At 55.5% G+C, this 57671-nt stretch carries 51 protein-coding genes and 1 riboswitch (1 of these 52 only partly in view); of the genes, 22 read left to right on the top strand and 29 right to left on the bottom strand.

Translation table 11 applies throughout. From position 1 onward, the window contains the following. Nucleotides 1-284 carry the 5' portion of an SDR family oxidoreductase gene (locus AUQ42_RS01985; RefSeq protein ID WP_114114349.1) on the bottom strand. The gene continues 451 nt to the left of window position 1, outside the view, so 284 of the gene's 735 nt are visible here — the first part of the coding sequence; it begins with the start codon at nucleotides 282-284; the stop codon falls past the left edge of the window. A gap of 182 nt (nucleotides 285-466) precedes the next feature. Here AUQ42_RS01985 and AUQ42_RS01980 point away from each other — a divergent pair, with 182 nt between their 5' ends. Then, entirely contained in the window at nucleotides 467-1384 is a 918-nt protein-coding gene (locus AUQ42_RS01980) for an AraC family transcriptional regulator (RefSeq protein ID WP_068517277.1), read from the top strand. Nucleotides 1385-1440: 56 nt separating this feature from the next. Here the strand turns inward: AUQ42_RS01980 and AUQ42_RS01975 are convergent, their stop codons facing one another. After that, complete coding sequence (locus AUQ42_RS01975) at nucleotides 1441-3042, bottom strand: glucan biosynthesis protein (RefSeq protein WP_068517309.1); 1602 nt, start codon at nucleotides 3040-3042, stop codon at nucleotides 1441-1443. Nucleotides 3043-3212: 170 nt separating this feature from the next. After that, nucleotides 3213-3412: riboswitch (cobalamin riboswitch) on the top strand. Nucleotides 3413-3638: 226 nt separating this feature from the next. Here AUQ42_RS01975 and AUQ42_RS01970 point away from each other — a divergent pair. Genes AUQ42_RS01970 through AUQ42_RS01960 form a run of 3 tightly spaced genes read left to right on the top strand, consistent with a single transcriptional unit; the run spans nucleotide 3639 to nucleotide 6566 of the window. Next, the gene (locus tag AUQ42_RS01970) at nucleotides 3639-4664 is read left to right on the top strand and encodes an ABC transporter substrate-binding protein (RefSeq protein ID WP_068517276.1); all 1026 of its coding nucleotides are present in this window, start codon (nucleotides 3639-3641) and stop codon (nucleotides 4662-4664) included. Nucleotides 4665-4704: 40 nt separating this feature from the next. Then, on the top strand, nucleotides 4705-5769 hold the full coding sequence (locus tag AUQ42_RS01965) for an iron ABC transporter permease (RefSeq protein ID WP_068517275.1): 1065 nt from the start codon (nucleotides 4705-4707) through the stop codon (nucleotides 5767-5769). Continuing rightward, nucleotides 5766-6566, top strand: a complete 801-nt coding sequence (locus AUQ42_RS01960; protein ID WP_068517274.1) for an ABC transporter ATP-binding protein — start codon at nucleotides 5766-5768, stop codon at nucleotides 6564-6566. Before AUQ42_RS01965 ends, AUQ42_RS01960 begins: the two co-directional genes overlap by 4 nt. Nucleotides 6567-6599: 33 nt before the next feature. On the opposite strand, the gene purD is transcribed toward AUQ42_RS01960, so the two are convergent. After that, entirely contained in the window at nucleotides 6600-7883 is a 1284-nt protein-coding gene (gene purD, locus AUQ42_RS01955; RefSeq protein WP_068517273.1) for a phosphoribosylamine--glycine ligase, read from the bottom strand. 119 nt (nucleotides 7884-8002) lie between these two features. On the opposite strand from purD, the gene xseA reads away from it, so the two are divergent. From xseA to AUQ42_RS01940, 3 genes are read left to right on the top strand one after another with little or no spacing between them, the layout of a single operon-like run. After that, complete coding sequence (xseA, locus tag AUQ42_RS01950; RefSeq protein WP_068517272.1) at nucleotides 8003-9730, top strand: exodeoxyribonuclease VII large subunit; 1728 nt, start codon at nucleotides 8003-8005, stop codon at nucleotides 9728-9730. Beyond that, nucleotides 9730-10584 (top strand): M23 family metallopeptidase, encoded by an 855-nt coding sequence (locus AUQ42_RS01945; RefSeq protein WP_068517271.1) that lies wholly within the window; start codon nucleotides 9730-9732, stop codon nucleotides 10582-10584. The genes xseA and AUQ42_RS01945 overlap by 1 nt, the downstream gene beginning before the upstream one ends. A 15-nt stretch (nucleotides 10585-10599) precedes the next feature. Then, a complete protein-coding gene (locus AUQ42_RS01940; RefSeq protein ID WP_068517270.1) occupies nucleotides 10600-12156 on the top strand; it encodes a gamma-glutamyltransferase family protein in 1557 nt (518 codons plus the stop codon). Nucleotides 12157-12187: 31 nt separating this feature from the next. Here AUQ42_RS01940 and AUQ42_RS01935 read toward each other — a convergent pair whose 3' ends face one another. The 7 genes from AUQ42_RS01935 to AUQ42_RS01905 all read right to left on the bottom strand — a co-directional run bounded on the left by AUQ42_RS01935 (nucleotide 12188) and on the right by AUQ42_RS01905 (nucleotide 19174). Then, nucleotides 12188-12691, bottom strand: coding sequence for a MarR family winged helix-turn-helix transcriptional regulator (locus tag AUQ42_RS01935; protein ID WP_068517269.1), 504 nt, complete (start codon nucleotides 12689-12691; stop codon nucleotides 12188-12190). Nucleotides 12692-12804: 113 nt separating this feature from the next. Beyond that, complete coding sequence (locus tag AUQ42_RS01930) at nucleotides 12805-13398, bottom strand: hypothetical protein (RefSeq protein WP_068517268.1); 594 nt, start codon at nucleotides 13396-13398, stop codon at nucleotides 12805-12807. Nucleotides 13399-13498: 100 nt separating this feature from the next. After that, entirely contained in the window at nucleotides 13499-14398 is a 900-nt protein-coding gene (locus AUQ42_RS01925) for a lauroyl acyltransferase (RefSeq protein ID WP_068517267.1), read from the bottom strand. Then, nucleotides 14391-15362: a tetraacyldisaccharide 4'-kinase gene (gene lpxK, locus AUQ42_RS01920; RefSeq protein WP_068517266.1), complete on the bottom strand. Its 972-nt coding sequence runs from the start codon at nucleotides 15360-15362 to the stop codon at nucleotides 14391-14393. Before lpxK ends, AUQ42_RS01925 begins: the two co-directional genes overlap by 8 nt. Continuing rightward, nucleotides 15355-16647 (bottom strand): 3-deoxy-D-manno-octulosonic acid transferase, encoded by a 1293-nt coding sequence (locus tag AUQ42_RS01915; RefSeq protein ID WP_068517265.1) that lies wholly within the window; start codon nucleotides 16645-16647, stop codon nucleotides 15355-15357. Before AUQ42_RS01915 ends, lpxK begins: the two co-directional genes overlap by 8 nt. Then, a complete protein-coding gene (locus tag AUQ42_RS01910; RefSeq protein WP_231856654.1) occupies nucleotides 16644-17417 on the bottom strand; it encodes a lysophospholipid acyltransferase family protein in 774 nt (257 codons plus the stop codon). The genes AUQ42_RS01915 and AUQ42_RS01910 overlap by 4 nt, the downstream gene beginning before the upstream one ends. A gap of 26 nt (nucleotides 17418-17443) precedes the next feature. Then, nucleotides 17444-19174 carry an ABC transporter ATP-binding protein gene (locus AUQ42_RS01905; RefSeq protein WP_082817672.1) on the bottom strand — a complete coding sequence of 577 codons (1731 nt, stop codon included), beginning with the start codon at nucleotides 19172-19174 and terminating at the stop codon, nucleotides 17444-17446. A gap of 256 nt (nucleotides 19175-19430) precedes the next feature. Between AUQ42_RS01905 and AUQ42_RS01900 the strand changes: the two genes are divergently transcribed. After that, a complete protein-coding gene (locus AUQ42_RS01900) occupies nucleotides 19431-20231 on the top strand; it encodes a lipopolysaccharide kinase InaA family protein (protein ID WP_068517263.1) in 801 nt (266 codons plus the stop codon). A 48-nt stretch (nucleotides 20232-20279) separates the two neighbouring features. Here AUQ42_RS01900 and AUQ42_RS01895 read toward each other — a convergent pair whose 3' ends face one another. Next, a complete protein-coding gene (locus tag AUQ42_RS01895; RefSeq protein ID WP_068517262.1) occupies nucleotides 20280-21419 on the bottom strand; it encodes a glycosyltransferase family 1 protein in 1140 nt (379 codons plus the stop codon). Next, the gene (locus AUQ42_RS01890; RefSeq protein ID WP_068517261.1) at nucleotides 21416-22333 is read right to left on the bottom strand and encodes a UDP-2,3-diacylglucosamine diphosphatase; all 918 of its coding nucleotides are present in this window, start codon (nucleotides 22331-22333) and stop codon (nucleotides 21416-21418) included. The genes AUQ42_RS01895 and AUQ42_RS01890 overlap by 4 nt, the downstream gene beginning before the upstream one ends. A 219-nt stretch (nucleotides 22334-22552) precedes the next feature. Here AUQ42_RS01890 and AUQ42_RS01885 point away from each other — a divergent pair, with 219 nt between their 5' ends. Then, complete coding sequence (locus AUQ42_RS01885) at nucleotides 22553-23500, top strand: diacylglycerol kinase family protein (RefSeq protein ID WP_068517260.1); 948 nt, start codon at nucleotides 22553-22555, stop codon at nucleotides 23498-23500. A 649-nt stretch (nucleotides 23501-24149) separates the two neighbouring features. Continuing rightward, nucleotides 24150-26108 carry a methyl-accepting chemotaxis protein gene (locus tag AUQ42_RS01880; RefSeq protein ID WP_197460759.1) on the top strand — a complete coding sequence of 653 codons (1959 nt, stop codon included), beginning with the start codon at nucleotides 24150-24152 and terminating at the stop codon, nucleotides 26106-26108. Nucleotides 26109-26210: 102 nt separating this feature from the next. On the opposite strand, the gene AUQ42_RS01875 is transcribed toward AUQ42_RS01880, so the two are convergent. Then, nucleotides 26211-27560 (bottom strand): TldD/PmbA family protein, encoded by a 1350-nt coding sequence (locus AUQ42_RS01875; protein WP_068517258.1) that lies wholly within the window; start codon nucleotides 27558-27560, stop codon nucleotides 26211-26213. Nucleotides 27561-27811: 251 nt separating this feature from the next. Between AUQ42_RS01875 and AUQ42_RS01870 the strand changes: the two genes are divergently transcribed. Then, entirely contained in the window at nucleotides 27812-28399 is a 588-nt protein-coding gene (locus AUQ42_RS01870; protein WP_231856652.1) for a hypothetical protein, read from the top strand. A 49-nt stretch (nucleotides 28400-28448) separates the two neighbouring features. On the opposite strand, the gene AUQ42_RS01865 is transcribed toward AUQ42_RS01870, so the two are convergent. Next, nucleotides 28449-29975 carry a UbiD family decarboxylase gene (locus tag AUQ42_RS01865; protein ID WP_068517307.1) on the bottom strand — a complete coding sequence of 509 codons (1527 nt, stop codon included), beginning with the start codon at nucleotides 29973-29975 and terminating at the stop codon, nucleotides 28449-28451. A 254-nt stretch (nucleotides 29976-30229) separates the two neighbouring features. Between AUQ42_RS01865 and AUQ42_RS01860 the strand changes: the two genes are divergently transcribed. The 3 genes from AUQ42_RS01860 to AUQ42_RS01850 all read left to right on the top strand — a co-directional run bounded on the left by AUQ42_RS01860 (nucleotide 30230) and on the right by AUQ42_RS01850 (nucleotide 33370). Beyond that, nucleotides 30230-30586: a hypothetical protein gene (locus AUQ42_RS01860; protein WP_068517306.1), complete on the top strand. Its 357-nt coding sequence runs from the start codon at nucleotides 30230-30232 to the stop codon at nucleotides 30584-30586. A gap of 17 nt (nucleotides 30587-30603) precedes the next feature. Then, nucleotides 30604-31353 (top strand): hypothetical protein, encoded by a 750-nt coding sequence (locus AUQ42_RS01855; RefSeq protein ID WP_068517256.1) that lies wholly within the window; start codon nucleotides 30604-30606, stop codon nucleotides 31351-31353. Between the two features lie 319 nt (nucleotides 31354-31672). Then, a complete protein-coding gene (locus tag AUQ42_RS01850; protein WP_068517255.1) occupies nucleotides 31673-33370 on the top strand; it encodes a PAS domain-containing methyl-accepting chemotaxis protein in 1698 nt (565 codons plus the stop codon). Nucleotides 33371-33626: 256 nt separating this feature from the next. Here AUQ42_RS01850 and AUQ42_RS01845 read toward each other — a convergent pair whose 3' ends face one another. The 3 genes from AUQ42_RS01845 to ubiA form a co-directional block, all read right to left on the bottom strand. Beyond that, complete coding sequence (locus tag AUQ42_RS01845; protein ID WP_068517254.1) at nucleotides 33627-34334, bottom strand: methyltransferase; 708 nt, start codon at nucleotides 34332-34334, stop codon at nucleotides 33627-33629. Between the two features lie 69 nt (nucleotides 34335-34403). Continuing rightward, nucleotides 34404-36203: a sodium:proton antiporter gene (locus tag AUQ42_RS01840; RefSeq protein ID WP_068517253.1), complete on the bottom strand. Its 1800-nt coding sequence runs from the start codon at nucleotides 36201-36203 to the stop codon at nucleotides 34404-34406. Between the two features lie 212 nt (nucleotides 36204-36415). Then, nucleotides 36416-37369 (bottom strand): 4-hydroxybenzoate octaprenyltransferase, encoded by a 954-nt coding sequence (gene ubiA, locus AUQ42_RS01835; RefSeq protein ID WP_068517305.1) that lies wholly within the window; start codon nucleotides 37367-37369, stop codon nucleotides 36416-36418. Between the two features lie 73 nt (nucleotides 37370-37442). On the opposite strand from ubiA, the gene AUQ42_RS01830 reads away from it, so the two are divergent. Together AUQ42_RS01830 and AUQ42_RS01825 are read left to right on the top strand one after the other, a co-directional pair. Continuing rightward, nucleotides 37443-38243: a 16S rRNA (uracil(1498)-N(3))-methyltransferase gene (locus AUQ42_RS01830; protein WP_068517252.1), complete on the top strand. Its 801-nt coding sequence runs from the start codon at nucleotides 37443-37445 to the stop codon at nucleotides 38241-38243. A gap of 11 nt (nucleotides 38244-38254) precedes the next feature. Beyond that, nucleotides 38255-39625 carry a glutamate--cysteine ligase gene (locus tag AUQ42_RS01825; RefSeq protein WP_068517251.1) on the top strand — a complete coding sequence of 457 codons (1371 nt, stop codon included), beginning with the start codon at nucleotides 38255-38257 and terminating at the stop codon, nucleotides 39623-39625. Between the two features lie 81 nt (nucleotides 39626-39706). Here AUQ42_RS01825 and glpD read toward each other — a convergent pair whose 3' ends face one another. The 5 genes from glpD to phnD all read right to left on the bottom strand — a co-directional run bounded on the left by glpD (nucleotide 39707) and on the right by phnD (nucleotide 44701). After that, on the bottom strand, nucleotides 39707-41227 hold the full coding sequence (gene glpD / locus AUQ42_RS01820; protein WP_068517250.1) for a glycerol-3-phosphate dehydrogenase: 1521 nt from the start codon (nucleotides 41225-41227) through the stop codon (nucleotides 39707-39709). Between the two features lies 1 nt (nucleotide 41228). Then, the gene (gene phnE / locus AUQ42_RS01815) at nucleotides 41229-42053 is read right to left on the bottom strand and encodes a phosphonate ABC transporter, permease protein PhnE (protein ID WP_068517249.1); all 825 of its coding nucleotides are present in this window, start codon (nucleotides 42051-42053) and stop codon (nucleotides 41229-41231) included. After that, nucleotides 42047-42853 carry a phosphonate ABC transporter, permease protein PhnE gene (gene phnE, locus AUQ42_RS01810; protein WP_068517248.1) on the bottom strand — a complete coding sequence of 269 codons (807 nt, stop codon included), beginning with the start codon at nucleotides 42851-42853 and terminating at the stop codon, nucleotides 42047-42049. The genes phnE (AUQ42_RS01815) and phnE (AUQ42_RS01810) overlap by 7 nt, the downstream gene beginning before the upstream one ends. Beyond that, entirely contained in the window at nucleotides 42850-43647 is a 798-nt protein-coding gene (gene phnC / locus AUQ42_RS01805; protein ID WP_068517247.1) for a phosphonate ABC transporter ATP-binding protein, read from the bottom strand. Before phnC ends, phnE (AUQ42_RS01810) begins: the two co-directional genes overlap by 4 nt. 85 nt (nucleotides 43648-43732) lie before the next feature. Continuing rightward, complete coding sequence (gene phnD / locus AUQ42_RS01800) at nucleotides 43733-44701, bottom strand: phosphate/phosphite/phosphonate ABC transporter substrate-binding protein (protein WP_228194372.1); 969 nt, start codon at nucleotides 44699-44701, stop codon at nucleotides 43733-43735. A 228-nt stretch (nucleotides 44702-44929) separates the two neighbouring features. Between phnD and AUQ42_RS01795 the strand changes: the two genes are divergently transcribed. Together AUQ42_RS01795 and fumC are read left to right on the top strand one after the other, a co-directional pair. Continuing rightward, nucleotides 44930-45733 carry a DeoR/GlpR family DNA-binding transcription regulator gene (locus AUQ42_RS01795; RefSeq protein WP_068517245.1) on the top strand — a complete coding sequence of 268 codons (804 nt, stop codon included), beginning with the start codon at nucleotides 44930-44932 and terminating at the stop codon, nucleotides 45731-45733. Nucleotides 45734-45893: 160 nt separating this feature from the next. Then, complete coding sequence (fumC, locus tag AUQ42_RS01790; RefSeq protein WP_082817671.1) at nucleotides 45894-47285, top strand: class II fumarate hydratase; 1392 nt, start codon at nucleotides 45894-45896, stop codon at nucleotides 47283-47285. A gap of 75 nt (nucleotides 47286-47360) precedes the next feature. On the opposite strand, the gene AUQ42_RS01785 is transcribed toward fumC, so the two are convergent. Beyond that, nucleotides 47361-47861 (bottom strand): DUF2867 domain-containing protein, encoded by a 501-nt coding sequence (locus AUQ42_RS01785; RefSeq protein ID WP_068517243.1) that lies wholly within the window; start codon nucleotides 47859-47861, stop codon nucleotides 47361-47363. 59 nt (nucleotides 47862-47920) lie between these two features. Between AUQ42_RS01785 and AUQ42_RS01780 the strand changes: the two genes are divergently transcribed. The 4 genes from AUQ42_RS01780 to AUQ42_RS01765 all read left to right on the top strand — a co-directional run bounded on the left by AUQ42_RS01780 (nucleotide 47921) and on the right by AUQ42_RS01765 (nucleotide 50345). Then, nucleotides 47921-48439, top strand: coding sequence for a DUF2946 family protein (locus AUQ42_RS01780; RefSeq protein WP_068517242.1), 519 nt, complete (start codon nucleotides 47921-47923; stop codon nucleotides 48437-48439). A 67-nt stretch (nucleotides 48440-48506) separates the two neighbouring features. After that, nucleotides 48507-49004, top strand: a complete 498-nt coding sequence (locus AUQ42_RS01775) for a copper chaperone PCu(A)C (protein ID WP_068517241.1) — start codon at nucleotides 48507-48509, stop codon at nucleotides 49002-49004. A gap of 112 nt (nucleotides 49005-49116) precedes the next feature. Next, complete coding sequence (locus AUQ42_RS01770) at nucleotides 49117-49620, top strand: cupin domain-containing protein (protein WP_068517240.1); 504 nt, start codon at nucleotides 49117-49119, stop codon at nucleotides 49618-49620. A 77-nt stretch (nucleotides 49621-49697) separates the two neighbouring features. Then, nucleotides 49698-50345 (top strand): LysE family translocator, encoded by a 648-nt coding sequence (locus AUQ42_RS01765; RefSeq protein WP_068517239.1) that lies wholly within the window; start codon nucleotides 49698-49700, stop codon nucleotides 50343-50345. A gap of 136 nt (nucleotides 50346-50481) precedes the next feature. Here the strand turns inward: AUQ42_RS01765 and AUQ42_RS01760 are convergent, their stop codons facing one another. From AUQ42_RS01760 to AUQ42_RS01735, 6 genes are all read right to left on the bottom strand, one after another. After that, nucleotides 50482-51477, bottom strand: coding sequence for a dipeptide ABC transporter ATP-binding protein (locus AUQ42_RS01760; protein WP_068517238.1), 996 nt, complete (start codon nucleotides 51475-51477; stop codon nucleotides 50482-50484). Beyond that, a complete protein-coding gene (gene dppD, locus AUQ42_RS01755; protein ID WP_068517237.1) occupies nucleotides 51477-52490 on the bottom strand; it encodes a dipeptide ABC transporter ATP-binding protein in 1014 nt (337 codons plus the stop codon). Before dppD ends, AUQ42_RS01760 begins: the two co-directional genes overlap by 1 nt. A 3-nt stretch (nucleotides 52491-52493) precedes the next feature. Continuing rightward, nucleotides 52494-53417: an ABC transporter permease subunit gene (locus tag AUQ42_RS01750; RefSeq protein ID WP_068517236.1), complete on the bottom strand. Its 924-nt coding sequence runs from the start codon at nucleotides 53415-53417 to the stop codon at nucleotides 52494-52496. Between the two features lie 14 nt (nucleotides 53418-53431). Next, on the bottom strand, nucleotides 53432-54442 hold the full coding sequence (locus AUQ42_RS01745) for an ABC transporter permease subunit (RefSeq protein ID WP_068517235.1): 1011 nt from the start codon (nucleotides 54440-54442) through the stop codon (nucleotides 53432-53434). 119 nt (nucleotides 54443-54561) lie between these two features. Next, complete coding sequence (locus AUQ42_RS01740; protein ID WP_068517234.1) at nucleotides 54562-56169, bottom strand: ABC transporter substrate-binding protein; 1608 nt, start codon at nucleotides 56167-56169, stop codon at nucleotides 54562-54564. 408 nt (nucleotides 56170-56577) lie between these two features. Further along, the gene (locus tag AUQ42_RS01735) at nucleotides 56578-57597 is read right to left on the bottom strand and encodes a low specificity L-threonine aldolase (RefSeq protein ID WP_068517233.1); all 1020 of its coding nucleotides are present in this window, start codon (nucleotides 57595-57597) and stop codon (nucleotides 56578-56580) included. Nucleotides 57598-57671 lie beyond the last annotated feature (74 nt).

The raw sequence follows: 57671 nt of genomic DNA, 5'->3' as shown, positions 1-57671 counted from the left end.
GGCATCACACCGGCATTGTTGAAAATCGCATCGACGCGCCCGAAAAGGTTCTGGGCGTTATAAACCAGTGCCTCGACACTGTCGGCATTGGTGACATCAACCGACCGGGCCATGGCAGTGCCACCGGCGGCCTCGATTTCAGTAACAATCTGATCAAGGCGTTCGGTACGGCGCGCGCCCAGAACAACCTTGGCCCCGCGCGATGCCAGAAGCCGGGCGGTGGCCTCCCCGATGCCGCTGCTGGCGCCAGTGATGATGACGGTCTTGTTTTCGAGATAATTGATCGGGTTCGTCATGACATGCTCCTTTGGTTTGTGTCATGGCGCTTACTGTGTCGATCAATGGGTATTTGTTGAATACACAGAACTCGAATTGGATTGCCTGATCCTCCAACCTGGGCAAAGTCCGCTTTTTCCAGGGTGCCGGGTGTGTATACTGCATCCAAGGAAATCAAAGGGATTTGGTCATGGACGGTTATCGACGGCTTTGCGAACTGATTGATAAATACTGCGATGCGGATGGATCTGTGCGCACCGCGATCGATCCTGTCTGGATGTTTCGTTCGACCGCGCCAAGCCTTAAGGTGCCAACGATTTACAAGCCCTGCCTGTGTCTGATTGTGTCGGGGGCCAAGGAAGTCACGCTGGGTCAGGAGCTCTATCGATATGAACCCGGACAGCTTCTTGCGGCATCGGTGGATTTGCCCCTTGTCGGGCATGTGACACTGGCAAGTGATCAGCAACCCTATCGCAGTTTGTCGCTTGATCTTGATGGCAAGATTTTAAGCGAGCTGGTCACGCATATGGATCTCAAGATCGGGGCAGAAGGCGAAAGTGCGCGCGGGCTGTTTGTCGAACAAACCACCGACAGCCTGATTGACGCGGTGTTACGCGTGGTCGAGTTGCTTGAAAGGCCCGATGACATTGCGGTCATGTTGCCGCTTTTGATGCGCGAAGTGCATTACCGACTGTTGCGCACCGGCAAGGGCGCGCTGATTGCCGGTCTTGCGATTGGTGGCAGCAATATGCAACGGATATCGGCGGTATTACGGTTGATGAAGGATAATTTCGACAAGCCGCTGAAGATCGAGGAGCTGGCAGATTTCGCCAATATGAGCCCGTCATCCTTCCATCATCATTTCAAACAGGTGACCGCCATGAGTCCGCTGCAATATCAAAAGCGCCTGCGCCTGACGACGGCGCGTCAGATCATGCTCGCAGAAATGAAGGACGCGGCCAGTGCGGCCTATGCGGTCGGCTATGAAAGCGCATCGCAGTTCAGCCGCGAATATGCCCGCATGTTTGGTGCACCACCGATGCGCGATGTCATGGCAATCCTTGGGCAATCGGGCCAAGCGCGCCCGGGCGAAGGCATGGCGTCGTAAATAAAAAAACAGGGGGCGGTGTTGCCCGCCCCCTGATCATTCTTGCCGGGTTTTGATCAGCCTTGATGCTGATTACCCAATGCCGGCAGATGCTGGAACATCCAGGTTTCACTGAGCGGGGCGTCCCCGCGCTTGAGATACATGCGCAGATCAACCGGATCGGTGCCGGCCACTTTCAGGTCAAAGGCCGCCCGCCAGATGCGGGTATCCATGATCGGTTCGATCTTGGTGCGGGTGATTTCACCACGCGATGTCGATACGACGATTTCCGGGAACTCGCCATAGGCAAGGGTGCCAAGAACATCGCCTTCGAATTCGACAGAAAACTTGACCTCGTCTTTCGGGCGGTTGGTGCCCGGTTCGCCGCCGCGTCCCATGCGGGTCGAAGTTGCCTTTGCCAGTTCGGCAACCGGGAACGGGTTATGGGCCTGCCAGTGAAGGCGATATTTGAACTGATAGCTGTTTCCGGCTTTGGCCGGGGCGTTCGGAACCCAGAATGCCGCGATGTTATCGTGGATTTCATCGTCGGTCGGGATTTCGATCAACTGTACGGCACCGTCATTCCAGTCTTCCTGGGGTTCGACCCACAGGCTGGGGCGACGGTGATAGCGCACACCATCAAGATAGTTCTTCACATCGCGGTCACGCTGCATCAGGCCAAAACCGCGCGGATTATGATCGGCAAAGGCCGATGCGCGGATGGTTTCGGGGTTGTTCAGCTGTCGCCAGATGCGTTCGCCACTGCCGGTCCACAGTTCCAGACCATCGCTGTCATGGACTTCCGGGCGCCAGTCAAACCGGAATGATTTGTTCTGTTCGGAATACCAGAACATGCTGGTCAGCGGCGCGATGCCAAGCCGTTCGATATCGCGACGGACAAACAGATGTTTTTCGATATCCATCGTCACACCCTGCCCGCGATAGAGCAGGAATTTGTATGCGCCCGTAATGCTTGGCCCATCAAGCAGCGCATAGATGGTGACCGGGTCTTCGGCATTTTTGGCCGGTTCGATAAAGAACTGGCGGAAATCGGGGAATTCTTCGGGTTGGGATGTGGCGGTATTGACCGCAATCCCGCGCGCGGACAGGCCATACTGGCCTTCATCACCGATGGCGCGGAAATAGGATGCGCCAAGAAACGCCGCCCAGTCCTGGGTTTTCCAGTCATCACGCGACAGTTCTTCATGAAGGCGGAACCCGGCAAAGCCGCTGTTTTCGGGCAGCTGGCGGGCAATACTGTCGGCTGGCATGTCAAAGTAATCGGGTTTATAGATGACTTCGCGTGCCGTGCCGTCTTCCAGAAGATACATGTGCACGGGCTTGGCGAAATACATGCCCAGATGGAAAAACGTCACCGGATAGGTGCCTGATCCATCGGAAAACGGCGAATGGTCGCGTTTGTAATGCAATTTGCCATGGGTGTCGTAATCGATCCGCCCGACAATTTCCGGGTTGGGGGCGACTGGCGGCTCATAGGCGGCCTGCGCCATCGATTTGGCACGCGCAATCAGATCGGCAAAATCAAACGGCTGTCCCGCACCAAGGTCAAGCCCTGGTACTTCTGCCAATGCATGCTGATAGATCGACATTCCCGGCAGGATAAGACCGGCTGCCGCGATGGATTTCAAAAAGCGTCTGCGTTCAACAGAAGTCGTCATGTGCATCATGTTCCAATGGTTTCATTTGTCGGCAAGCATACCAGACAGTGTGGAGGTAATCGGGATGAAACATGGCAAATTCAAGGTCGTGTCGACTGCAATTTCTGCATGGACCCCTGTGTAAATGCCTCTGGTCATCTGCCAATTTCCTTGACCGGGTTTGGGCTTTAATCTAACGGTCAGATGTCGGTATCCGGATATCGGATAAAGGGAATTCGATCTGGGCTGCGTGCCCATCAACCGAAGCTGCCCCCGCAACTGTAGGCGGTGAGCGTTTTTCTGACCAATGCCACTGGGATGAACCCGGGAAGGCCAGGAAAAGTGCTTTGACCCGCGAGCCAGGAGACCTGCCGACATGAATGCGACGGACCGGGCGGGGTGCCCCGGAGAATGTCGGCATATGTCGCGGTTTCCGGCAGTTTTTTGTAAATGCGCCTGAATACCGATCCTGACATCTTCCGCCATTTCCCGACACTTTTGCCAGTCCCTTGACGATAGTAAAGTGTGTGTTATGTTATAACATAACATTTGCGATATGCTGTGCAGTGGCCGGTAATTGCCGACCCTTGCCGGTATGTCTTTGAAAGGAAGTCAAAGTGATCAGTCACTATAAACATGCGCTGGCAGTCGGGGTGTTTGCTGCCGGTTTTATGATTTCGGCCCCGTTTGCGGCTGCGACGGAATATCCGCTTGCCATCGAAAATTGCGGCAGCACGCTGCACTTTGATGCGGCCCCCGAACGGGTTGTGTCGCTTGGACAAAGCACGACAGAAATCCTCTATTCGCTGGGGCTGGCCGATAAGGTCAAAGGCACCGGGGTCTGGTTTGGTCCGGTCATGGATGAATTCAGGGATGTGAATGCGTCCGTGCCGCGTCTGGCTGATAATGATCCGGGCTTTGAAACCGTGGTTGCGCAAAAACCGCAACTGGTCGCCACCCAGTATCAATGGCATGTCGGTCCCAAGGGCATTGTTGGCACCACCGAACAGTTCAATGAACTTTCGATCCCGGTCTATACCGCACCGGCCGATTGTGTCGGCAAGGACAATGCCGGCGGGGGCGACGGGGTGCGCCATGACCGTTTCTCCATGGACCTGATTTATCGGGAAATTTCCGACCTTGCGCAGATTTTCGATATCGAGGATCGCGGCGCGGCCCTGATTGCCAGGTTGAAAGATCGTGAAGCCCGGTCCCTGGCACAGGTCAATGCCAGCGGGAACAGCAATGTTTCGACCGTTTTCTGGTTTTCCAGTGCCGAGATTAAAAGCGATCCCTACGTCGCGGGCAAAAACGGGGCCGCGGGCTATATCGCGGAAAAACTTGGCGTAACAAACATCATCGACAGCGACGAAGAATGGCCGACCGTGGGGTGGGAAACCATTGCGCGCGCCAATCCCGATATCATTGTGATCGGTAAAATGGGCCGTCGCCGTTTCCCGGCAGATGATTGGGAAGTCAAAATGGACTTTTTGAAAACCGATCCGGTTACACGCCAGATGAAAGCGGTTAAAAACGGCAATATCGTTGTGATGGATGCGCAATCGATGGACCCGACAATTCGTCTGATTGACGGTATTGAAACGCTTGCCCAGGCTGTCGAACGCCTGAGTGCCTCGAACTGATTGCCCAACCCGATGGCGCTCGATATGCCCGGAGACTTCAATGTTTGAAAAAACACCCCCTCAGCCCCCCGCACGATCGCGGGCGGGGCGGGCATATCTTGCGCGAAGCGGTGCCGCCGTGGCGGCTTTGATCCTGCTTGCCGCTGTGGTTGCAATCGCTGCTGCCAAGGGGGAAACACACATTCCCCTTGGCACGGTTCTTCAAACCATTGCCAATCATCTGTGGCAGGCGGGCTATGAGATTGATCCAATCGATTCCGGGATCATCTGGAATTACCGGATTTCGCGTGCACTTGTGGCTGCGGCCTGCGGGGCGTCACTTGCGTTGTCGGGGGCCGTGTTACAGGCGCTTTTGCGCAACAGTCTGGCCGATCCCTATTTGCTGGGCATTTCGGCGGGGGCATCTACCGGCGCGGTCAGTGTTGCCATTCTTGGTCTTGGGGCGGGGATGGTTTCGCTGTCACTTGGCGCGTTTGTCGGTGCGCTGGTGGCATTCGGGTTTGTCGCGCTTTTGGCCATTCCGGCCGGTCGTGGTGCAGGCGCGATCATTTTGGCCGGGGTTGCCGGATCACAGCTTTTCAACGCCCTGACATCCTTTATCGTCACCAAGGCAGCAACCGCGGACGAGGCGCGCGGCATCATGTTCTGGTTGCTTGGCAATCTGAGTGGTGTGCGCTGGGACGATGTCTATCTTGCGCTGCCCGTTGCGTTTGGCGGGCTGGTTGTGTGTCTTTGGTATGCGCGCGCACTTGATGCTTTTACCTTTGGTGTGGAATCGGCGGCATCGCTTGGCGTGCCGGTGCGCCGTGTTTATGTGGTTCTGATTGCGGTGGCGGCATCCATGACGGCTGTGATGGTCAGTCTTGTCGGTTCGATCGGTTTTGTCGGTTTGGTCATCCCGCATGCGGCACGGTTCTTTGTCGGGACCCGGCATGGGCTTTTGCTGCCGGTTTCGGCCCTGATCGGGGCGATATTCCTTGTTGCGGCTGACATTGTTTCACGCATCATTCTGGATGGTCAGGTTCTTCCCATCGGGGTGATTACCGCCCTGATCGGGGCACCGGCCTTTGCGCTTATTCTTTGTCATGGAAGGGTTCTGCGATGACACTGGAACTGCGCGATGTTGGCTGGAATGCCGGTTTCAAGAAAATCATCACTGACGTGTCGTTGCGGGTTGAACCGGGGGAATTCCTTGGCCTGATCGGACCAAACGGATCTGGCAAAACCAGTCTGATGTCGGTTCTGGCCGGTATTCGTGCCCCGTCTCGTGGACAGGCCCTGCTTGACGGGCAGGCGATGAAAAAAGTCGGGCGTCGCAATCTGGCGCGACGGATCGGCTTTGTCGAACAACAGGCCGACACCATTGACCGCATTACCGTGCGCGAGGCGGTGGCGCTGGGCAGAACACCGTATCTGAGTTTGCTGTCACCCTGGTCAGAAGATGACCAGGCGATTGTCCAAAAGGCGCTGGAAGCAGTTGAGATGCATCTGATGGCTGACCGGATGTGGCAAACATTGTCGGGCGGGGAAAAACAGCGCGTTCATATCGCCCGGACATTGGCGCAACAGCCTGATTTCCTGTTGCTGGACGAGCCGACCAACCATCTTGATATCCATCATCAACTGGGATTGCTTGATCTTGTCCGTACCCTTCCGGTGACGGTGGTGGCGGCCCTGCATGATCTGAACCATGCGGCGATGTTCTGTGACCGGATTGCGATGATGGATCGCGGCAAACTGATTGCGATTGGCACGCCCGAACAGATTTTGACATCGCAAAACCTGCGTGATGTTTTCGGGGTTGCCGCCGATATCGAACGCGATGATCAGGGCCGCTGTCATATCCGCTATCAGGTCGGTATATCGGGCCAGTCGGGCATAAAAAAAGACCGGGTTGCGTAACCCGGTCTTTTGAAAATCGGTTTGGATGCGGGCTTATGCCTGTTCGCGGGCCACGGCGCGCCAGCCGATATCACGGCGGCAAAAACCACCTTCCCAGTCAATCGCATCAACCGCCTCATAGGCGCGTTTCTGGGTTTCGGTGACGGTTGCACCGCGCGCGGTGACGCCAAGAACACGACCACCGGTCGCAACCAGTTTGTCACCCTCCATCTTGGTCCCGGCATGAAGGACCTTGACCTTGTCCATGGCGTCAGCCGCCGGGACGTTTTTGATCTCGGTCCCTTTTTCGTAAGCCCCCGGATACCCCTTGGCGGCCATGACGACGACCATTGCGGTTTCCTCATACCATTCCGGTTTGACGGTATTAAGCGTGCCGGTGGCCGCACCATCAAGGATGTCCAGCACGTCCGATTTCAGACGGGTCATCAGGACCTGACATTCCGGGTCACCGAAACGGATGTTGTATTCGATCAGTTTCGGGTTGCCTTCATCGTCAATCATCAGGCCCGCAAACAGCACGCCCTTGAACGGGTGGCCTTCATTGGCCATGCCTTTGACGGTCGGGACGATGATCTGTTCCATGACCTTGGCTTCGACCGCATCGGTAAAGACCGGGGCCGGGGAATAGGCCCCCATGCCGCCCGTGTTGGGGCCGGTATCGCCTTCGCCAACGGCCTTGTGATCCTGGGCTGCAACCAGCGGAATGACGTTCTCGCCATCGCAAACCGCAAAAAATGAGGCTTCCTCACCTTTGAGGAATTCTTCAATCACGATTTCCGCCCCGGCATCGCCGAACTTGCCACCGACCATGCATTCATCGATTGCGGCAAATGCTTCGTCCGTGGTCTGACAGATCGTTACACCCTTGCCTGCGGCCAGACCGTCGGTCTTAACGACAATCGGCGCACCGTGTTTTTCAACAAATGCCTTGGCATCTGCGGGGTTGGTGAAACGGCCATAGGCAGCCGTCGGTACACCGAACTTTGCCACCATGTCTTTCATGAAGCCCTTGGAACCTTCAAGCTGGGCGGCCGCCTTGGAACAACCGAACGACTTGATGCCCGCGGCGTCGAGTGCATCGACAAGGCCTGCAACCAGCGGGGCTTCGGGGCCGACAACGACCAGATCAACCGCATTGTCCTTGGCGAAGGTTACCAGACCGTCGATATCGCCATCGGAAATCGCGACACATTGCGCAGAATCCGCAATGCCGGCATTGCCCGGTGCGCACCAGAGTTTGGAAATGCGCGGGCTGCGCGCAATGGCCCAGCATAGTGCGTGTTCACGTCCGCCGCCGCCAACGACCAGAACCTTCATGACTTTATCCTTCGACTTGTCCGATTGCTTGATGGTCCATGCGCGATGAACTAGGCTAGACCCAAACGCCATCCCGCAGAATGATTCAATGTGCGGGCTTTTAGCATAAAGTGCCCTTGATGACGCAAGATTTGTTCGACCCTTATGCCCCGGTACCGGAAACCCCTGTGAAATCGGGAAATGCGCCCGAATTTTCGGTATCCGACCTGTCCAATGCACTCAAACGCACGGTCGAGGATGCCTTTTCCTTTGTCCGGGTGCGCGGGGAAATTTCCGGCTTCAAACAGGCCAGCAGCGGCCATATGTATCTGGCGCTCAAGGACGACAAGGCGGTTCTTGATGGCGTGTGCTGGCGCGGGCAGGCGGCCAAACTTGGCTTGGTGCCCGAAGACGGCATGGAAGTCATCGTTACCGGACGCCTGACGACATTCCCGGGCCGTTCGAAATATCAGATCGTGATTGAAAGCATGGAAGTCGCGGGCGAAGGCGCGCTTCTGAAACTGCTTGAAGAACGCAAAAAGAAACTCGCTGCCGAAGGCCTGTTTGACCCCGATCGCAAAAAGCCGATCCCGTTCCTGCCCGATGTTATTGGCATCGTGACATCGCCGACCGGGGCGGTGATCCGCGATATCATGCATCGTCTGCGTGACCGTTTCCCGCGCCGGGTTCTTTTGTGGCCGGTGCTGGTTCAGGGGCAGGGTGCCGCCGAACAGGTGGCCGAGGCCGTGCGCGGTTTCAATGATCTGTTGCCCTATGGCCAGATCCCGCGACCAGACGTTCTGATCGTGGCGCGTGGTGGCGGATCGCTTGAAGATTTGTGGTGCTTTAACGAGGAAATCGTCGCCCGTGCGGTTGCCGATTCCGACATTCCGGTGATTTCGGCAGTCGGGCATGAAACCGACACCACCCTGATTGATTTCGTGTCGGACCTGCGCGCCCCGACCCCGACCGGGGCGGCGGAAAAGGCCGTGCCAGTGCGCATGGACCTGATCGGGCAGGTCGAAGAAGACGGTCTTCGACTGGCACAGGCCGTGCGTCGCCTGGGACTTGAAAAGAAAACCGCGCTTGAAAGCCTGGCCCGTGGGCTGGGGGATCCCAAAAGGATGCTCGAAGAACGCGCCCAGACACTCGATAACTGGGCGGATCGTTTGCCACGTGCGGCTGTTAACCTGACGCAGCAGGCGCGTGCGCGCCTGAACGAGGCCAGTGCGCGACTGGTCAGTCCGCGTGAACAGCTTTCGGAAAAGCGCGGGCGTCTTGAAAATGCGGCCCTTCGTCTGGACGGGGCGATGAAATCCGCCCTTCAGATGCAGCAAGCGCGTCTTGATCGCGCGGCTGCGGGCTTGCGCCCCGGTGATGCCAAGCGTGATGTTGTTCGGGCGGAAAAACAGATCGCCGATCTTGGTGCCCGGATGCAGGCAGCGGTTGGCAATATCGTCAAACGCGAGGCCGAAGGACTGGCGCGTTATGACCGGCTTCTGGAAAGCTATTCCTATCGTAATGTTCTTAAACGCGGCTTTGCCGTGGTGCGTGATGGGGCGGGCAATCTTGTTGGCAAGTCGGGCGATCTTGTTACCGGGCAGTCCTATGATCTTGAAATGGGCGATGGCATCACCCGCGTCACCGCCGGCGAGGGTACCGCGACGTCGGGGCCGGAGGGCGCGAAACCGTCAGAACGGTCACAACCGTCAGAGCCGACAGAACCGGCACAGCGCAAGGATGATAGCGCTAACATCGCGGTGGAAACAGCTGGCGCAACCGTGGCGCCAAAGCCTGCCAAACCCAAACCGGCGAAAAAGAAAAATCCGCGTCCACAGGAAGATGACAGGCAGGGGAGCCTTCTGTAATGCGTTTGGCATTTAAAACCGTTATCGCAATTGCCGGTCTTTTGGGGGCAAGCATCACCGCACAGGCGGCCGAGCCGACCTATCAGGGGCAATTTGTTCAGGGCGGGATTGTTTTTGGTCAGACAAATGCCGGTGATGTCGTCCTGCTTGACGGGGATGCGATTGATACCATTGCCCCGGATGGGCGGTTCATCATCGGATTTCCCCGCGATTATGAAGGTCCGGCCAAACTGACGGTTCGCCATGCAGATGGCAGCACCGAAGAATTCGCCTATGCGATTGCCGATCGCGAATTTGATATTCAGCGCATTGACGGTTTGCCGCCCAAAATGGTCACGCCCGATCCCGACGTCATGAACCGGATCAAGGATGACAGCCGTCAGGCCCGCGAAGTCCGAACTGAACGCTTTACCGAGAATTTTCTTGAGAACGGCTTTATCTGGCCTGCCCTTGGTCCGATCAGCGGGGTTTACGGATCACAGCGTATCCTGAATGGCGAACCGCGTGCGCCGCATTGGGGGGTGGATATCGCCGTTCCGACCGGAACCCCGGTGGTGGCCCCGGCCGACGGGATCGTGACCCTGGCCCATCCAGATATGTATTTTTCGGGTGCCACCCTGTTTATCGATCACGGGCTTGGCATGGTTTCGGCCTTTTTGCATCTGTCTGAAATCGACGTCAAAGTTGGCGATGTCGTCAAACAGGGGGATGTGATTGCCAAGGTGGGCGCATCGGGCCGGGCAACCGGCCCGCATCTGGACTGGCGGATCAATGTCGGGGCGGCACGCGTTGATGCCCAATTGCTTGTACCCCCGATGGACCAAGCCCAAAAGGCGGCAAACGCCAATAATTAACGGGAAACGCAAACCATGAAAAAGCACGGGGCCGTCGCCGCAGGACATGAAGTCACCGCACGCGCCGCCGCCCGTGTGCTTGATGATGGTGGCAATGCGTTCGATGCGGTGGTGGCGGCCATGTGGTCGGCCTGTGTTGCCGAACCGGTTTTGGCGTCCCTTGGCGGTGGCGGTTTTGTGATGGCACGCCCGGCTGGGGAACCGCCGCGTCTTTATGATTTCTTTGTTGAAACCCCGCTTGAAAAGCGATCCCGCGAAGATCTTGAATTCGAAAGCCGTCTTGCGACTTTTGCCGGGGGTGTCACCCAGGAATTCCACGGCGGTTATGGATCGGTGGCAATGCCGGGCGTTGTTGCCGGCCTGTTTGAAATTCATGATGATCTGGCGACATTGCCAATGGCGCAACTGGCCGAACCGGCAATTGACGCGGCCCGCAATGGCGTGATTCTGGATGATTTTCAACGCTATGTGATGGGGATTGTCGAACCGTTGCTGGGCTTTTCGGCCGAAAGCCGTGCCGTTTTTGGCAAGCCGGGCCATACCGACGAAGCCGGGTTTGAACTGCTTGAAACGGGTGCCCGCCATGTTCAACCCGATCTTGCGCACAGCATTGAATATCTAGTGCGGACCGGTGCCGACGGGTTTTATCGCGGGGACATCGGACATGCGCTGATCCGGGAATGCCGGGAATTCGGCGGATATCTTGGGGCGGATGATCTTGCGGCCTATCGTGTTTTAGTGCGGGACCCGCTTCTGGTTGGTGGGCGCAAGGGCCGGTTTGTCCTGAACCCGCCCCCGGCATCGGGCGGGGTGCTGGTGGGATTTGGTCTTAAGCTTGCGCGGGAAATGGCACTGGCTGGTTTCGGGTCGGCCCGCCATCTTGAAGCAATGTCGCAGATCATCCACGCAACCGGTTTGGTGCGCGGGGAATATGGCGCGACGTCGGCGATCCTGTCGGACGAGCTTTGCGAACGCTATCGTCTGATGATCGGCGAACGCCCGCTTAGTCAGCAGGGCACGACCCATATTTCGGTTGTTGATGAAGACGGCAACCTTGCCGCTGCGACCATCTCAAACGGGTCAAGTTCCGGGCGGATCGTACCGCAAACCGGCATCATGATGAACAATATGCTTGGCGAAGCCGATCTTTCGCCCGACGGCTTTCATATGTGGCCTTGCGGGGTGCGGATGACATCGATGATGACGCCCGCGCTTTATCTTGGCGATGATGGCGGGGCGATTGCGCTTGGATCGGGGGGATCAAATCGCATCCGGTCCACCATGCTTCAGGTGCTTTTGAATATTGATGCGTTTGACATGACCCTGCACGGGGCGGTATCCGCGCCGCGCATGCATGTCGAAGACAGCCTTTTGTCAGTGGAACCGGGCTTTGATGATGCGTTGCTTGATCAGCTTAGTCTTGAAAATCAAAGCCGCTGGGACCGCGAAGACATGTTCTTTGGCGGGGTTCACGCCGCCAAGGTCAGCGCGGATGGCGCCAGGTTTTCGGCGGTTGGCGATGCCAGACGCAATGGAAACCAGATCATCAGTCTGCCCGAACAAGGCGTCTGATCGCGACCGGAATTGGGCGTGGTTGTGCGGTCTATCCGTTCTGGCCGCTTTGCGGCGGCACCCAGTCGGCGGCCTTGACGTCAAGGATCGGGGCGGCGTCAATCTGTTCTGCGTCCATCATGGTTGCCACGCGCTGCATTGACGACAAAAGCTGCGTTTTTTCCCAGTCGGGCAGGGCTTCGAACTGGGTAATGAATTCTTCATGCAGCATGGTCGGCGCCGTTGCCAGAACGTCGCGCCCGGCATCGGTCAAAAAGGTGTTTACCACCCGTTTGTCGGTCGAACTGCGACGGCGTTCGGCAAGGTTGCGCTGCTCAAGACGGTTCAAAATGGTTGTCACCGTCGCCTGGCTAAGCGAAACGTGATTGGAAATACGTTTGACCGTTACATTCTGCAGTTCGTCAATTGCGCGCAACACCATGACTTGCGGGATGGTCAGGCCACATGCCTTCATCACACGTTTGGAATGGAGATCCGTCGCCCGGATAATCTGGCGCAAGGCGACAAGAATGTCCTGCCAATAAGCTTCGGTCATGACGGTTCCCTTTGACGTTTCGGGCGTGTGAAGGTGTGAGTTACCGGGTAACGACCTTTGCGTGATTGATCAAGACCAATTGTCCTGTGACAAACGTGATGGGGCGTTGAATTCTATCTGAACCGCTGGATCACGGCAAAAATCAGCGAAAAGATCGCAAGCAGGATAATCGCCACTGTTGCGATCAGTAAGGCCTGCTTGGTGCGCAATTCATTGGCCTGTTTCAGTTCGATATAGGCAATGACATTGTGGCGCAACTGATCCATTTCGGGGCCGACATCAAGACTGTTCATGTAAAGTTTGGCGCCAGCACGTGCCAAAAGATCATTGGTCTTGTTCATTTGCTGGGTAAACAGGGCAAACCGTTCTTCGGTATCGGCAAGATCGCCTGTCAGGTCGTCTTCAGTATCGCCCGCACGTGCAATCGTGATTGCCGTTCGGGTCAGGTCATTGGCGTCGGCTTCGACACATTCGGCAAGTGTGGATCTTGGATTTTCGTCCGAACATTCGACCGGGCGGTCGCCATATTCCTCGATGGCCTTGCGCAGATGTTCCTTGAGCTGCTGATCAAGTTCGGATATCCGCAGCCGGATTTCACGGGCGGTTTCGCGGATATCGGCAATGTCATGATCAAGCGCCATGCTTGGCCAAACGACAAACATTGATCCGGCGATCATCAAAGTCAGAATGATCAATAAGCGGCGCAAGAAAGGGTAGCTCCTGACCCCGGGGTTCAAATTTCAGAACCGCAAGTCTGAAGCAATGATGTTCTCAATGCGTTAATAAATGCCGGAAAATTTGCAAATGCTAATTTGGCCAGCGCCGATGGACCCAAAGCCACTGGGCGGGGCGTTCGCGGATCCAGGATTCCATCATCGCATTCACATCGGTCATGATTTTGGCGACATCGGCGTGACGGTCGCCGGTTTTGGTGACCGGAACGGGCGGATAGAACGTCATGCGAAAATGCGCGCCATTGATACGTTCTGAACGCACCGGAACAATCGGCGCATCGTATTTGAGCGCAAATTGCGCAAGTGCAGGGGCTGTCATTGCATCGCGGCCAAAGAACGGGACCGCGATGCCGTCGCTCATTTTCTGATCGACCAGCATGCAGGCATGGCCGCCATCTTTCAGGCAACGCGTCAGTTTGCGGGCGCCGCTTGGACCTTTTTGTACCAGTTCGCCCCGGAATGTCTTGCGGGCGCGCATGAACAGGTTATCGACCCACGGATTGTCGGGCGCGCGATAGACACTCATCATTTCCATGTCCAGCACGGTGGCAATGCACATGGTGACTTCCCAGTTGCCGATATGACCGGTAAAGAACAGGCCGGGTTTGCCATCGTCCTTTAGCGCCAAGCCGTTTTCCACGCCAACGATTTCGATGCGGGGTCCGCCCGGGCGCAATTTGTGCAGATGGGGGATTTCCCCGGCCGACCGGCCAAGATTGTCCCACATATCAACGATGATCTGATCAATTTCGGCCGGTGACTTTTCCGGGAATGCCTTGACCAGATTGTTGCGGGCCTTTTTGGACTGTCCCAGTTTGGGGCCGATTGTTCGCAGCAGCCAGCCCCCAAACCCCGATGCCATATCGATCGGCATGATGGCGAACATCCAGTAAAGCAGATAGGCCCCTAACCCTTGCAATGGGTGGGACAGGTATTTTTGGCGCATCCGGTAAAGGTCGCTGTTCTTATCCATCGGCGAGTACTGTCTTCACAATCTGGGAAAGCTGATCGGGTGCCTCGAACACCAGTCGAATGTCGAGACTGTTTATGCCGTTCCGGCTGTCGGATGGCAAGCGCATCAGGTCTTTTTGCGTGGTCACAAGTTCCGCATCGAGTTTTGCCGCTGTCATGCGCAAAGCTGTCAGTTCATCGGGCGCAAACACATGATGGTCGTCAAAATCCTGTGTGGCGACGATCCGTGCGCCGACCGACGCCAGACTGTCATAGAATTTCTGCGGGCGGCCAATGCCGGCAAAGGCGACTACATTCTTGCCAGCAAAGCGGTCGCCGTTAACAGGCACTATCCGTGCGCGCAGGATCGGTACGGATGCCGGAAGATTGGTGATGAAGTCCGGGGTCTTATCGCCAATCAGAATGATCGCATGGACCTTTTCAAGGCCGCTGATCAGGGGTTCGCGCATCGGGCCTGCGGGCATGACGCGGCCGTTTCCGATGCCATAATTGCTGTCGATAACGGCAAAGCTGCAATCCTTGATCAGGGACGGGTTTTGTAATCCGTCATCAAGAATGATCGCATCCGCGCCGTTATCCCGGGCCATTTCCGCACCCAGAAATCTTTCGCGCGATATCCATGCCGGACCATGGTGCGCCAGAAGCAACGGTTCATCCCCGACCTTTGAGGCGTCATCAAGTTCAGGGTCGACGCGATGGGGACCGGCAATGGAGCCGCCATAGCCGCGGCTGACAAAATGCGGGTGACGACCCAATGCGCTTAGAACGTCGAACAGGGCAACGGATGTCGGTGTTTTGCCCGCACCGCCGACGGTGAAATTGCCAACACAAAATACCGGGCAGCCCGGATGGCGCGCGGTTGTGGTTTTTGCGCGCACACATGCCCCGGCACGCCACAGCAATGAAAACGGGCTTAGCAGTTTCGGAACCAGACCATCTTTCTGCCAGAAGCGGGGATCACGCATGATCGGCCTCGTCGATTGCTTTTTGCGCCATCAGCGGGCGCAGCGCATCAACGGTACGGTCAAGAACTTCGGCTTTTGAATTGGCATAGTGCAGGGCGGCTTCGGCGATCGTTCGCGCGGTTTCGCGATCACGCAGCAGCGCACCGACCTGACGGCACAGATCATCTGCATCCGATGCCGGGCGGCATGCACCCGCAATACGCATTTCTTCGCTGATGGTGGCAAAGTTGCTCATGTCCGGGCCATGCAGGATGGCGCAATTCAGGCGGGCCGGTTCAAGCGGGTTTTGCCCGCCCGATGCGCAAAGCGTCTTGCCCATGAAGCAGACCGGTGCGATCCGGTAAAACAGGCCCAGCTCGCCAATTGTGTCGGCAAGATAGATATCCGTGCCCGGGGTGATGATGTGACCAAGGCTGCGTCGGGCAACTTGCAACCCCTGTGTAATCAGCTCGGCTTCGATCTCGTTTGCGCGGTCCGGGTGGCGGGGCACGATGATGGTCAAAAGCCCGGCCTGTTCAGCTGAGAGCTTTTTGTGAATATCCCCGGCAATGCGTTCTTCACCGGCGAATGTGCTTGATGCCAGCCAGACCGGGCGCAGTCCGATCTGTTCCTGAAGCTTTGCCAGTGCGCTTTCATTGGCAGGCAGCGGCGGGGCCGCGAATTTGAGGTTCCCGACCGTTTTGACATTACCAGCGCCTAGTGAGGCAAATCGATTTGTTTCGTCATCACTTTGCGTCAGGACAAGATCAAACGCCGATATGACCGGGCGAATGAATGACGGATAGCGGGAATAGCCCTTAAAGCTTTTTTCCGAAATCCGGCCATTCAGAAGCGCAAGTTTCACACCGGCCTTTTGTGCCTTGGTCAGCATATTGGGCCAAAGGTCACTTTCAAGCCACAGTGCGACATCGGGTTTCCAGTGATGCAGGAAACGGGCAACGCAGACTTGTCGGTCGATTGGAATGAATTGATGGATCACACCTTCTGGCAGGCGGGCATTCATCAGTTCGGCCGAAGTAACAGTCCCCGTCGTCACCAGAATGGACAGGCCGGGATAGCGACGGCGAATTTCATCAATCACCGGCAAGGCAGATAATGATTCACCAACACTGGCGCCATGGATCCAGACAAGATGTCCCTTGGGGCGAACCGCACTTGGATGACCGAACCGTTCGCCAATACGGCCCGGATCTTCCTTACCGCGTTTTTTACGCCGGTTCAGATAAAGATGAAGTGCCGGGCCAAGCAGGCGGGTCGCCGCACGATAGGCGTAAAACAGGCTCATTTGCCGGTTGCCCCCGCTGCGATTTCGGACCGTTTCTGTTTGGGCAATTCATCGGGCCCGGCAGGTGCAATGACGTCAAGTCCAAGATCGCGGTCGGTATCCTGGGTCAGTTTGGTCAGGGCGTTTTCGATTTCAAGCCGCTTTGCTTCAAGACCGGCATCATCGAGTTTGCGCTCAACGAAAACCGGTTCCCCCCAATGAAAGACACCGCGGGCAAATGGCACCGGCAGGGGCAGGACAAAACGGTCCCAACTTTTGAAAATCTTGCGGCTTGATGCGGAATAGGTCAGCGGGAAAACCGGAACGCCGGCCATGCGGGCTGCCTGTACGACCCCGTCGGATGCCCGCATTCTGGGGCCGCGCGGGCCATCGGGGGTCATGCCGACAACGTCACCGGCCTTGAGTGCTTTGATGATTTGACGCAGGGCCGCAGCACCGCCTTTGCCAACCCCGGTGGAGCCCGCGATGGTTTGAATGCCGAAATGGGCCACGGTGCGTGAAATGATTTCACCATCGCGATGTGAAGATATCAGCATATGAAACGGCAAATCACCGCCAACCGCACGCCAGGTATAGGGCATCATCAACAAACGTTGATGCCAGAAGGCAACGATGAACGGTTTGCCGTCGCGCAAATATTGCGCGGGCAAGTCGCCGCCTTCTGTTTTCCAGCGGCCGGTCACGCGGACAAGGCGCACATAGGCTGCTGCTATCCAGCACAAGGTGCTGCGCATCGTGTCGCTTTTGATGATCCGCTTATGCCACTGCACGCCCGATTATCCCGAAATTGCCCGGATCAGTTTCCGTTTTCTTCTGAGAATTGCAAATTATAGAGGTTTGCGTAAGCTCCTCCAAGTTCAAGCAATTCTTCGTGCTTGCCCTGTTCAATGACGCGCCCGTTGTTGATGACACAAATCTTGTCGGCATCAACAATGGTCGACAGACGGTGCGCAATCACAAGGGTGGTGCGCCCCTTCATCAATTCGGAAAGCGCGCCCTGGATATGGCGTTCGGATTCCGTATCAAGGGCCGATGTTGCCTCGTCCAGAAGCAGGATCGGTGCGTTTTTAAGCATCGCGCGCGCAATTGCAATACGTTGACGCTGCCCGCCTGAAAGCTTCACGCCATGTTCGCCAACTATGGTGTCATAGCCGTGTTCAAGCTGAAGGATGAAGTCATGGGCGGCGGCGTGACGGGCGGCTTCCTCGATCTCGGCGTCGCTGGCACCGGCGCGACCATAGGCAATATTGGCGCGTACCGTATCGTCAAACAGGGTGATTTCCTGACTGACCAGTGCGGTTGCCTTGCGCAGGGATTCAAGCGTAACGCCACGGATATCCTGACCATCAATGGTGATCGCACCGGCATCAATGTCATAGAAACGCGGGATCAGGTTCAGGATGGTGGATTTGCCCGCACCCGACGGACCAACAAGTGCGACGGTCTCCCCAGCCTTGATATCCAGATCAATATCGCGAAGGGCGGTGATTTCCGGATTGTAGGAAAAGGCGACGTTTTTGAAGCTAATATCGCCACCTGAAACCGTCAGCGCTTTGGCATCCGGCGCATCCTTGATTTCGGGTTCTATATCAAGAACAGTGAAAACGCGCTGTGATGCTGCCAGACCTTGCTGCAGGGTGATGTTGATATTGGCCAGACGTTTTACCGGCTCATAGGCCAGCAAAAGGGCGGTGATAAAGGCAAAGAAGCTTCCGGGATCGCTGGCACCGTCGATCACCCGGCTGCCGCCATAAATAATAATCGCTGTAATCGCCGCACCCCCAAGCGTTTCCATGATGGGGGATGAACGGGCACTGACGGTTTGTGCCTTGAAGCTCAGTTTGAAGACTGTTTCAACCAGCTTGCCCATACGTGAACATTCGTAAGGTTCCATGCCATATGCCTTTACATGGCGGATGCCCTGGAATGTCTGTTCAAGCAGGGTGGCAAACTCACCAATTTGCTGCTGGGTGTTGGCTGACACCTTGCGCATCCGGCGACCCAGTCGCGCAATCGGGTAGATCGCAGCGGGAAAGACCGTGAAGGCAATGATGGCAAGCAGCCAATCCTTGTAAAACATGACGCTGATCAGGACGATGGCAGTCAACAAATCCTTGCCAAATCCGGTCAGCGAGTTGGAAACGGCCGCACGCATTGCCGTGATGTCGTTGGTAAAGCGCGTGATCAGCTTGCCGGTATTGGTGCTGTGGAAGAAGCCGATATCAAGACGAATGACATGTTCGTACAGACGGTTTTGGATGTCGGCCAGAATACGTCCACCGACATAGCTCATCAAAACGGTCTGGCCGTAATTGGCGAAACCTTTCAGTGCAAAGGAACCAAGAACTGCGGCGCCGACAGGAACAAGCATCGCTTCGCGTTTGTTGATGAAGACATCATTGATAATGGGGTCCATCAGAAGCGCATAAAGGCCGGTTGCACCAGCCATTAAAGCCATACACAGAAGAGCAAGAAGAATTTTCCCGAAGTATGGAGCAACGGCATCTTTGACGATGCGCTTGACCAACGGCCATGTGCCCCAATGTTCTGTGGTGTGGTCCAAGGAGTTCTTGGGCAATTGCTTCTTCCTGGTCGTTTAGGCCATTTCCACATTGTATCGAATTGATACTGTCTATATGGATAAGGCTTCAAATAAATATTCAAATGTACGCGCTGTTGCTAGCACGCCGAGCCATAAGCGGCAAGCCGCAGTAAGCTTCATGCGGACACAAAACTGATCTGTAGATCAGCAGGTCACAAAGAGCGACATATAAGACAAAATAATGAACGAGCAACTGCACGCACTTGTCGAGCACACAATAGCCCAGGGCGTGGGCGCACGCGTTTTCCCGTTAAGCTGGAATGGTCGGCGGATATGGGTCAAACAGGCGGTGCCGGCAAAGGAAAAAGTCTGGCATCGGTTGCAGCGTTTTCTGGCCAATGTCACGGGCATTCCGCTTTTGCGCCCAACGGTGTCGCCCGGCGGCAAGGCGGGGCTTGTGAATGAAGCCAATACCCTGCGCAAACTGGCCGCACATGGCGTACTTGTGCCTGATCTGATTGGCGAAGGGGCGAACTGGATCGCAATCGGTGACAATGGCGGTATCCTTCAGACCAGGATCGAAGATGATGTTCGGTCCGGCAATGAAGACCGGGTCAAACAGCAAATCACTGCTGCTGCATCCGCACTGGCGCGGCTGCACGCATCGGGTGTGTCGCACGGGGCACCGTTATTGCGAAACATGACGATACGCGATGATGGCCAGATCGGCTTCATTGATTTTGAAGAAGACCCGAATGCCCGCATGCCATTGGAAGATGCGCAAGCCCGCGACATTTTGTTGTTCGTATTTTCCATTCAGCGCGAATTCAAAAAACGTCCGGAATTGTTGCGGTCAGGATGGGCAACCTATGTTGCCACAGCGGGCGAGACTGCCGGACAACTTGTCCCGTTGCGCAAGGTCATCAGGCTTTTGCGACCGGTTTACATGATTTTGCGCCCGTTCCGCAGATGGCTGGGAACGGACGCATTGAATGGTATCCTGGCTTATCGCACTTTGCGCAAAAGCCTTTATCGCAAATAGAACTTCACCCGTTCCACGCTTTCCGTCGGTTTCCCCGGGGCTTCCCACTTACTGGGCGGGTTGACCGACCGGGGCAGTGCCAAGGCTTTCCTGATCTTGATCCGGGGGTGTGGCCGGGTTTGTGCCCGCATTGTGCCGGGTGGCATCGTCGACCGAAATCCGGACGGCCTCGATCCCGTCAAAACCGCCGGAAAACGGTGCCAGATTGTGCAGGAACTGGGTGGCGGAATTCTGCCAGCTATATTGTTCGGCCAATGCACGGGCATCTTCGGATGTCAGCTCAAGTGCAGCCAGGGCAGCTTCGCGCAGGTCGGCATCAATCGCACCGGCCTTGGTGCCGCGCACGATATCGGCTGGTCCCTGAACCGGGAAGACGGCAACCGGGGTGCCCGATGCCAGTGCTTCAAGGATCACAAGGCCGAAGGTGTCGGTCTTGCTTGGAAACACAAAGACATCCGCCGAAGCAAAGGCTGTTGCCAGTTCTTCGCCAACCTTTTTGCCCAGAAACTGAGCATTGGGATATTTGCCCTTAAGCTCGTTAAGTTGCGGGCCGTCGCCAACCACGAACTTTGTCCCGGGTAGATCAAGGTCAAGGAAATGGCCGATATTCTTTTCCACCGCAACCCGCCCGACAAACAGCCAGTGCGGTTTCGGGAAATCGCCAAATGAGGCGTCCGGTCGGGGCCGGAACAGATCAAGATCCACCCCGCGCGACCAGATATGCAGGTTTTCAAAGCCCCAGTCGGACAGTTCCTGACGCAGGCTTTCGGTGGCGACCATGACCGAGCGTGATTTGGAATGGAATTTGCGCATCCCGCGATAGGAAATCGACAGCGGCAGCCGCCAGCGCGCATGAATATATTCCGGAAACCGCGTGTGATAGGCGGTTGAAAACGGCAAACCGTGTTTCAGGCAATAGGAACGCGCAGCCTGACCCAGCGGGCCTTCGGTCGAAATGTGGATGGCAACCGGGTGCAATGCCTCGATCATTTTGGCCATCTTGCGTTTGGCAAACAGGGCCAGACGGATTTCCGGATAGGTCGGGCATGGAACAGTTTTGAACTGATCGGGCGAAATGATGTGAACATCATGTCCCATCGCGCCCAGCTCGCCACGTACGGTTTCAAGGGTACGGACAACACCGTTTACCTGCGGATACCAGGCATCGGTTACGATCAGTATTTTCATGCAGTCTTTCCAATCGGGGCATCGCTGCGCTTTTTGGACGCACCCGATGCGGAATTGTCCGTGCCATGGGCAATGCGGAACATGGAGATCAGTTTGCCAAGACCCAGTGACGGGGTGCTTGCAGCGTCCCGGCCGGGGCTGGAATGGCTCATGGCCATCTGGCGCATTTCCGCCCAGTGCAGAAGTTCAAGCTTGCCATCCTTGTCTTCAACAAGGGCGGTGCAGCTTTCGACCCAGTCGCCGTCATTGCAATAAAGCACATCACCGATCATGCGTTTTTCGGCATGATGGATATGACCGCAAACCACGCCATCGACCTTGCGCTTGGCAGCTTCGTGGGCGACGGCATTTTCGAAATTGCAGATGAACTGAACGGCGTTTTTGACCCGGTTTTTAAGATAGGCCGAAAGCGACCAGTAACCGTATCCAAGGCGGCGGCGAATGCCGTTATAGTAACGGTTAAGGGCGATGGCCAGGTTGTAGGCCGTGTCCCCAAGATAGGCCAGCCATCTGGCATATTTGACAACCCCGTCAAATTCATCGCCATGGATGACCAGCAGGCGTTTGCCATCGGCTGTTTCGTGGATATCGTTCATTTTGACATCGACATGCCCAAAGGTCATATCGACAAATTCGCGGGCAAATTCATCATGGTTTCCGGGGACAAAGATGACTTTGGCGCCATTTTTTGCCTTATCCATGATTGTCGTGATAACAGCATGGTGACTTTCCGGCCAATACCAGCTTTTCTTGAGCCGCCAGCCATCAATAATGTCACCGACCAGATAATAGGTATCTGCTGTTACTTCATTGAGGAAATCCAAAAGAAGATCTGCCTGACATCCACGTGTCCCCAAATGGACGTCTGAAATCCAGACCGTGCGGTAATGCGGTTGCAGCGTCATCGCTGTCATTGCCGCTCCTCCGTATCCTGCCAAAAGGATGGCTGGAATTCGGCGTTTCGAGGTGCCGAATACTGTCCCCAACCAGTATCGGTTTAAAATAAAAAACGTGATTTTATAACCCGTTCACAGAAATTTCGTCGTTCTGTAAAGCAACTGTTACATTTTTTCTTTCATATGGTAGTGCGTGTGTATGATTTATTTCGGTTTTATTTCGGAAGTATGTTCTGAATGACCCATGCCGATGTGACTGTGATTTTCAATCCCCGTGCGGGGGGGAACAAACAGCGGTTTCTGTCCAAGATTTTGCAACATGCAGGGATCAGGGTGGAATTGTTGCAGACCACCCATCCCGGCCATGCCCGTGAATTGGCGCGCAAGGTGCGTGCCCATCAACGCCTGTTTGTTGCCGGCGGCGATGGATCATTGAACGAGGCCCTGAACGGTCTTCTTGATGCCCAGATCGATGGTCACGAAGTCCCGCCACTTGGTGTGATCCCGCTTGGGACGGCGAATGTTCTGGCCGTCGAAGTCGGGCTGGAACGCAAGGCAAAGGCAATTGCCGACTATATCAACAATCCCGGTCAGGTCTGGATCCGGCCCGGACTGGTCAATGGGCGGGCCTTCTTTTTGATGGTCGGAATGGGGGCCGATGCCGACACGGTTGCCAATGTGTCGCTCAAGCTCAAACGCATGATCGGCAAGGGTGCTTATGTTCTTGAAGGATTGCGGAACATCTTTTTCCCGCGTCATCGCGACTTTGAAGTCAATATCGGGCGGGAAAACTATCGGGTGGCCGGGGTTGTGGTGACCCATGCGCAGCATTACGGCGGCGAATTCATCATTTCACCGACTGCGAAGCTGACCGATAACGGTTTCGATGTTGTTCTGATGCCCGGCAACGGTATCGGTGCATTGTCGCGCTATGGGCTGGCCCTGACGTTAAACAGGTTGCATGAACAAAGCGATGTCTCGGTTGTGCGGTCTGAACGCATCACGATCACCAGCCATTGTGGCCCGGCTCCGCTTCAGATTGACGGTGAAAGTGCTGGAAAACTGCCATGCGAAATCAGCCTGTCGCCCTATCCGGTGCGGCTGATGGTGCCACAGGCCTATGCAATGGCCGCGGGTGGTGTGGTTGAAACCGGCCCGGAACCACTTCGCCTGACCAGCGGTTAACCCCGAAGCGAGGACTTCAGAGCAAATGCACGATATCCCGGTTGTTTGCGGCCGGGATATCAGAAGGCATGTGATCACGCTTGGAAGTTGCAAAGCAAAGATCAGGCATTCTTTGAAAATCCCCATGATCTTACTCGTCATTTCGCGGTTTTTCCGCGTGTAAATCAGCGTTTTATCAAGCGGTGTGCCGGGGCTGATTATTGATGCCCTTGGGTTGATAACAGGGGATGGTCCAATGCGTTGTGCCCTGCTTTGCGGCGTCTGCCAGCATGTCTGGAAATTACGGTGTTTGGTGTTGTCAAACAGGGAAACTGATCCGCCGAATTGCGCCGATCTGCCGGGCATATTCGAAAGGACAGGTATACAGGTCTTCTGGATAGGTCGGCCTTACTTTTCCTTGTAATTTCGCATGTTACGCCAAACCTTTAAGTTAGTTGCAATATTGTGATTATCTAAAACAAGGGTTGTGTACTCCCCATATGGGGAGGGTAGTGACTGTCATGAGCAGATACCTTGGTAATCAAAGAGATCGTAGCGCGGTGCTGCGAACACGGAGGGTATGATGGTGTCGCGTGTTTCTTCTGCGCCGACGGGGGCGTTTTTGGAAAACTTGGGTGTTAAGACAAAGATTCTATTGGGATTTTCAGCAGTGCTGGTCATTCTTGTCTCAGCGCTGGCATTCGCATTCTACAGCTTCACCAAAGTTGCACATGATGTTGATGAATATGCGCTGCGGGTCGAAGAAGCCGCACTTGTTGCCCAGATTGAAACGCGTTTTTTGCGTTTCAAAAGTCATGCCCGCGAATTTGCCAACAAGGCAAGCGCCCATGACGCCGAACAGGTGTTCGTCATCGCCGATCAAATCCGCCCAATTCTTGACAAGGCATTGCAAAGTTTCGAATCAGCTGAACATCGTGCCCGGATCGAGAAAATATCAGGGGCACTTGATCGCTACATGCAGGATTTCGAAAAAGTCCGTGATCTGAGTGATGAATATCACGCCCTGATCACGGACCGGCTTGAACCCGACGGGATCAAGGTCGTTTCCGATCTCAATGCATTGATCGCACGTGCAGAAACCACCCAGAATATCGATGCCCTGAAAAAGGCGGTGGCCGCGCGGGAACATGCGCTTCTGGCGCGTCTTTATTCCAATATTCTGATCGGGCGTCAGGATGACAGCTTTGGCGAAAAGGCGGCCAGCGAGTTCGGCCTTCTCAAGACCGGGCTGATTGAAATCAACCAGACAGTACCCGATGCGGAATACAAAAAGACCATCGGCGAAGTCATGACATTGTTTGATGATTACCGTGATGCATTTGACAAGATCCGGTCAAATGAACTGGTCATCATTGAAACGGTCAATGGCGATATGGAACAGGCATCCAGTCTGTTGTTGTCCGAAGCAGCCGATCTGATGGCGGAATTTTCGGCGACCGAACATTCAATTTTTGAACGGGTTGTTGATGAAATCGGTCTGGCGGAAACCGAGATCCTGATCGCGTCGCTGATCGGTATGGGGCTTGGCATCGTCATTGCCATTCTGATCGGTGATCGTCTGTCAAAGCCGATCATTGCCATCACCCAGATCATGCGCAAGCTTGCCGACCATGATCTGACGGTCACTGTGCCCTGGCAGGAACGGCGCGATGAAATCGGCCAGATGGCCGGTGCGGTTCAGGTCTTCAAGGAAAATGCCATTCGCAATGACGAACTTGAAGCCAAGGCAATCGAAGATGAAAAACGCGCCAAGGAAGCCCAGCGCCAATTCATGAACCAGACGGCCGACACGTTCAATTCCGATGTCGGGCAAATCATTGAAACCGTTGCCGCAGCGGCAGTGGAATTGCAGGCAACCGCAGACAGTATGTCACGTCTGGCAAGTTCGGCATCCGAACAGACGGTGGCTGTGGCATCGGCAACCGAAGAAGCCAGCGGCAATGTGCATTCTGTTGCCTCGGCCACAGAGGAACTCAATTCCTCGATCGAGGAAATCAACCGTCAGGTTGTCCATTCATCCGATGTGGCACGCAGTGCAGTCGGGCAGGTCAACAAGACCCAGGCCGACCTTCAGCAACTGGTCGAAGCATCGGAAAATATTTCAAATGTGCTGAAACTGATTTCCGATATTGCCGATCAGACCAACATGCTGGCCCTTAATGCCACGATTGAAGCCGCACGGGCCGGCGATGCCGGGCGTGGTTTTGCCGTGGTCGCAAATGAGGTCAAAAATCTTTCCGATCAGACCGCCAAGGCGACCGAGGAAATCACCCGTTATGTCGAAAACCTTCAGGCCCGCACCGGAAGTGCGGTCAATCAGGTTGAGGCAGTCGGCAAAACCGTCAGTGAAATGGACGCAATTATTGCCACCATTTCATCGGCGATCGAAGAGCAGACCGCAGCAACCCGTGAAATCGCCTTTAACGTTGAACAGGCGGCAACCGGCACCACCACGGTCAGTTCAAACATCGCAACCGTCAGTTCGGCAGTCAATGAGGCCGGAACAGCATCCGGGGATGTCTTGCGCGCGGTCAGTATGCTTTCGGAAAACTTCACGACCCTGAAAGGTGCCACGGACAATTTCGTAAACACGATCCGCGCAAGCTGATCGGTGAGGTAATCTGAGGAATACAAAAGACCAGAAAAAAACGCCCGGCACATTCAAGTCCGGGCGTTTTTGTATCGGGATGTCTGTTGGTGTCGGTCAGGATTACTGACCGGCCAGTGTCATGCCATCAATGCGCAAGGTCGGGGCATTGGTGCCGTATTTGAAGGTCAGATCATTGGCCGGGACCACGGATTTGAACATGTCCTTGAGGTTCCCGGCCACCGTGATTTCCGATACCGGATAAGCCAGTTCACCATTTTCAATCCAGTAACCCGACGCACCGCGCGAATAATCGCCGGTAACGCCATTGACGCTGCTTCCGATCATTTCGGTGATATAGAGACCCGATTTGATATCCTTGATCATGTCTTCGGGCGAAATGGTGCCCGGTTCCATGTAAAGGTTGGTGGTTGACGGCCCCGGAAGGCTTCCGGCCCCGCGCGATGCGTTGCCCGTTGATTTCAGCCCCAACTGGCGGGCCGAGCGCAAATCAAGGATCCAGGTTTTCAAAACGCCGTTTTCAATCAGGTAGCGCTTTTCATTGGCGACACCTTCGGCGTCAAACGGTTTGGAGCGCAGACCGCGTTTGCGGTGGGGGTCGTCGACAATGTTGATATGCGGGGCAAAGATTTCCTTGCCCATCGCATCAAGCAGGAAGCTGGTCCCGCGCGCGATGCCCGATCCGTTGATCGCACCGGACAGATGGCCAACGATTGAGGATGAAACACGCGGATCATAAATGACGGGAACCTGCGTGCTTTTGACTTTGCGCGGGTTCAGACGGCGCAGGGTTTTTTCCGCAGCCTTTTTGCCGATTTCGACCGGGTCACGCAGGTCGGTCGAAAAGACCGCGCTGTCATAATCATAGTCGCGCTCCATTGCCGTTCCGGTCCCGGCCAGCACCGAAACCGAAATGTGACTGCCCGAACCGGCATAGGAATTGGCAAAACCATTGGTCGCGGCCAGCGTGATCTGATGGCGGCCCCAGCCGGCTTCTGATCCTTCGGAATTGGTGATGCCATCGACAGAACGGGCGGCTTCCTCGCAGGCACTTGCCCATTCGATCAGTTTGTCCTGGCTGACTTCACCCGGTTCACAAAGTTCAAGCGCGTCGACATCAAAACTTGCGGCAAGTTCGGACGGGTCGGCAATACCGCAATACGGGTCTTCCGGAGCGTTCTTGGCCATGGCAACGGCCCGTTCGACCAGTTCGTTCAAGGCGGCGTCGCTGGTGTCCGATGATGACACGACAGCCTGTTTCTTGCCGATCAGAACGCGCAGACCAAGATCGGCGCCTTCGGACCGTTCAAGCTTTTCCATCTTGCCCAGTCGCTGGGCAACCGAAAGAGATGTTCCTTCGACATAGACGGCATCTGCGTCATCAGCACCGGCTTTCTTGGCGCGCGCCAGCAGATCATTGATACGATCAAGTGTCATGTCGGTCTTGGGCATGGAAGCTCCCTTATTTAGGAATGTATCTATCGGCTAGTTATAGGCGGCAGGGACGTATTCGCAAAGAACAGAAACGGTTTGATGCATCTGCATTGCAGGTGCCCTTGGTCTTGTTCCCAAAGGTGGCGTGAATGTATCTGTGGGGCAAGGGGCTGGACGTTCTGTTTTCATCCCTGTTTCTGCTATAGTCCGGAAAACAGCAAATAATTGGCGGCGATACCGCCAGACAAAGCACACGGGATAGAATGCAAATGCGGAAGATAAGGTCGGGCGCAATCGGCTTGGCATTGATTTTGGGAATTTCTCATCCGGCTTTGGCGGATGAGCCGGGTAATCCGTCTGGTCCCGATGAAAATGGCGTTTGGGAACTGAATGCCAATGGCAATGCCGACCCGGTTTCAAGCGCGCAGCTTTATAGCGAAATGCGCATTCAGGGTGGCCAATATGCCAGCAATTACCGGCATCAGATGCTGACCGGGGATTTTACCTGTGACGATGTGGTGGACCGGGTTGCGGGCTGGGTCGATCTTGACAGTCCGGACGGTCCGAAATTTGCCATGCTGTTTGTCACGAACCATGGCGGCAAGGCACAAAGCGAAATTCGCTACCTGCCGTTCGAGCAGTCCGAACAATATGCACTTTGCATCCATGATGAAACCGCCCCGCCGGTCATGAGCTGGCAGGAAAACAGCCAGGAATTCATGGAAGAAGTCATCGGATCGAAAGAGATGTGCAATTTCGCCATCCGGGTGGATGACTTCATGTGTGATGCGCCGCAATTCTTCTATTCCGGGAAACCGGCGGACAATGGCGATCACTGGTTCTTTTTCCGAAATTGATCGTGAGTTTTTGAAAAGAAAAGGCGGGTTAGAATCCCGCCTTTGTCAACTAATCCCGCCAGATTTTCTTGCCTGATCCGGGAAGGCCATAGCGTTCCCATTTCTGATCAACCCGGTCGATGATGTCATCATCCATATAGATTTTTTCGCCCCATTCGCGGTCGGTTTCGCCCGGGAATTTGTTGGTGGCATCAAGCCCAAGCTTGCCGCCAAGGCCCGAAACCGGGGATGCGAAATCAAGATAATCGATCGGGGTGTCGGTAACCGTGGTGATATCGCGCACCGGGTCCATCCGGGTCGAGATCGCCCACATAACATCCTTCCAGTCGCGCACATCAATGTCGTCATCCACAACAATGACGAATTTGGTATACATGAACTGTCGCAGGAATGACCACACACCCATCATCACGCGCTTGGCGTGACCGGCATAGGCCTTTTTCATCGATACAACCGCGATGCGATAGCTGCATCCTTCTGGCGGCAGCCAGAAATCGACGATTTCGGGGAATTGCTGTTGCAGGAGTGGCACGAACACGTCGTTGAGTGCCTCGCCCAGAACCGACGGCTCGTCCGGCGGACGCCCGGTAAAGGTCGACAGATAAATCGGTTTTTTGCGCATGGTGATCGCGGTTACGGTAAAGACCGGGAAATCTTCAACCGAATTATAATAGCCGGTGTGATCGCCATACGGTCCTTCGGGCGCATATTCATCAAGCGAGACATAACCTTCGAGCACGATCTCGGCGGTTGCCGGTACCTTGAGCGGCACGGTCTTGCAATCAACCAGTTCAACCTTTTCACCGCGCAGAAGCCCGGCGAACTGATATTCCGACAGGGTATCGGGCACCGGGGTAACCGCGGCAAGGATCGTACCGGGATCGGCCCCCAGCACGATGGCAGCCGGAAGCGGATCACGCTTTTCCTGTTTCCAGCGGGCATGATGTTGTGCTCCGCCACGATGTTTCAGCCAGCGCATGATGGTCTTGTTCTTGCCAAGCACCTGCATGCGGTAAATGCCAAGGTTGAACACATCGCGCTTGTCGCCGCCTTTTTCACCGGCCGTCGGGCCCTGGGTCACAACCAGGGGCCAGGTGATCAGCGGGGCGGGTTCGCCGGGCCAGCAGGACTGAACCGGGATTTTTGACAAATCAATATCGTCGCCCTGAAGCACCACTTCCTGACAGGGGGCCTTGGAAACCGTTTTGGGTTTCATCGCCATGACGGTCTTGGCCAGTGGCAACATCGAAAATGCTTCGCGGATGCTTGCCGGTGGTTCGGGCTGTTTGAGGAAGGCCAGCGTTTCGCCGACTTCACGTAGTTCTTCGGGTTTGCGGTTCATGCCCGCGGCAACCCGGTCCACCGTGCCAAACAGGTTCACCAGAACCGGCATGTCATATTTTTTGCCGTCATCGCCAACGACGTTTTCAAACAGAACCGCCGGGCCGCCTTCGGCCAGAAGTCGGGTCTGGATTTCCGTCATTTCAAGATTGGGGGATACCGGTTCAGTGACACGAACAAGACGGCCGGACTTTTCCAGCGCATCCATGAAGTCACGAAGGGATTGATAGGGCATGGCACCTGTCATCTGCAAAGCTTTGAAACCTGATTGTCTTCATACGCGTGCACGCGGGCTTGGACAACCTTGCTGTTATCAAATACGCCATTTGTAACTGGACCGATCGCTTCCTACATGAAACCGGGATGCTGCGTTGCATAATTTTGCGGTTTTGGTTGACGCATCATTTGGTTATACATTGGCTTAGAATTGAGTCGCGTGGCCCACAACACGCGACATGGCAACTCACCAAAAGCATGAAGGACGCACAGATGGCCAAATACTGGGTTATCGGGGGCACCTATCAGGATACCGGTTTCGACAAGCCGATCGGCGAAGAAACCAAAGTCGGTCCGTTTGGCAGCTTCGAAGACGCGGAACAGGAATGGTCGAAAATGGCCTGGCAGTCGGTCGATGACGCGAATTCGCGCTATCGCATCGAACGCCTTGAAGAATACTGGGTCGTTGGCGGTGAATATGAAAGCACCGACTTCGAAAAGCCGGTTGGCGGTTCCGAAGAACGCCATGGTCCGTTCGCCACATTCAGCGATGCTGAAAAAGCATGGTCGAAACTGGCCTGGCAGCATGTTGATGACTGCAACTTCCGTTACCGTGTCGTTGAAGGCTAAGCCGGATCGACCAGACAATGTTTTCGATATCCGATGTGCGGGCGATCAGTGACCCCGTACTCCGTGAACAGATCGAACATCATCCACGCGCGCAGGATCTCCTGCGCGCGTTTTTGTATCCCTATGCCGCCCCGGACCGGGATTTCCTGTTTTGTGGTGGATCGGTAACGCCGCTTGATACATCGGAAGTCGGCGACGCCATCGCCGGGCGGGTCCCGGTCCTGGCCGTCGGGTCAAACCGTGCACCGGTTCAGTTGACGCGCAAATTCACCCATCAAAACCTGCCCGATGATGTTCCGGTGACACTGGGATGGATGGGCCATCATGATATTGTCTATTCGGCACATGTCACCGGGTATGGTGCCTTTCCGGCAACCCTTGCCCCGTCACCGGGGACACGGGTCCGGGTTGCGGTGACCTGGCTTACGGCGGCGCAGCTTGGTCATATGCATGTAACCGAAAGCGTTCCGACACATTACCGTTATCAGCAATTGCATGGCCGAGATCTTGACCTTGATTGCGGTATTACGACCGACCATGTCGGTCTTTATCAGTCGGTTGCCGGGTTTGAATTCGCATCTGGCCATATCTTTGCCCTGAACGCAGTTGAAGCAACCGGGCGCAGATACCCGTCCCTGGAACAGTGGCAGATGGTCGCACATGTCGCGCGCCTTGTAGGGCAGGTTTTTCGACCTGATCTGGTGATCCGGCTTATTGACGATCCGGCCTTCAGAAAGTCGTTTGGCGATCTGGATCACACAAAATAGCGCCGACCCTGTAATTGCCATTGGTGTGACCCTATATATATTCCAGAAATGTGTTTTGATACTTGAAATTGTATCAGGGTTTTAGGTAAGTTATTGAAAATTAAATACTTCTGTGAAATCCGGTAAGCCGTCCAAAGAACGGTGTATTCAACCGGTTGATTTCGGAATGAGCGGTTGAATTGTAATTTCAAAGGTACCAATTGTGCAGCAAGGGTACCGAAATTTGGGTGAATCAATCTGGGAGAATGCCGACGACGCGGTTTGCGTGCGTTATGTGTTCGCGTGCGTGTTTCACGCTTCGTGATTAAGGGAGAACTAAATGTTTGGCTCTGGTTCTGATGACCGTCATATCGTTCAGGCTATCAAGCAGTCACAAGGTACGATCGAATTTACGCTCGATGGTAAAATCCTTGATGCAAACAAGAATTTTCTGGATCTGGTCGGATATGATCTGTCAGAGGTGCGTGGCAATCACCACAGCATGTTTGTTGATCCGGAGTTCGCCAGAAGTGCGGAATACAAGAATTTCTGGGACCGCCTGAAGGGCGGGGAATCCTTCACCGCCGAATTTCAGAGGTTCGGCAAGGGTGGCAAGGAAATCTGGATCCAGGCGACCTATAATTCGGTCAAAGGCAGCAATGGCAAACCCTATAAGGTGTTCAAGGTTGCAAGTGATGTCACTGCACAGAAATTGCAGGCCGCCGACTATGCCGGGCAGATTGACGCCATCAGCAAGTCGCAAGCCGTGATTGAATTTGATCTTAAGGGCAATATCCTTAATGCCAACGAGAATTTCCTTGTGACGATGGGCTACAAGCTGTCGGAGATCAAAGGAAAGCATCACCAGATCTTTGTTGATCCGGCCTATGCCAAAAGCGACGAATACAAGGATTTCTGGAAACAGCTTGCCGCGGGCAAGCATCTGATGGCTGAATATCAGCGGTTTGGCAAAGGCGGCAAGGAAGTCTGGATCCAGGCCAGCTATAACCCGATCTTTGATATGGCCGGGCGGCCGTTCAAGGTGGTGAAATACGCCACCGACATTACCGAGCAAAAGCTTCAGGCGGCCAACTTTGCCGGACAGATCGAAGCAATCCACAAATCACAAGCCGTCATTTCGTTTGAAATGGATGGCACTATCCGCAATGCCAATGCCAATTTCCTCAATGCGATGGGATATAGCTATGACGAGGTGATCGGCAAGCATCACAGCATCTTCATGGACCCGGCCGAAGCCCAAAGCACCGAATACAAGGAATTCTGGGATGCCTTGCGGCGCGGGGAGCACAAGGTTGCCGAATTCCGGCGCTTTGGCAAAGGCGGCAAGGAAGTCTGGATTCAGGCCAGCTATAACCCGGTGATGGATATGAACGGGCGTCCGATCAAGGTGGTGAAATATGCGACCGACATCACCAAGCAGATCTATGCCCGCCGCAAGGCCAAGGATTTGGCCGAAGGATCAAGCACCAGCGCCGAAGCCGTGGCCAGCGCATCCGAGGAAATGCTGGCAGCCATTCAGGAAATCAGCGAAAGCATGCACCGGTCTCAAATCGCGATGAACGATATCGTGTCCAAGACCGAAGAAGCCAACGAAGTACGTGCCGATCTGGAAACCACGTCGGAATCGATGGCGGGCGTGGTTCAGATCATCCGTGATCTGGCTGAACAGGTGAACCTGCTTGCGCTTAACGCGACGATCGAAGCCGCGCGCGCTGGTGAAGCAGGCAAGGGCTTTGCCGTGGTCGCAGGCGAGGTCAAAAACCTTGCCAACCAGACCGCCAAGGCTACCGATGAAATCGAAACCCAGATCGAAGCGATGATGAATATTACCAAGCGGGTGGTTGCGTCGACCGCCGGGATTTCGACATCGGCGGAATCGGTCAGCAGCTATGTCGATTCCATCGCATCAGCCGTCGAGGAACAAACAAGCGTCACCCAGGATATTTCCAAGAATATCCAGTTTGTCTTTAACGGGATTTCCGAACTGAATGATTGTGTGAAAAGCATCGCGAGCTGACCCACAACAAATATCCCTGATCACGCAAAAGCCCGACGGTCCCAAAGACGGTCGGGCTTTTTTCAGGCGATCTGCAAAGCGTCCCAGAGCCGTTTCCGTTTAGAATGCCCGGCCCGTAGGGGCCGCAAGGTCCGCAGGCTTCAGTTTGGCGATGTTTTGCGGCGTTACACCGTTTGAACGGTGCCCAGCGTTGTGCCTGCCAAACAATTTGCCAAACACGACCGAAACGCTTCAATCTAACGAAACAGAAATTGCCCTAGCCGCGATCGGGCAACAGTTGCCAGATGCGGGTGAATTTGGTGTCGGCATCTTCGACCGCGACATCGACGGGCACATCATATGTTTCGAGCTCGTCAATATTGTGGGTCGGCGCATAGGTCCGGCCCGGATCGGCCAGAATGACCCGGGTGCCAAGACGGGCTTCGGCCATCAGCCATTGCAGAACCGCATTTGCCATATCCTGCTGATAGCAGACATCGCCGGCAAAAATCACATCCCAGCGTTTCTGTGGGGCGCTGGTGCCGACAAAATTGTCCGTCGTGGTGGCAAATTCGACACCGTTGCGTTTGGCATTGAGGCGCGTGGCGGTGATGGCCACCGGATCAATGTCATTTGCCGTGATGTCCGCCGCATCCGCCATCACACAGGCAATCGCCTGCATGCCGCCGCCGCAAGCAAAATCAAGCACCCGCTTGCCACGCACCAGTTCGGGATGGTCCAGAATATAGCGCGTGATTGCCTGCCCGCCGGGCCAGGCAAAGGCCCAATAGGGGGGCGGGATATCAAGGATGCCCAGAATATCCTCGGTCGCCTGCCACAGTGGCGTGATATGGGTCGCCAGATACATTTCGATTTCCGGCGCCAGCGGCACGCGCGCGGGCACGGTGAAAGTTTCGATCAGATCGGCAAATTGCGGATCATCGACATTTGGCACCAGGGCATCGGCAAAGATGTTATCGGTCATGCTGGGCTGCTTTGACTATGAACATTTGCGCCGGAGTAACGGCTTTGCCGATCTTGGGCAAGCAGTTCTTCATGATGCGGTTTCGGTTTCAGCCATCCCGAGATACAGGATCACATCACGCGGTTTGGCTTTGGGAATTTCGGTTCCCAGAAACAGCTGGTTGCCGCGCACCATGGCAAGAACGGTGGGCGCTTCGTCATGCAGGGCAATAAAATCGTCCCAGCCAAAGCTGTCGGTGAACCGTGTCTGACGGACAGAAACGCCGCTGCGATAATCATAGCGGATGTCATCGGTGGTCAGCGGTTTGGCACATAGCGGCAATCCGCCAAGTGTCTGGCTGGCGCTATGACGGCTGCGATCATCCGACCCGCGATGAATGCCGGTCTGGAAGACGGAGCGTCGCCCGAATTCCGGGGCGAAGTCGGTGCAAACCAGCGTGTTATAGGCATCATTGTCGGTGGCCGCGATCAGTTTGCCCAATGCGCTGGTATCAAGGTGATGTTCAAACACCTCGGACAGGACTTCACCGTAAAATGTCGTCAGGCCCGCTTCACGTGCCGGGCGCAAGGCGTGCCAGCGTGAATCTGTCACCACCACCGGAATATCAAGTTCATCAAGGCGGGTGGCCAGATCAATTGTCCATTGATGCGCACCGACAATCAGAACGCCGGGCGGACCATTGACCGCAAGATCAAGATAACGGGCCATCGGCCGGATCGAAAATCCGTGCAGAACCACGGTTGAAAACACCATGGCAAAGGCAAGCGGGATCAGAAGCGCCCCATCAGCATACCCAAGATGGACAAGCTCGGCGCCAAAAAGACCGGAAACAGCAACCGCGACAATCCCGCGCGGGGCGATCCAGCCGACCAGCAACCGTTCACGCCATTCAATCTTGGAAAAACTGAGCGCGCCAATGATCGAAACCGGACGCACAATCAACAACATTGCCGCCACAAACAGGCCATGGCCCAGGGTCAGTTCTTCGACCATCGACCATTTCAGGGTGGCGGTCAGAATGATAAAGACGCTTGAAACCAGAATGACCGTCAGGGTTTCCTTGAACCGGCGGATTTCATCAATTGCCATCAGATGAGCGTTGCCGATGACAAGGCCAAGAACAGTCACGGCCAAAAGACCGGTTTCTTCCTGAACGATATTGGCCCCGGCAAAACAGGTCAGCAACACGCCCAGAACCAGCGGCGCCTTGAGAAATTCCGGTATCCAGCCCCGGCGAAACACCTGGGCTGTGCAAATACCGGCAATCAGGCCGATGGCAATGGCGACAAGGATGTTAAAGGCCAGATGGCCGATCACACCACTTAGTCCGTTGCCATGTTCGGTGGCGACGATGATTTCATAGACCAAAACGGCAAACAGCGCCCCGATCGGGTCATTGACGATGCCTTCCCATTTCAGAAGTGTGCTGGGATGTTTGGCCAGACGGGCATGACGCAACAGCGGGGCAATCACGGTCGGGCCGGTCACAATCATGATGCCGCCAAACAGGGCCGCAACCGGCCAGCTCAGCCCGGCCAGATAATGGGCGGCAAAAGCACCAAGCAACCATGCCAGAAGCGGGGCAATCGTCGTCAGGCGCAATATGCCGCTGACACTGTGGCGCAATTCGCGGAAATCAAGCGCCAGACCGCCTTCAAACAGGATCACGGCAACGGCAACCGCAACAAGGGGCTGCAATAGCGGACCAAAATCGGCAACCGGATCAAGAAGCCCGGTCCCCGGTCCAAGAATAAGCCCAAGTGCAGACAGCAACACAATGGCCGGCACACCTGCGCGCCAGGCAAACCATTGTGCGCCAACGCCAGCCAGGATCAAGCTTGCAATCATCAAGGCAATCGGTGCGGCCATCTATGCGCCTCTGTTGTTGGTATCAGTTAATCGAAAAAGGTTTCAGACAGATGGTGTCTGGTTTCCAAAAACCTATAGGGCGCGTTCAATTCAATTGGCTGAAATTGCACAAAAACTTTCGACCCGGTCGCGCCCGATCATCCCGCAGGCAAAGCCCACAGTTTTCTTAGCATCTTTTGGCCGTGTGCAATCCTTACAAACCTGTGACGCTATCAGGCAGCAGCAATCAGATGCGAAAGAACGATGGCCACAAGAACCAGAAGTCCATAGTCGCGATTTGATTTGAAACGTCGCAGGCAATTGGCCGCATCATCGAGTTTGACGGTTGCAACCTGCCAGCCAAGATGAATGCCCGCCAGACCCAGCAAGATGAAATAGGACCAGTGCAGATCGGCCAGCATTCCGGAAATGCCCAGCAACAGCGTGGTCAGGGTATAGAAACCCTTGGCCCATTTCGGGGTGTCATCCCCCAGACGCAGGGCAAGGGATTTGAGCCCGATCTTGGCATCATCATCCTTGTCCTGATGGGCATAGATGGTGTCATAGCCAAGCGTCCAGAAAAAGCCCGCCGCATACATGGCAACCGCAGCCGGTTCGACCGTGCCGGTAACCGCCGCCCAGCCAACCAGCGCGCCCCAGTTAAACGCAAGTCCCAGAACCGATTGCGGCCAGTAGGTGTATCGTTTCATGAACGGATAAACGATGATGATCGGGATCGAACACAGCCCGACAATGATCGCCTCAATCCGGAATTGCACCAGAATGGCCAGGCCCAGCAACATCATGAACCCAAGAAACAGCAAGGCCTGCCAGACCTTGACCTGACCGCTGGGAAGCGGACGGGTGATGGTACGTTCGACCTTGCCGTCAAAATTGCGATCGGCCAGATCATTGATGACACAGCCCGCACCACGCATAATCACTGCACCAAGCCCGAACAGGGTCATCATGATCACGATCTGTTTGGCATCGACGCCCGGTGTGATGCCGCCTGCCATGGCTGTTGACCACCAGCACGGCAATAACAGAAGCCAGGTGCCGATCGGGCGATCAAGACGCAGCAGCTTGAGATACGGCCGTATGGGCACGGGCATATAGCGGTCAATCCAACCATCTGCCGGCATGTCGTTTTTGGTATTCTGTATTGGTTGGTTGACCTGTGTCATAATTGGCCTATCTAACGATTTAATCTTATAAAATCCCGGCGCGACCATTGCCCGGGCATCTTTGGGGACATCCATGACCGCAGACGCCACCCGCGCCCGTCAACGCCTTTTCGTTCACGATCCTATCACGGCCGGTTGCGAGATCGAACTTGCTCCTGAACAGTCTCATTACCTTGAACATGTGATGCGTCTCAAGCCCGGAACGCCTGTTAAGATTTTTAACGGTCTGGATGGCGAGTGGCTAGGCACGATCAGCGAACTTCGCAAAAAGAAGGGGCGCATCACCGCAGAGACCCGATTGCGTGAACAGGGGACCGAAACCGGACCGACTCTTGTCTTTGCACCGATCAAAAAGCAGCGGCTTGATTTCCTGATTGAAAAATCGGTTGAGCTGGGTGTCGGAAAACTTCAACCCATCATCACCCAGCATGGCATCACCGACAAGGTGCGCCTTGACCGGTTGCAGGCACAGGTGATCGAGGCCGCCGAACAATGCGAACGCCTGACTGTGCCCGAAATTGCCGCCCCGGTACGGTTGCTTGACTGGGTCGCAAACGGTGCTGAAAATCACCATGTTCTGTTCTGTGACGAAACAGGAACCGGGTCACCAATTGGTGAAGTGTTAAGTCAGCTATTGGCAAAGGGCGCTGGCTCGGTTATCGACAATACCAATGTTGTTAACCATGCACTCGTGATTGGACCTGAAGGCGGCTTTAGCGCCGACGAACTTGAACGTATCCGCAAACAGCCTTTTGCAACGCCTGTCAGTCTCGGCCCGCGCATCCTGCGTGCCGAAACAGCGGCAATTGCTGCATTGGCGGTATTTCAGGATCGCATCGGCGATTGGTCGCACCGGCCAGTTACGAGAGATTAGGGGAAGCCCTTATGACTGTCAGCGCCTCCACTGGCGACAGCCCGGTTATTGAAAACCGGCGCCAGCTTGTCGAATGGTTTGAGTCCGGTTGTAAACCGAAAAGTGACTGGGCCATCGGCACCGAACACGAAAAATTCGCCTTCACCCGCGATGATCTTCGCCCGATCCCCTATGAGGGGGAACGCGGTGTCAAAACCCTGCTTAATGCCCTTGCCGAACGCTATGACTGGGAACCGATCATCGAGAACGGCAATGTCATCGCCCTGACCAAGGACAAATGTTCTGTGTCGCTTGAACCGGGCGGTCAGATCGAATTGTCGGGTGCCCCGCTTAAGAATATTCACCAGACCTGTGGTGAAGTTCATACGCACCTTCATGAATTGCGCGAAATTTGCGGTGATCTTGGCATCGACATGCTTGGTGTCGGTCATCAGCCGAAATGGTCGCGCGAAGATACCCCCTGGATGCCCAAAGGGCGTTACGGGATCATGCGCGACTATATGCCAAAGGTCGGCAAGCTTGGCCTTGATATGATGCTTCGGACCTCGACCATTCAGGTCAATCTGGATTTCAGTTCGGAAGCCGACATGGTCAAGAAGTTCAGAACGTCATTGGCACTTCAGCCGGTTGCGACCGCGCTGTTTGCGGCATCCCCGTTCGTCGATGGCAAGCCAAGCGGTTTCCTGTCGTCGCGATCCAATGTCTGGACCGATACCGATCCGGATCGTTGCGGCATGTTGCCATTCGTGTTCGAAGACGGTTTCGGCTTTGAACGTTATGTCGACTATATGCTTGATGTGCCAATGTATTTTGTCTATCGCGATGGCAAATACATCAATGCGGCAGGCAAGTCGTTCCGTGATTTCATGAATGGCAAACTTGATGTTGTTCCGGGCGAACGTCCGACCATGAATGATTGGTCCGATCACATGACCACCGCTTTCCCGGAAGTGCGCCTTAAGAAGTTTCTGGAAATGCGCGGGGCCGATGGTGGTCCGTGGAAACGCATTTGTGCCTTGCCGGCCCTTTGGGTCGGGCTTCTTTATGATGATGCTGCCCTTGATGCGGCCTGGGAACTGGTCAAGGACCTGTCGGTTGAGGAACGCGAAGCCCTTCGCAATGATGTGCCGCGCACGGCCCTTGCGACCAGGTTCAAGAATGGCACGGTGCAGGACCTGTCGAAGGATGTTCTGGCGGTTGCCAGACAGGGTCTTCAGGCGCGTGGCCGCATGGATGGCTATGGCGATGATGAAAGCCACTTCCTGGACAGTCTTGACGACGTCGCCCAAAGCGGCCGGACCCTGGCCGAGGAATTTCTTGATAAATACGAAACCGAATGGAACGGGTCGGTCGATCCGCTCTTTAAGGAATACGCCTATTAAGGGGATCGCGATCCCGTATCGGCAAAAAAGGGCAGTGAAATCACTGCCCTTTTTTCATGTGTCGATTGTCGATACGACGGCTTACTGTGCAGCCTGACCAAGTCGGGCTTGGGTGGCAAACCAATGATGGACAGCATCGATCTGATCAGGCTGCATCCCGAGACCAAGCTTGGTTCTGCGCCACAGGACGTCGTCTGCGTCACAGGCCCATTCATTGGCAATCAGGTAGTGCAGTTCAGCTTCATACAGGTTTGGGGCAACCTGTTGACCCAATTGCGCCACTGACGTGGCAGTACCCAGAACGGTTCTGATTGCGGTGCCATAACAGCGTGCAAGGCGTTCAAGCAGCGGTTGGGGCAACCAGTCAAACTCTGTGCGAAGATCACCCAGGAAACGGTCATAGTCGCCATCTGCCATATCCCCGCCCGGCAGGGTTGCCGATGCGGTCCAGTCGGGGGCCTTGTTGCCAAGGACCGGGGCCAGTTTTTGCATCGCATGTTCGGCAAGCTTGCGATATGTCGTGATCTTTCCGCCGTAAATCGACAGGATGGCCGGCGCGGTGCCCCCAGTGCCGGTATCAAGATCAAACACATAGTCGCGGGTCACGGCAGATGCATTGGCATTCTTGTCGTCATAAAGCGGCCTGACCCCGGAATAGTCCCAGACAACATCATCGCGTGTCAGCGGCGTTGCCAGATAGCCATTGACCAGATCAAGCAGGTAATCGACTTCCTGATCGCTGATCTTTACCTGTGCCGGGTCCCCGTCATAGGGCACATCGGTCGTGCCGATCAGGCTGTAATCGCGCTGATAGGGGATGGCAAAGGCAATGCGGCCATCGTCATTCTGGAAGATATAGCAATGATCATGGTCATGGATGCGCGGCACGATGATATGGCTGCCCTTGACCAGTCGAAGACCGGCGGCCTTGTCGCCAAGACCGGCATTTTCCACCATCTGCGTTACCCATGGTCCCGCGGCATTGACAATCGCGCGCGCCTTGACGGTGCGTTGCGATCCGTCGGCCTGCGTCAGTTCGGTCGTCCAGTGGTCAATTTGGCGCGACAGGCTTGTGCATTTGGTGCGCGTGCAGATTTCGGCACCGCGCGCCATGGCATCCTGCGCATTGAGAACCACCAGACGGGCATCATCAACCCAGCAATCCGAATAGGAAAAGGCACGGGTGAATTGCGGCTTTAACGGGCTGCCTTCCGGGGTTCCGGGCAGTGACAGGGCCTTTGATCCCGGCAGTCGTTTGCGTTTCGCCAGATGGTCATACAGAAACAGACCGGCACGCAGCATCCATTGCGGACGCAAACCCTTGTGATGGGGCAGAACGAATGTCAAAGGCCAGATGATATGCGGGGCAGCAGCCAGAAGAACTTCGCGTTCCTGAAGAGCTTCACGCACCAGTCGGAACTCGTAATGTTCCAGATATCGCAGGCCGCCATGAATGAGTTTGGTCGAAGAAGAAGAGGTGGCCGAGGCAAGGTCGCGCTGTTCGACCAAAAGAACAGAAAGTCCGCGACCGGCGGCATCACGTGCAATACCTGCACCATTGATGCCGCCGCCTACGACCAGAAGGTCGTATGTTTTATCCACGTCAGATCACCTTTTTACGCAGGTAAGCTGAAATGGCCTCGCCAATAATCACCAGACCGATGATCGCCAGAAGAATGGTGGCAACCGTCTGCCAGGCAAAGGTGTCAATCGCCCCCTGAAGGATGATCCCGATGCCGCCTGCACCGACCAGACCCAGAACCGTACTTTCACGCAGGTTGATGTCCCAGCGCAGAATGGACACGGCAAAGAAGGTCGGCATGACTTGCGGAATGATGCCATAGATCAGAATCTTGAAGCGCGACGCGCCAACAGATTCCAGGGCTTCGATCGGTGCGCGGTCGATTTCCTCGATCGCTTCGCCCAGCAATTTGCCAAGGAAACCAAGCGACCGGAAAATGATTGCCAGAATACCGGCAAGCACACCGGGGCCGAACACCGCCACAAACAGCAATGCCCAGATGATGGTGTTAACCGAACGCGACGACACCAGAATGAACCGGCCAAGCCACAGTGTGAAGCGGTTCGGTGTGGTGTTCTGGGCGGCGATCAGGGCAATCGGCAAGGACAGGAACACCGCAAAGAATGTCGCAATCGTTGCGATATTGACGGTTTCAAGCAGCGTCCATGCAATGTCTTTCCAGCCATCCAGTGATGGCGGGAACATACGTGCAAACAGATCGCCCATCTGTTCGGGCGCATCCCAAAGCCACGGCCAGATGATGTTGATGGTCGACAGTGACCAGACAACAGCCAGTGCAACCAGTGCCATGACACCATAGCGGCGCCAGCGTTCCTTGGTTGTGTAACGTGACCATTCGCGATGGGCGATTGCGTCCGGTCCGGTAGGTTGAGTGGTGGCTACCATAGGTTCCTCCTGATCCGGCCGCTGATGGCCTCGCTGACAAGGATCACACCGATGATGCAAAGGGTGATGGCCAGCGCAAAGTCATAGTCATATCGGCCAAACGCATTCAACAGCGTCGATCCGATGCCGCCTGCACCGACAATGCCGACAATCGCCGACGCACGCAGGTTGCTATCAAGCTGATAGATCGAAAGACCGATCTGACGAGGCATGATTTGCGGAATGACGGCATAAAGCAGGGTGACAAAGGTCGCACCACCCGCAGCACGGATGGCTTCGACCTGTCCCCAGTCGATTTCCTCGATCCGTTCGGCCAGCATTTTGGCAACAAAACCGATGGAATAGACCGTCAGGGTCAGGATACCGGCAAGCGGGCCGAAGCCGACTGCTTTGACAAACAGGATGGCGACAATGACCGGGTGGAAGGAACGGGCAACGATGATCACGCCACGCCCGATGGTATAAAGCCATTTCGGTGCGATGTTCGATGCCGATGCAAAGGCAATCGGAACGCTCAGTGCCAGACCCAGAAGGGTCGAAACAATGGCGATCTTGATGCTTTCCATAAAGCCGTCAAACAGCAGCTCGCCACGGATGAAGCTTGGCGGGAAGGCACCCTTGAAAATGCGAATGGCGCGCGGAACACCATCCTGGATACGGTCCCAGTCAAAGGGCAGGCTGGTCATAGCCCACCAGACATAGGCCACAGTCGCGATCAGAAGACCCCAGCGCAACACAGGGTTGGCAATAAAGGGTGGCTTCTTCCATGTGCGGCCCGTTGATTGAACGGTGCTGCTCATCGTGCTGCTACCTCGCGCAGGTGGGTGTTGCTTTCGGCACCACCGCGTTCTTCGGCCGGAACACCGGCATAGATTTCATCCATCGCATCATTGTTCAGATCGGTCGGTTCGCCGTCGAAAATGATGCGGCCAAACCGCATGCCGACGATGCGCTGGGTATATTCCTTGGCTTCGTTGACGTTATGGATGTTGATCAGAACCGGCAGATGCAGCTCGGACGCCAGGGCGCGCAGCAGTTCCATGATCTGGCGCGACGTTTTCGGGTCAAGCGACGCGGTCGGTTCGTCAGCCAGCAGGATTTCAGGTTCCTGCATCAGGGCGCGGACAACGCCAACACGCTGACGTTCGCCGCCGGAAAGTTCGTCGGCGCGTTTGTCGGCATAATGGGCGATCCCGACACGTTCCATCAGATGAAATGCACGGTCGATGTCTTCTTGCGGATATTTGCGGGTCACGGCACGCCACGCCGGAAGATAGCCAAGGCGCCCGGATTGAACATTTTCCATGACCGTCAGGCGGTCAATAAGGTTAAAGCCCTGGAACACCATGCCGATACGGCGGCGCGCCAGACGCAGCGCCTTTCCTTCAAGCTTGGTCAGTTCGGTGCCATTGAGTTCGATGGAGCCAGATGACGGCTCAACAAGGCGGTTGATACAGCGCAGAAGGGTACTTTTACCCGCCCCAGATGCGCCGATGATCGAAACCACGCTTTCGCCAGGTACTTCAAGGTTCAGGTTCTTCAACACTGCCTTTTCGTCGCCATAGCGTTTTACAAGTTCTTTGATACGCAGCATTGCGTTACCCCGGTTTGAATGGGAGACGACACAGGGCCACGGCAAGCCGGGCCCTGTGATGTTTTCGTCAATTGATTGAGGTGAATTATTTCAGGTTGTCCGGGGTGTATTTGACACCGTTGGCAGCCTGGATTTCACGAATGACGGCCCAGTCTTCCTGATAGGTGACCGGCAGGAACTTCGACACACCTTTGAATTCTTCACCAAGGGCGGTGCCCTTCATGTCGAAGGTAAAGAAGGCTTCCTTGATCTTTTCGATCAGTTCCGGCTTCAGGTTATAGGCATAGTTGAACGAAGTGGTCGGGAACGGCTTGCTTTCGTAGATGATCTTGACTTCTTTGGGATCATAAAGGTCGCGCTGGGCCATACGTTCGACAACTTCGGAGGCAACCGGGGCTGCGTCATAGTCACCGGCAACAACACCGAGGATCGACTGATCGTGGGAGCCGGAATAGACGACTTCGTAATCCTGTTCCGGAACAATACCCTGACCCGGAAGAAGGGCGCGCGGTGCCAGGTTGCCCGAGTTCGAGGTCGGCGAAGTGTGGGCAACACGCTTGCCTTTCAGGTCGGCCGGGGTGTTGATGCCGCTGTCAACGCGGGTGTAAAGCTGAAGCGTGTAACCGAAACGACCATCATCGCCACCCATCAGGGCGAACGGAACCGCACCGGCAAGGTTGACGGCAAACGGGGTCGGACCGGTCGAGAAGCCGGCAACATGCAGACGGCCGGAACGCATGGCTTCGACTTCGGCCGAGTTCGACTGAACCGCAAAGAAGTGAACGTCCTTGCCGGTTACTTTTTCAAGATGCTCAAGGAACGGCTCCCAGATGTCGGCATAAACGGCCGGGTCTTCGACCGGGGTATATGCAAAGACAAGGGTGTCGGGATCAACAAGCTGATCAGCGGGCGGTGCATCGGCAACCAGATCGCCATCCATGTCGCAATAAATCGGATCAAGATCGCCACGCGCGATGCAGTCGTCAGCCGCAGCTGCCGGGCTGGCGGCGAAGCCAAACATACCAACCGCAGCAAGCAGTGTGGTGAGTTTCAAAACGTCAGTTTTTTTCGGATGTGAAAACACGGCTACCGAACCTTTCTTCCCTGTGAACGCTGGATTTCAGCCATTTGTGATGTGGTTTTGTTGGTTTTATTGTTGCTTTTAACAACATTATGGGTTCGGAAAAGTTGAGAAATCAACATAAAACTGTAACAAAAGATTTCAGCAGAGATTGCTAGAATGCCTGTATCATCATGAAAGCCGCCAATATTCAAAGGGGATATGGCTTTGCGTTTGGGAAAAAAAGAACGCCAACAACGCATTCTCCATGAACTTCAGGTTCACCCGCATGTGAGAGTTGCCACATTGGCCGAGCGATTCGACGTGGCGACCGAAACAATTCGCCGCGATCTTGATGCGCTCAGCAACGAAGGCCTGATCAAGCGCGAGTTTGGCGGGGCATCGGCCCGGCCGATGGGCCACCAACCCGATCTGGCCGAACGCCAGTTATCCGCCGTTGCCGGGTTTGAACGGATTGGCATGCTGGCCGCGGATATGGTGCGTTCAGGCGATGTTGCGATGATCGATGCCGGATCAACCGTGGCACAGATCGCCCCGTTTCTTGCGGCACGGCGCAGCCCCTTGCCCCGGACCTTTTTGACCAATTGCTATGCGGTCGTGCAGGGCATGGCTGATCTTTGCGATTATGATGACGTCCTGATGTGCCCGGGTCAGTATGACCGGCGTGAAAATGCGGTTTACGGAACGGATACGGTTGAATATCTGCGTCGTTTTCATGCCAATATCGCCTTTATCGGGGCATCCGGCGTATCGCGTCAGGGATTTAGCGACGTCAACCGTCGCGCAGTTGCGGTCAAACGCGCCATGATGGAACGGTCAGACGAAACCTGGCTGATGGTGGATCACACCAAGTTCGATCAGCGCTATCTTGAAAATGTCGCGCCACTCGAAGATCTGACCGGGATCATAACCGACCGTGCCCCGGCCCCGGAAATCGCATCCCAGCTTGAACGGGCCGGCATCAGATTGCTGGCCTGGCAGGAACAGATGGAAAAGGCGGGCTAGGCCGATCGGGCAATAAATGCAAACAAATCTTATTTGCATTTGCCTTTGGGCATGTTCCGAACCATATTTCTGGGCGACGTCCCGCGTTGAAGCGCACGGGATTGTTGCACCGGGTTTCCCGCCCCGGTCAGTTTGACGTCTGACACGGAGGATATCTATCGTGACTACAACAGTGACCACCCGTACTGAACAGGACACCATGGGCGAAATCGAGGTGCCCGCAGACCGGTATTGGGGGGCGCAAACCCAGCGTTCAAAACAGAATTTCCGCATTGGTGGCGAACGGATGCCCGATGCCCTGATCAAGGCATTCGGCATTCAGAAGCTGGCAGCAGCACGTGCCAATGCCGCCCTTGGCAATCTTGACCCGGAACTGGCCAAGGCGATCGAGGCCGCGGCACTCGAAGTTGCCGATGGCAAATTGCTTGATCATTTTCCGCTGGTTGTCTGGCAGACCGGATCGGGTACCCAGACCAACATGAACACCAACGAAGTGATTGCCAACCGTGCGTGTGAAATCCTTGGCAAGCCGATGGGCATGCGCGATCCGGTTCATCCCAATGATCACGTCAATCGCGGGCAATCCTCCAATGACAGTTTCCCGGCTGCGATGCATATCGCCGCGGTGGTGGAAATTGAACGGGCGCTTAAACCGGCCCTGAAACATCTGAAACAGGCACTTGATGACAAGGTCGCGGCCTTTGCCGATATTGTCAAAATCGGCCGAACCCACATGCAGGACGCCGTCCCGCTGACATTGGGACAGGAATTTTCCGGTTATGCGGCGCAAATCGAACTGGGGCTGGAACGGGTTGAAGATGCGCTGAAGCGGCTGCGCAAACTGGCGCAGGGCGGGACTGCTCTTGGCACCGGGTTGAACGCGCCCAAGGGCTTTGACGTTGAATTTGCCAAACAGGTTTCCGAGATTACCGGACTTGATTTTTCAACCGCTGAAAACAAGTTCGAGGCCCTGGCCGCACATGATGCCTGTGTTGAAATGTCGGGTGTCATGAATGTGCTGGCCGCATCCCTGATGAAGATCGGCAACGATATTCGTTTGCTGGGATCGGGGCCGCGCTGTGGTCTTGGCGAATTGATCCTGCCGGCCAACGAGCCCGGATCTTCGATAATGCCGGGCAAGGTGAACCCGACCCAGGCCGAAGCATTGACCATGGTCTGTGCGCAGGTGATGGGCAACCACGTCGCCGTGACGGTTGGCGGTTCGAACGGGCATCTTGATCTTAATGTGTTCAAGCCGGTGATCATTTATAACCTGCTGCAATCGGTGCGCCTGATTGCCGATGCGTCGGTCAGTTTTGCTGATAATTGTGTGGTCGGGCTTGAAGCCGATCAGGAAAAGATCGACCATTATGTTGAACAAAGCTTGATGCTGGTAACCGCGCTGGCCCCGCACATCGGATATGATAATGCGGCCGCGGTTGCCAAAAAGGCTCACAAGGATCGCAGCAGTCTTAAGGAAGCCTGCATGGCGCTTGGTTTCCTTGACGGGGAAAAGTTCGATGAACTGGTTCAGGCCCGCGACATGATCTGATCACGCTGATCCGATCCATTCCGATTTTCCAAGGCCGGGCACTGTTTGTCCGGCCTTTTTGCGTGCCCGAACAAGTTATCTGCGGCCATAGGCAGCATTCAGCATCGCCGGCACAATCAGGTTGTGAAACGGCAGGACCGCCGCAAGATAGATCCGCCCAAGGGTATTGTTGCGCCGGACAAGTGTGATGCTGCGGACAAGGGTGCGATTGCGTTCCAGTGCTTCGGTCTCGAACACAATGCGGAAGTTCAGATGATGGTCATCCAGACCAAGGATGACGCAGTCATCTGTTTCCGATATCACCGGAAACACGCCGATTGTATCGACCTTGGTCATGGCGGCGGTATCAAGATCGGTCTTCAGTCCAAGCGGCCTGACAATGGCGTTTCGCAGTGCCAGCAGATGATAATACCAGCGCGGTGCGGAATTGATGACGTGACGGGCGGCTTCACGGGCGCCAAGCCCGGGCTTGTCGACCGTAATGACAAATGAATCCCCCCAGTCTGCATCTTTAAGGGCGCGGTGGGGCAGTTTGACGGGGCGGGCACTTGCATTGGTGCTGGCGGGGTGGTGCATCGCGGGACTCCCGGTGGGGCGACAGGATCGCATCATCATCGCAAGATGTGATCTTGGCAATGATCAATGTCATTGCAGGTGATGATGAATTCGGGCATATCAACCAGATGATCTCAATCCGGCGCCATACCCGTCATGATCGGGGACCATCAATCACCCGCGTTTTGCAAACGTGGCTGATGGCGTTTGTGATCCTGCTTGCCGGGGTTACCCAGTCCGGTTTGATCCCGGCCGTGCTTGGCGGACAGGCAACCGGAATTGCCCGGGCCAGCGCGGCTGATGTGTTTCCGGGTGGTGATGTTCTTCTGATCTGTACGCCAAACGGCATCAAGTCGGTGACTGTGGCCGACGGGGATGTCGGACACGCGTCGGCACCCGACGGGATACCGTCACCCGCAGGACATGCGTTTTGTTCGCTTTGCGCGACCCATCACGGGGCGGTGGTTGCGGTCGAACTGCCCGATATTGCGCCGGTTGCTGTTGTTCATGATGTCCGCTTTGCCGCGGCAAATGGCGTGGCCACCGGGCATGAATGGCCACGCATCCGTCATTCGCGCGCCCCGCCAGCCGTCGTCTGATTTTCAATTCCCACTTAATTGATGAAATCGGACCCGCATGTGGCGGGCAAAAGACGGATGAATTTTCATGAAAAAGCTGTTTGCTGTTCTGGCGACTTTGGCGTCGCTGTTTGTTGTAACCAATGCCTTTGCGGCTGATATCGAAATCAAGGATGCCTGGGCAAAGGCATCCCTTGGACAGGTGCGCAATGGTGCGGCCTTTTTGACGGTTGTGAACCATGGTGGTGCGGACCGCATCATTGGTGTACGCAGTGACCTTGCCGATAAAACCGAACTGCACACCCATATCATGGCCAACAATGTCATGAAGATGCGCCAGGTCGAAGGCGGCATTGACGTGCCGATGCATGGCGAAGTTCTTTTCAAACCGGGCAGCTATCACGTGATGATGATGGGTCTGAAAAAGCCGCTTGAACAGGGCGAGATGGTTCAGGTCACGCTGGAATTTGAAAAGGCCGGTGACATTCCGGTGATGATCCATGTGATGGATGGTATGGCCAAGGGCCCGGCAGGCATGGATCATGGCCAAAAGGACCATGGCGGCATGAACCACAACGCCAACTGATCGGGTCCGTATCCTCGGATCGGTACTACTATTTTGCGGGGGAAGGTTTGCGCCTTCTCCCGTTTTTCGTCATGATGGGAAAAACAATCGCGCCGGTCAGAGGGAGCCCGTCATGTCAGAAAACATCACCATCGACGATCTGATTACCAAACTCGGCCTGCAACCCCATCCCGAAGGCGGATATTACACCGAAACGTTTCGCGCCTTTGAAACATGCAATCCGGGGAACCGTTATCTCGGCGTACGCAGCACCGGTACCGCGATATACTATTTGCTGACACCCGATACCTTTTCGGGGATGCATATTCTGACCAGCAACGAGATCTTCCACCATTATCTGGGCGATGCGGTTGAACAGCTTCAGCTGTTTGATGACGGCACCCACAAACAGGTTGAAATCGGCAAGGACCTGTTGGCCGGGCAAAAACCGCAAGTGGTCGTGCCCAAGAATGTCTGGCAGGGGGCACGTCTGAAACCGGGCGGGAAATATGCCTTGTTGGGATGCACGGTCGCGCCGGGATTTGATTTTGCCGATTTCTCCATGGGCAAACGCGCCGCGCTGACCGCAAAATGGCCTGCGGCGGCGGATATGATTGCGGCATTGACGCGCGACTGATTTTCGGGCGAAATCACACGGTCACCCAAACGGGATGTATTTACGCAATACGATCCCGCCTTACAGGATTTTGCCCCATGCAGTTCGATACCTGGCTTTTATTTGCCGGGGCTGCGATCGCCTTGGCGATGGCCCCGGGACCCAACAATCTTCTGGCGATGTTTAATGGTGCGCGTTTTGGTGTCTTGTCCGCTGCAATCGGGGGCATCGGGCGTATTGTCGCCTTTGCACTGATGATCGCCATTACCGCGACCGGACTTGGTGTCATTCTTGCGGCCAGTGAAACCGCATTCTTTGTGATCAAATGGGTCGGGGCGGTTTATCTGGTATGGCTTGGTGTCAAAAGCTGGCTTGCCAAGGTCAATGATACCGATGAAACCGATGGCCAGATGGCGCTTATGACCAATCCCGGGGCGCTCAATCTGGCGCGCACGGAATTCATCACGGCAATCGGCAATCCCAAGGCCATCCTGATCTTTACGGCCTTCTTCCCGCAATTTCTCGATCCGGCTGTGGCTTACGGGCGGCAATTTGCCGTGATGGGCACGACCTTTATTGCGATGGAAACGACTGTCTTGCTGGCCTATGGCCTGATTGGCGGCCAGGTCAAAGGTCTGATCCGGTCAGCAACCCACATGCGGATGCTCAATCGGGTGTCGGGAACGCTTCTGGTGGGGGCAGGTGTGCTTCTGGCCTTTACCGACCGGACGCGCTCAACCGCCTAGTCAAAGGGCGGACTGCCCGCAAAAGGGCGCACCGCGTTCAATCCGTTCTTCATTCAGAAATGCGCAGGGGCGCAGCTCGTTAAAGCGCGCCCCCTTGCTCCCTTGTCTACCCGGACATCCGGGTGATCGCCTGTTCTCAGGCGATTTCTTCGACCCGATGGCATGCCACCTCGCGGCCTTCGAATGTGCGCAGTTCGGGTCGAACTTTTGCGCATTCCTCGGTCGCAAACGGGCAGCGTTTATGGAACGCACAGCCCGAAGGCGGATTGATCGGCGAAGGCAATTCACCGGTAAGCGGTTCTGCCTTTACACGATGTGCCGGGTCGATCTTCGGTGCCGATGCCAGAAGCGCCCGTGTATAGGGGTGCAGCGGCTTGGCAAAGATTTCTTCGGTCGGTCCTTTTTCAGCGACGCGCCCGAGATACATCACCATGACGTCATCTGCAATATGTCTGACGACAGAAAGATCATGAGAGATGAAAACATAGGCGACATTCATCTCTTCCTGAAGGTCCATCATCAGGTTGAGAACCTGTGCCTGGACCGACACATCAAGGGCCGAAACCGGTTCATCGGCAACGATGACTTTCGGTTCAAGAATAAGCGCACGGGCAATGGCGATACGCTGACGCTGCCCGCCCGAGAACATATGCGGATAACGCTGATAGAACTCGGGGCGCAGGCCGACCTTGGCCATGGTTTCGCGTACACGTTCTTCGCGTTCCTTGCGGCTCAGCTGATCCATGTTCAGCAAAACCGGCTCGGCCAGAATCTGACCGACCTTTTTGCGCGGGTTCAGCGACCCGTAAGGGTTCTGGAAAATCATCTGAACCGTGCGACGGAACAGTTTGGCTTCCTTGTCCGACAGGTTGCCGACCGTGTTGCCGTTGATTTTCAGTTCGCCGGCACTTGGCTGTTCAATCAGGGTCAACTGACGGCCAAGTGTCGATTTGCCGCAACCCGATTCACCAACAACCGCAAGGGTCTTCTGGGCTTCGAGCGTGAAGGATACGCCATCAAGCGCCTTGACCGTGGCACTGGGTTTGCCAAAGCCGCGATTGACGTCGTAATGGCGGACAAGATTATCGGATTCCAGAAGCGGAACACCGGGTTTGGTTTCCAGAAAGCTCATTATACATTCTCCCCGGTGGCCATATCGGCAGTCAGGCCGGTGGGCTGGCCCTGATCGTTTAGCGGATAGAAGCAGCGGACATCGCGTCCGTTGAAGTCACGGACTTCCGGACGGGCGGTGATGCAGCTTTCATTGGCGTAGCGGCAACGCGGCGCCAGAAGACAGCCCGTCGGGCGGTCATACTGACCCGGTACCACGCCGGGGATGGTGCGCAGGCGGTCATGGCCTTCTGAACGTTCCGGCAATGCTTCGAGCAGCGCCTGCGTATAGGGATGACGCGGGGCGGCAAAGATGCTGTCGGCCGGGCCGCTTTCAAACAGCTGACCTGCATACATGACCTGAATGCGGTTGGCAGCTTCGGACACCAGTGCCAGATCGTGGGTGATCAGGATCAGCCCCATGTCACTGTCTTCCTGAAGCTTGAGAAGAAGATCAATGATCTGGGCCTGAATGGTGACATCAAGCGCCGTGGTCGGTTCATCGGCAATCAGAAGACGCGGCTTGCAGGCAATCGCCATGGCGATGACGATACGCTGGCTCATACCACCCGACAGCTGATGCGGATAGGCGGTCATGCGCGACTTCGGATCGGGAATGCCGACCTGATTAAGAAGTTCGAGTGTGCGTTCGCGACGTTGCTTCTTGGTGCCGCCTTCATGGACCTTGAGGGCCTCCATGATTTGGGCTTCGACCGTGAAGCACGGGTTAAGCGCCGACATCGGATCCTGAAAGATCATGGCGATGTCTTTGCCGGTGATTTCACGACGACGCTTGGCGGGCATGCCCAGAAGATCCTGACCATCAAAGGTCAGGGCATCTGCGGTGACACGCCCGGGGAAGTCGATCAGGCCCATAACGGCAAGGGACGATACCGATTTACCGGAACCCGATTCACCGACGATGCCAAGGACTTCGCCGCGATCGACGGAATAGCTTACTGAGTCAACAGCACGAAACGGCTTGTCTTCGGAGCCGAACTCGACTGTCAGGTTTTTTACTTCGAGAAGAGCCATGACTTACCGTTTCATCTTGGGATCAAGGGCATCGCGCAGACCATCACCCATCAGGTTGAAGGCAAGCACGGTGACAAGGATGCAAAGGCCGGGGAAGGTGATCACCCACCAGGCCGAACCCACGAATTCACGGGCTTCGGACAGCATGGTGCCCCATTCCGGCAGCGGTGGCTGTGCACCAAGGCCAAGGAAGCCAAGGGCAGCAGCGTCAAGGATCGCACTCGAAATACCAAGAGTGCCCTGAACAATCAGGGGCGCCATGCAGTTCGGAAGAATGTTCACAAACATCTGGCGCATATGTCCGGCACCGGCAATCTGCGATGCGATGACATATTCCTTGTTCAGTTCGGACACCACCGATGCACGGGTCAGACGCACATAATGCGGCAACTGGACGATCGCGATGGCCAGCATGGCGTTTTCAAGACCCGGGCCGAGGATGGCGACAATCGCAAGCGCCATGATCAGGCTGGGCAGGGCCAGCATGATGTCCATCAGGCGCATGATGCAAACTTCGACCCAGCCGCGGAAATAACCCGCAACCATGCCCAGGCAAATGCCCGAAATCATCGACAGGATCACAACGAATACGCCGATCGATACCGACAGCTGCGCACCATGGATCAGACGCGACAGGATATCGCGGCCAACCGCATCGGTTCCAAGCAGGTAACGCGGGTCGCCGCCTTCCATCCAGACCGGCGGTTTCAGGAACGCGGTGCGGTCCTGTGCAATCGGATCAAACGGTGCAATCCATTGGGCGGTCAGTGCCAGGAACAGGATGAAGGCAATGACCATCAATCCGACATAAGCACCACGGTTCTTACGGAAATAGTCCCAGGTTTCGCGCAGCGGGCTGGGCGGAGCACCAATCGGCTCTGCGACATTGGCTGCCGGGGCTGCGGACGGGGTGGTATTCTCGCTCATCTTTCGCAGTCCCCTTAGCGTTTATGACGAATACGGGGGTTAACAATCCCGTACAGAAGATCGACGATCAGGTTCACGCCCATAACCAGGAAGGCAATCATCAGAATGCCGCCCTGAATGGTCGGATAATCGCGACGGTTCATGGCTTCGATGATCCATTTGCCAATGCCCGGCCAGGAGAAGATCGTCTCGGTCAGGATCGCACCGGCCAGCAACACACCGACCTGAAGGCCGATGACGGTGATAACCGGGATCAGGGCATTGCGCAGGGCGTGGACCATGATGACACGGATCGGTGCCAGACCTTTGGCACGGGCAACGCGGATATATTCTTCGCCGAGAACTTCAAGCATCGAAGAACGTGTCATACGCGCGATCACGGCCATCGGTATGGTGCCAAGCGCCACCGTTGGCAGGATCATATGGCGCAGCGCGCTGATAAAGGCACCTTTTTCATCACTGATCAGGGTATCGATCAGCATGAAGCCCGTGGTTGGCTGAATGTAGTACAGCACCGACAGCCGACCGGAAACGGGGGTCCAGCCAAGTGTTGTCGAAAAGAACATGATCAGAAGAAGCGCCCACCAGAAAATCGGCATCGAATACCCGGTCAGGGAAACTGACATGGTCAGATGATCGATCCATTTTCCACGATGGATGGCAGCCAGCACACCGAGCGGCACACCCAGGATAACGGCAAACAGGATCCCCATGATGCTGAGTTCAACCGTTGCCGGGAACAAAGTCAGGAATTCTTCAATGACCGGCTTCTTGGTGACAAACGATTTGCCCAGATCACCCTGGAATACGCCCATCAGGTAATCGAAATACTGAACGATAATCGGTTGGTCGAAACCGTATTGTGCCTGAAGTTCTGCGTATCGTGCTGCATCAACACCACGTTCACCGGCCATCATCAGAATCGGGTCGCCGGGAATGAGGCGTATCAGGAAGAATACCAGAAGGGTGACACCGAAGAAGGTCGGGATGATGTCCCCCAAACGGCGAAACAGGAATCCTAGCATGCCATCGGGCCTTTTTGTGCATCCACGCGTGTTCTCGGCACGGGTGGACGTCTCTCTCTATTGCGGAATTGCAAAGAGGCCCGGAAGACCGGGCCTCTTCGACAAGGTTTTAGGTCGTCTTATTCTTTGATGTCGACGCCATAGAAGATGTGACCGCCAAACGGATCAATCTTGTAGTCAACGACTTCGTTACGGATCGGTTCGAAAACGATCGAGTGTGCGATGGTTGCCCACGGTGCTTCACGTTTGAAGACCAGCTGAGCTTCTTCGTACAGACGGGTACGCTCAAGAACGTCCGAGGTGGTTTTTGCCTGCTGGATCAGCTTGTCGAACTCTTCGTTGCACCACTGTGCACGGTTCGAGCCGCCAACTGCATCGCAGCCAAGCAGAACAGCAAGGAAGTTGTCGGGGTCGCCGTTATCACCGGTCCAACCGAGCATGAAGGTACCCTGTTCACCTTTTTTGGTGCGCTCAAGGTATTCGCCCCACTCGTAGGATACGATTTCGGCATCAACACCGATTTTCGCCCAGTCAGCCTGAATCAGTTCGGCCATACGGCGTGCGTTCGGGTTGTAAGGACGCTGAACCGGCATGGCCCAGATGTCGGTTTTGAAGCCTTCCGGGAAACCTGCTTCTGCAAGCATTGCTTTTGCAGCTTCCGGATCATACGGGTCATCAACGGTGTCGTTGTTATAAGACCAGATGGTCGGCGGGATCGGGTTTTTGGCAGCAGCACCGGCACCCTGATAAACACCTTCGATGATGGCGTCTTTGTTGATCGCCATGTTCAGTGCTTTACGGACTTTCGGATTGGTGAACGGCTCTTTCTGGGTGTTGTAGCCCAGATAGCCGACGTTCAGACCTTCCTGGCTCATCAGGTTGATGTCTGCGTCTGCATCCATCTCGGTCAGGTCAGCCGGGTTCGGGTACGGCATAACATGGCATTCGCCAGCTTTAAGCTTCTGGTAGCGAACGGTGCTGTCCGGGGTAATGGCAAAGATCAGGTTGTCGATTGCGGCTTTGCCTTCCCAATATTCCGGGAATGCCTTGTAACGGATGACCGCATCTTTTTGATACTGAATGCGCTGGAACGGACCGGTGCCGACTGGCTCAAGGTCAACCTGCTCCGGCGTGCCGGCTTCCATCATCTTGTCTGCATATTCAGCCGACAGAACGGATGCGAAATCCATTGCCATGTTGGCGATGAACGGTGCTTCCGGACGGTTCAGAACAAATTTAACGGTGTAATCGTCAACTTTGACGATGTCCTTGATCAGGTCCGGCATGGACATTGCGTTGAAGTACTCATACGAGCCGCCGGAAACACCATGATACGGATGATTTTTGTCAAACTGACGCATGAAGGTGAAGATCACGTCATCAGCATTGAAATCACGGGTCGGGGTGAACAGGTCAGTCGTGTGGAACTTCACACCTTTACGCAGGTTAAAGGTATATTCCTGACCATCAGCCGAAACGTCCCAGCTGGTCGCAAGACCCGGAACGATGGTGGTGGTGCCGCGTTTGAACTGTACCAAACGGTTGTAGATCTGACGCGAAGAAGCATCAAACGTGGTACCTGCGGTGTAAAGCGACGGGTTGAAGCCTTCCGGGCTACCTTCCGAGCAATATACCAGGGTTTTTGCCGAAGCGGCGGTCGGAGCAGCAAGTGCAGTGGCCGCAAGCAGGCCTGCACCAATCGCCACTTTGACGAAATTCGCTTTCATTAAATGCCTCCCTCAAGGCTGGTCCGTGCAAATCAAGGCGGCCTGCATGATCTTGTTCAGGTCATGTTTGACTTCGCCATATTGGAACGGACGGGGTTTACCCGATCCAACAGAAATTTATGTTGGCAATCGACGAGGGAAAATAATCAGGGTTTCTACGTATCGTCAACGCTTGCTGCGTGGTTCTACGTAGTTTGGACATGACATCTGAATGATGAATTTATGTCAAGTGTTTGTTATTTTTATGAAAATCACCCCAACATTTACGTATGGGAGATGTGCATTTTTTTCGGGGCTCGGACCGGCAAGGGTGAATATCACGTCATTCAGATGTGCTTTTAAACGATTCATAATCCGTTGAATTTTAATGATTCGTTTGATTCGCAAGCCGGTCCGAAAGCCAGTTTACTACCCCAGGGTAGTATTCAGTTCGGTGATTTGCCCGATATCCGTGTTCCAGGCCGCAACAAAGCGATAGATATCCGCCCCGAGTGACGGCCACGGATGGAACATCACCCCGGCGTCCCGCAATTGCGAAGCCAGTTCAGGCGACAGTTTGACAAACAGTTCGTTGCCATCGGCCGGATGGGCCAGACTTGCACCACGCCCGATCAGGATGTCGCCAAGGGTCGCGGAGGCCTTGTTGGCATGCGCGGCATTCTTGAGCCACACGTCATTTTTGACATAGGCCAGAAGCTGGGTCGCCAGATAGCGATGTTTGGAATGCAAATGACCACTGCGTTTGCGGGCCTGCTCGACCCGGTGTTTCAGGCTTGTATCAAACAGCACAATGGCATCAACCGCCATTGCACCATTTTTGGTGGCGCCGAAACTGATGGCGTCCACACCCGCTTTCCAGGTGATGTCTGCCGGGGAACAATCAAGATGGGCAACCGCATTTGCAAAACGTGCGCCATCCATGAACAGACGCAGATCGTGTTTGCGGCAAACTTCGCCAATGGCCGCAACCTCGTCCGGGCGATAGACCGTGCCAAGTTCGGTGGCCTGGGTGATGGCAACGCATTCCGGGGCAACTGAATGCACCCCGCGATTGACCTGACCGGCAACGAAGCGGTCAAGGGCATCTGCTTCAAGCTTGGCGGTCGGGCCGTCCATCGCAATCAGTTTTGCCCCGCCGGTGAAAAAGGCAACCCCGGTGCTTTCATCTTCGTTGATGTGGGCCTCGTGATGGCAAATGATGCCGCCATACGGGGACACAAGTGCCGACAGACTGATGCAATTGGCGGCGGTGCCGGTCGCAACCGGGATGACGGCCACTTCCTTGTCAAACAGTTCGGAAAAGGCATGGTCAAGTTGCTGACTGATGTCATCACCGCCATAGGCCGGGGCGTTGCTTTTGGCTTCTGCGCTCAGGGCTTCAAGGACTTCCGGGCAAAAGGGCGACACATTGTCAGAGGCAAAATTCATCTTCTATCTCGCAATTATCTGGTGGCAGTTCGGTGAACCCTGATCGGGTGCAACCGGGCAGGCGGGCTTTGAAT

Origin of the sequence: Thalassospira sp. MCCC 1A02491 (assembly GCF_001613785.1) — a bacterium.
Lineage (GTDB): Bacteria > Pseudomonadota > Alphaproteobacteria > Rhodospirillales > Thalassospiraceae > Thalassospira > Thalassospira povalilytica.
Note: the sequence above shows the minus strand (reverse complement) of the source record. Positions and strands in the feature narration are given on the sequence as shown.

What these genes read in the sequence shown, in the direction of transcription:
- AUQ42_RS01980 (WP_068517277.1), top strand. Translation starts at nt 467, where the DNA reads ATGGACGGTTATCGACGGCTTTGCGAACTGATTGATAAATACTGCGAT.
- AUQ42_RS01975 (WP_068517309.1), bottom strand. Translation starts at nt 3,042, where the DNA reads ATGACGACTTCTGTTGAACGCAGACGCTTTTTGAAATCCATCGCGGCA.
- AUQ42_RS01965 (WP_068517275.1), top strand. Translation starts at nt 4,705, where the DNA reads ATGTTTGAAAAAACACCCCCTCAGCCCCCCGCACGATCGCGGGCGGGG.
- AUQ42_RS01960 (WP_068517274.1), top strand. Translation starts at nt 5,766, where the DNA reads ATGACACTGGAACTGCGCGATGTTGGCTGGAATGCCGGTTTCAAGAAA.
- purD (WP_068517273.1), bottom strand. Translation starts at nt 7,883, where the DNA reads ATGAAGGTTCTGGTCGTTGGCGGCGGCGGACGTGAACACGCACTATGC.
- xseA (WP_068517272.1), top strand. Translation starts at nt 8,003, where the DNA reads ATGACGCAAGATTTGTTCGACCCTTATGCCCCGGTACCGGAAACCCCT.
- AUQ42_RS01945 (WP_068517271.1), top strand. Translation starts at nt 9,730, where the DNA reads ATGCGTTTGGCATTTAAAACCGTTATCGCAATTGCCGGTCTTTTGGGG.
- AUQ42_RS01940 (WP_068517270.1), top strand. Translation starts at nt 10,600, where the DNA reads ATGAAAAAGCACGGGGCCGTCGCCGCAGGACATGAAGTCACCGCACGC.
- AUQ42_RS01935 (WP_068517269.1), bottom strand. Translation starts at nt 12,691, where the DNA reads ATGACCGAAGCTTATTGGCAGGACATTCTTGTCGCCTTGCGCCAGATT.
- AUQ42_RS01925 (WP_068517267.1), bottom strand. Translation starts at nt 14,398, where the DNA reads ATGGATAAGAACAGCGACCTTTACCGGATGCGCCAAAAATACCTGTCC.
- lpxK (WP_068517266.1), bottom strand. Translation starts at nt 15,362, where the DNA reads ATGCGTGATCCCCGCTTCTGGCAGAAAGATGGTCTGGTTCCGAAACTG.
- AUQ42_RS01915 (WP_068517265.1), bottom strand. Translation starts at nt 16,647, where the DNA reads ATGAGCCTGTTTTACGCCTATCGTGCGGCGACCCGCCTGCTTGGCCCG.
- AUQ42_RS01900 (WP_068517263.1), top strand. Translation starts at nt 19,431, where the DNA reads ATGAACGAGCAACTGCACGCACTTGTCGAGCACACAATAGCCCAGGGC.
- AUQ42_RS01895 (WP_068517262.1), bottom strand. Translation starts at nt 21,419, where the DNA reads ATGAAAATACTGATCGTAACCGATGCCTGGTATCCGCAGGTAAACGGT.
- AUQ42_RS01890 (WP_068517261.1), bottom strand. Translation starts at nt 22,333, where the DNA reads ATGACAGCGATGACGCTGCAACCGCATTACCGCACGGTCTGGATTTCA.
- AUQ42_RS01885 (WP_068517260.1), top strand. Translation starts at nt 22,553, where the DNA reads ATGACCCATGCCGATGTGACTGTGATTTTCAATCCCCGTGCGGGGGGG.
- AUQ42_RS01875 (WP_068517258.1), bottom strand. Translation starts at nt 27,560, where the DNA reads ATGCCCAAGACCGACATGACACTTGATCGTATCAATGATCTGCTGGCG.
- AUQ42_RS01870 (WP_231856652.1), top strand. Translation starts at nt 27,812, where the DNA reads ATGCGGAAGATAAGGTCGGGCGCAATCGGCTTGGCATTGATTTTGGGA.
- AUQ42_RS01865 (WP_068517307.1), bottom strand. Translation starts at nt 29,975, where the DNA reads ATGCCCTATCAATCCCTTCGTGACTTCATGGATGCGCTGGAAAAGTCC.
- AUQ42_RS01860 (WP_068517306.1), top strand. Translation starts at nt 30,230, where the DNA reads ATGGCCAAATACTGGGTTATCGGGGGCACCTATCAGGATACCGGTTTC.
- AUQ42_RS01855 (WP_068517256.1), top strand. Translation starts at nt 30,604, where the DNA reads ATGTTTTCGATATCCGATGTGCGGGCGATCAGTGACCCCGTACTCCGT.
- AUQ42_RS01850 (WP_068517255.1), top strand. Translation starts at nt 31,673, where the DNA reads ATGTTTGGCTCTGGTTCTGATGACCGTCATATCGTTCAGGCTATCAAG.
- AUQ42_RS01845 (WP_068517254.1), bottom strand. Translation starts at nt 34,334, where the DNA reads ATGACCGATAACATCTTTGCCGATGCCCTGGTGCCAAATGTCGATGAT.
- AUQ42_RS01840 (WP_068517253.1), bottom strand. Translation starts at nt 36,203, where the DNA reads ATGGCCGCACCGATTGCCTTGATGATTGCAAGCTTGATCCTGGCTGGC.
- ubiA (WP_068517305.1), bottom strand. Translation starts at nt 37,369, where the DNA reads ATGACACAGGTCAACCAACCAATACAGAATACCAAAAACGACATGCCG.
- AUQ42_RS01830 (WP_068517252.1), top strand. Translation starts at nt 37,443, where the DNA reads ATGACCGCAGACGCCACCCGCGCCCGTCAACGCCTTTTCGTTCACGAT.
- AUQ42_RS01825 (WP_068517251.1), top strand. Translation starts at nt 38,255, where the DNA reads ATGACTGTCAGCGCCTCCACTGGCGACAGCCCGGTTATTGAAAACCGG.
- phnE (WP_068517249.1), bottom strand. Translation starts at nt 42,053, where the DNA reads ATGGTAGCCACCACTCAACCTACCGGACCGGACGCAATCGCCCATCGC.
- phnE (WP_068517248.1), bottom strand. Translation starts at nt 42,853, where the DNA reads ATGAGCAGCACCGTTCAATCAACGGGCCGCACATGGAAGAAGCCACCC.
- phnC (WP_068517247.1), bottom strand. Translation starts at nt 43,647, where the DNA reads ATGCTGCGTATCAAAGAACTTGTAAAACGCTATGGCGACGAAAAGGCA.
- AUQ42_RS01795 (WP_068517245.1), top strand. Translation starts at nt 44,930, where the DNA reads ATGGCTTTGCGTTTGGGAAAAAAAGAACGCCAACAACGCATTCTCCAT.
- AUQ42_RS01785 (WP_068517243.1), bottom strand. Translation starts at nt 47,861, where the DNA reads ATGCACCACCCCGCCAGCACCAATGCAAGTGCCCGCCCCGTCAAACTG.
- AUQ42_RS01780 (WP_068517242.1), top strand. Translation starts at nt 47,921, where the DNA reads ATGATCAATGTCATTGCAGGTGATGATGAATTCGGGCATATCAACCAG.
- AUQ42_RS01775 (WP_068517241.1), top strand. Translation starts at nt 48,507, where the DNA reads ATGAAAAAGCTGTTTGCTGTTCTGGCGACTTTGGCGTCGCTGTTTGTT.
- AUQ42_RS01770 (WP_068517240.1), top strand. Translation starts at nt 49,117, where the DNA reads ATGTCAGAAAACATCACCATCGACGATCTGATTACCAAACTCGGCCTG.
- AUQ42_RS01765 (WP_068517239.1), top strand. Translation starts at nt 49,698, where the DNA reads ATGCAGTTCGATACCTGGCTTTTATTTGCCGGGGCTGCGATCGCCTTG.
- AUQ42_RS01760 (WP_068517238.1), bottom strand. Translation starts at nt 51,477, where the DNA reads ATGAGCTTTCTGGAAACCAAACCCGGTGTTCCGCTTCTGGAATCCGAT.
- dppD (WP_068517237.1), bottom strand. Translation starts at nt 52,490, where the DNA reads ATGGCTCTTCTCGAAGTAAAAAACCTGACAGTCGAGTTCGGCTCCGAA.
- AUQ42_RS01750 (WP_068517236.1), bottom strand. Translation starts at nt 53,417, where the DNA reads ATGAGCGAGAATACCACCCCGTCCGCAGCCCCGGCAGCCAATGTCGCA.
- AUQ42_RS01745 (WP_068517235.1), bottom strand. Translation starts at nt 54,442, where the DNA reads ATGCTAGGATTCCTGTTTCGCCGTTTGGGGGACATCATCCCGACCTTC.
- AUQ42_RS01740 (WP_068517234.1), bottom strand. Translation starts at nt 56,169, where the DNA reads ATGAAAGCGAATTTCGTCAAAGTGGCGATTGGTGCAGGCCTGCTTGCG.
- AUQ42_RS01735 (WP_068517233.1), bottom strand. Translation starts at nt 57,597, where the DNA reads ATGAATTTTGCCTCTGACAATGTGTCGCCCTTTTGCCCGGAAGTCCTT.